This window comes from Kitasatospora sp. NPDC001159, from assembly GCF_053598235.1.
Genome location: NZ_JBSFJV010000050.1, coordinates 1 through 57,671 on the forward strand (window position 1 = coordinate 1; position 57,671 = coordinate 57,671).

46 protein-coding genes and 3 tRNA genes are annotated in these 57,671 nt (G+C 72.3%); 16 read left to right on the plus strand and 33 right to left on the minus strand.

Annotation, left to right across the window (positions count from 1 at the left end):
- Positions 1–42: 42 nt before the first annotated feature.
- Together dnaJ and hrcA are read right to left on the minus strand one after the other, a co-directional pair.
- Positions 43–1,185: a molecular chaperone DnaJ gene (gene dnaJ, locus ACWC9T_RS23995; RefSeq protein ID WP_449823104.1), complete on the minus strand. Its 1,143-nt coding sequence runs from the start codon at positions 1,183–1,185 to the stop codon at positions 43–45.
- Positions 1,186–1,259: 74 nt separating this feature from the next.
- A complete protein-coding gene (gene hrcA / locus ACWC9T_RS24000) occupies positions 1,260–2,294 on the minus strand; it encodes a heat-inducible transcriptional repressor HrcA (RefSeq protein ID WP_449823105.1) in 1,035 nt (344 codons plus the stop codon).
- Between the two features lie 274 nt (positions 2,295–2,568).
- Between hrcA and htpX the strand changes: the two genes are divergently transcribed.
- The 3 genes from htpX to ACWC9T_RS24015 are packed head-to-tail and all read left to right on the plus strand — an operon-like array spanning position 2,569 to position 5,004.
- The gene (gene htpX / locus ACWC9T_RS24005) at positions 2,569–3,489 is read left to right on the plus strand and encodes a zinc metalloprotease HtpX (protein ID WP_449823106.1); all 921 of its coding nucleotides are present in this window, start codon (positions 2,569–2,571) and stop codon (positions 3,487–3,489) included.
- Between the two features lie 35 nt (positions 3,490–3,524).
- The gene (pspAB, locus tag ACWC9T_RS24010; RefSeq protein ID WP_396250362.1) at positions 3,525–4,109 is read left to right on the plus strand and encodes a PspA-associated protein PspAB; all 585 of its coding nucleotides are present in this window, start codon (positions 3,525–3,527) and stop codon (positions 4,107–4,109) included.
- A 31-nt stretch (positions 4,110–4,140) separates the two neighbouring features.
- Entirely contained in the window at positions 4,141–5,004 is an 864-nt protein-coding gene (locus tag ACWC9T_RS24015) for a DUF3097 domain-containing protein (RefSeq protein ID WP_449823107.1), read from the plus strand.
- On the opposite strand, the gene ACWC9T_RS24020 is transcribed toward ACWC9T_RS24015, so the two are convergent.
- From ACWC9T_RS24020 to ACWC9T_RS24030, 3 genes are read right to left on the minus strand one after another with little or no spacing between them, the layout of a single operon-like run.
- Positions 4,995–5,552, minus strand: coding sequence for a Uma2 family endonuclease (locus ACWC9T_RS24020; RefSeq protein WP_449823108.1), 558 nt, complete (start codon positions 5,550–5,552; stop codon positions 4,995–4,997). The genes ACWC9T_RS24015 and ACWC9T_RS24020 overlap by 10 nt on opposite strands.
- 40 nt (positions 5,553–5,592) lie before the next feature.
- Entirely contained in the window at positions 5,593–6,822 is a 1,230-nt protein-coding gene (hemW, locus tag ACWC9T_RS24025) for a radical SAM family heme chaperone HemW (protein ID WP_449823109.1), read from the minus strand.
- 58 nt (positions 6,823–6,880) lie between these two features.
- Positions 6,881–8,803: an AMP-dependent synthetase/ligase gene (locus ACWC9T_RS24030; RefSeq protein ID WP_449823110.1), complete on the minus strand. Its 1,923-nt coding sequence runs from the start codon at positions 8,801–8,803 to the stop codon at positions 6,881–6,883.
- 344 nt (positions 8,804–9,147) lie between these two features.
- Here ACWC9T_RS24030 and ACWC9T_RS24035 point away from each other — a divergent pair, with 344 nt between their 5' ends.
- The 4 genes from ACWC9T_RS24035 to ACWC9T_RS24050 all read left to right on the plus strand — a co-directional run bounded on the left by ACWC9T_RS24035 (position 9,148) and on the right by ACWC9T_RS24050 (position 15,116).
- The gene (locus ACWC9T_RS24035; protein ID WP_449823111.1) at positions 9,148–10,881 is read left to right on the plus strand and encodes an ABC transporter ATP-binding protein; all 1,734 of its coding nucleotides are present in this window, start codon (positions 9,148–9,150) and stop codon (positions 10,879–10,881) included.
- Complete coding sequence (locus ACWC9T_RS24040) at positions 10,878–12,908, plus strand: ABC transporter ATP-binding protein (RefSeq protein ID WP_449823112.1); 2,031 nt, start codon at positions 10,878–10,880, stop codon at positions 12,906–12,908. The genes ACWC9T_RS24035 and ACWC9T_RS24040 overlap by 4 nt, the downstream gene beginning before the upstream one ends.
- Positions 12,909–13,007: 99 nt before the next feature.
- Entirely contained in the window at positions 13,008–13,922 is a 915-nt protein-coding gene (gene sigJ / locus ACWC9T_RS24045; protein ID WP_449823113.1) for an RNA polymerase sigma factor SigJ, read from the plus strand.
- Between the two features lie 111 nt (positions 13,923–14,033).
- Entirely contained in the window at positions 14,034–15,116 is a 1,083-nt protein-coding gene (locus tag ACWC9T_RS24050; RefSeq protein ID WP_449823114.1) for an NAD(P)/FAD-dependent oxidoreductase, read from the plus strand.
- 95 nt (positions 15,117–15,211) lie between these two features.
- Here the strand turns inward: ACWC9T_RS24050 and lepA are convergent, their stop codons facing one another.
- Entirely contained in the window at positions 15,212–17,080 is a 1,869-nt protein-coding gene (lepA, locus tag ACWC9T_RS24055) for a translation elongation factor 4 (protein WP_449823115.1), read from the minus strand.
- 189 nt (positions 17,081–17,269) lie between these two features.
- On the opposite strand from lepA, the gene ACWC9T_RS24060 reads away from it, so the two are divergent.
- From ACWC9T_RS24060 to ACWC9T_RS24070, 3 genes are all read left to right on the plus strand, one after another.
- The gene (locus ACWC9T_RS24060) at positions 17,270–17,575 is read left to right on the plus strand and encodes an antibiotic biosynthesis monooxygenase family protein (RefSeq protein WP_449823116.1); all 306 of its coding nucleotides are present in this window, start codon (positions 17,270–17,272) and stop codon (positions 17,573–17,575) included.
- A gap of 143 nt (positions 17,576–17,718) precedes the next feature.
- Positions 17,719–17,988: a 30S ribosomal protein S20 gene (rpsT, locus tag ACWC9T_RS24065; protein ID WP_329931122.1), complete on the plus strand. Its 270-nt coding sequence runs from the start codon at positions 17,719–17,721 to the stop codon at positions 17,986–17,988.
- 364 nt (positions 17,989–18,352) lie between these two features.
- Positions 18,353–19,186 (plus strand): hypothetical protein, encoded by an 834-nt coding sequence (locus tag ACWC9T_RS24070; RefSeq protein WP_449823117.1) that lies wholly within the window; start codon positions 18,353–18,355, stop codon positions 19,184–19,186.
- Positions 19,187–19,216: 30 nt separating this feature from the next.
- Here the strand turns inward: ACWC9T_RS24070 and holA are convergent, their stop codons facing one another.
- Complete coding sequence (gene holA, locus ACWC9T_RS24075; protein ID WP_449823118.1) at positions 19,217–20,215, minus strand: DNA polymerase III subunit delta; 999 nt, start codon at positions 20,213–20,215, stop codon at positions 19,217–19,219.
- 74 nt (positions 20,216–20,289) lie between these two features.
- Here holA and ACWC9T_RS24080 point away from each other — a divergent pair, with 74 nt between their 5' ends.
- Together ACWC9T_RS24080 and ACWC9T_RS24085 are read left to right on the plus strand one after the other, a co-directional pair.
- Entirely contained in the window at positions 20,290–20,583 is a 294-nt protein-coding gene (locus ACWC9T_RS24080; RefSeq protein ID WP_449823119.1) for a hypothetical protein, read from the plus strand.
- 373 nt (positions 20,584–20,956) lie between these two features.
- Entirely contained in the window at positions 20,957–22,594 is a 1,638-nt protein-coding gene (locus tag ACWC9T_RS24085) for an alkaline phosphatase family protein (protein WP_449823120.1), read from the plus strand.
- 191 nt (positions 22,595–22,785) lie between these two features.
- On the opposite strand, the gene ACWC9T_RS24090 is transcribed toward ACWC9T_RS24085, so the two are convergent.
- From ACWC9T_RS24090 to ACWC9T_RS24125, 8 genes are all read right to left on the minus strand, one after another.
- Entirely contained in the window at positions 22,786–25,383 is a 2,598-nt protein-coding gene (locus ACWC9T_RS24090; RefSeq protein ID WP_449823121.1) for a ComEC/Rec2 family competence protein, read from the minus strand.
- Between the two features lie 56 nt (positions 25,384–25,439).
- Positions 25,440–26,357 (minus strand): helix-hairpin-helix domain-containing protein, encoded by a 918-nt coding sequence (locus tag ACWC9T_RS24095; RefSeq protein WP_449823122.1) that lies wholly within the window; start codon positions 26,355–26,357, stop codon positions 25,440–25,442.
- Between the two features lie 133 nt (positions 26,358–26,490).
- On the minus strand, positions 26,491–27,336 hold the full coding sequence (locus ACWC9T_RS24100; protein WP_449823123.1) for a DegV family protein: 846 nt from the start codon (positions 27,334–27,336) through the stop codon (positions 26,491–26,493).
- A 71-nt stretch (positions 27,337–27,407) separates the two neighbouring features.
- Positions 27,408–28,181 (minus strand): hypothetical protein, encoded by a 774-nt coding sequence (locus tag ACWC9T_RS24105; RefSeq protein ID WP_449823124.1) that lies wholly within the window; start codon positions 28,179–28,181, stop codon positions 27,408–27,410.
- A gap of 267 nt (positions 28,182–28,448) precedes the next feature.
- Entirely contained in the window at positions 28,449–31,334 is a 2,886-nt protein-coding gene (leuS, locus tag ACWC9T_RS24110) for a leucine--tRNA ligase (protein ID WP_449823125.1), read from the minus strand.
- A gap of 335 nt (positions 31,335–31,669) precedes the next feature.
- Positions 31,670–32,965 (minus strand): hypothetical protein, encoded by a 1,296-nt coding sequence (locus tag ACWC9T_RS24115; protein ID WP_449823126.1) that lies wholly within the window; start codon positions 32,963–32,965, stop codon positions 31,670–31,672.
- Between the two features lie 97 nt (positions 32,966–33,062).
- Positions 33,063–33,135: transfer RNA gene (locus tag ACWC9T_RS24120), tRNA-Ala, on the minus strand.
- A 135-nt stretch (positions 33,136–33,270) separates the two neighbouring features.
- A complete protein-coding gene (locus ACWC9T_RS24125) occupies positions 33,271–34,710 on the minus strand; it encodes an MFS transporter (protein ID WP_449823127.1) in 1,440 nt (479 codons plus the stop codon).
- Positions 34,711–34,813: 103 nt separating this feature from the next.
- Here ACWC9T_RS24125 and ACWC9T_RS24130 point away from each other — a divergent pair, with 103 nt between their 5' ends.
- Positions 34,814–35,713 carry a helix-turn-helix transcriptional regulator gene (locus tag ACWC9T_RS24130; protein ID WP_449823128.1) on the plus strand — a complete coding sequence of 300 codons (900 nt, stop codon included), beginning with the start codon at positions 34,814–34,816 and terminating at the stop codon, positions 35,711–35,713.
- Positions 35,714–35,774: 61 nt separating this feature from the next.
- Here ACWC9T_RS24130 and ACWC9T_RS24135 read toward each other — a convergent pair.
- The 8 genes from ACWC9T_RS24135 to ACWC9T_RS24170 all read right to left on the minus strand — a co-directional run bounded on the left by ACWC9T_RS24135 (position 35,775) and on the right by ACWC9T_RS24170 (position 40,671).
- Positions 35,775–35,847, minus strand: a tRNA-Ala gene (locus tag ACWC9T_RS24135).
- Between the two features lie 57 nt (positions 35,848–35,904).
- A tRNA-Ala gene (locus tag ACWC9T_RS24140) sits at positions 35,905–35,977 on the minus strand.
- 263 nt (positions 35,978–36,240) lie between these two features.
- Positions 36,241–36,888, minus strand: a complete 648-nt coding sequence (locus tag ACWC9T_RS24145; RefSeq protein WP_449823144.1) for a histidine phosphatase family protein — start codon at positions 36,886–36,888, stop codon at positions 36,241–36,243.
- Entirely contained in the window at positions 36,885–37,343 is a 459-nt protein-coding gene (gene rsfS, locus ACWC9T_RS24150) for a ribosome silencing factor (RefSeq protein WP_396250385.1), read from the minus strand. Before rsfS ends, ACWC9T_RS24145 begins: the two co-directional genes overlap by 4 nt.
- Before the next feature lie 149 nt (positions 37,344–37,492).
- Positions 37,493–39,253, minus strand: a complete 1,761-nt coding sequence (locus tag ACWC9T_RS24155) for an LCP family protein (protein ID WP_449823129.1) — start codon at positions 39,251–39,253, stop codon at positions 37,493–37,495.
- Positions 39,254–39,420: 167 nt separating this feature from the next.
- Positions 39,421–40,053 carry a nicotinate-nucleotide adenylyltransferase gene (gene nadD / locus ACWC9T_RS24160; RefSeq protein ID WP_449823130.1) on the minus strand — a complete coding sequence of 211 codons (633 nt, stop codon included), beginning with the start codon at positions 40,051–40,053 and terminating at the stop codon, positions 39,421–39,423.
- A gap of 123 nt (positions 40,054–40,176) precedes the next feature.
- On the minus strand, positions 40,177–40,332 hold the full coding sequence (locus ACWC9T_RS24165) for a hypothetical protein (protein WP_449823131.1): 156 nt from the start codon (positions 40,330–40,332) through the stop codon (positions 40,177–40,179).
- A gap of 192 nt (positions 40,333–40,524) precedes the next feature.
- Positions 40,525–40,671: a hypothetical protein gene (locus tag ACWC9T_RS24170; RefSeq protein ID WP_396250388.1), complete on the minus strand. Its 147-nt coding sequence runs from the start codon at positions 40,669–40,671 to the stop codon at positions 40,525–40,527.
- 371 nt (positions 40,672–41,042) lie between these two features.
- Between ACWC9T_RS24170 and ACWC9T_RS24175 the strand changes: the two genes are divergently transcribed.
- Positions 41,043–42,095 (plus strand): M48 family metallopeptidase, encoded by a 1,053-nt coding sequence (locus tag ACWC9T_RS24175; protein ID WP_449823133.1) that lies wholly within the window; start codon positions 41,043–41,045, stop codon positions 42,093–42,095.
- An 88-nt stretch (positions 42,096–42,183) separates the two neighbouring features.
- Here ACWC9T_RS24175 and ACWC9T_RS24180 read toward each other — a convergent pair whose 3' ends face one another.
- The 5 genes from ACWC9T_RS24180 to proB form a co-directional block, all read right to left on the minus strand.
- A complete protein-coding gene (locus ACWC9T_RS24180) occupies positions 42,184–43,245 on the minus strand; it encodes an SCO2583 family membrane protein (protein WP_449823134.1) in 1,062 nt (353 codons plus the stop codon).
- A 104-nt stretch (positions 43,246–43,349) separates the two neighbouring features.
- Positions 43,350–43,931: an SCO2584 family spore wall biosynthesis protein gene (locus tag ACWC9T_RS24185; RefSeq protein WP_449823135.1), complete on the minus strand. Its 582-nt coding sequence runs from the start codon at positions 43,929–43,931 to the stop codon at positions 43,350–43,352.
- 89 nt (positions 43,932–44,020) lie between these two features.
- Positions 44,021–45,343 carry a glutamate-5-semialdehyde dehydrogenase gene (locus ACWC9T_RS24190; RefSeq protein WP_449823136.1) on the minus strand — a complete coding sequence of 441 codons (1,323 nt, stop codon included), beginning with the start codon at positions 45,341–45,343 and terminating at the stop codon, positions 44,021–44,023.
- Positions 45,344–45,407: 64 nt separating this feature from the next.
- The gene (locus tag ACWC9T_RS24195; protein WP_449823137.1) at positions 45,408–45,932 is read right to left on the minus strand and encodes a hypothetical protein; all 525 of its coding nucleotides are present in this window, start codon (positions 45,930–45,932) and stop codon (positions 45,408–45,410) included.
- Positions 45,933–46,096: 164 nt separating this feature from the next.
- Positions 46,097–47,233: a glutamate 5-kinase gene (gene proB, locus ACWC9T_RS24200; protein ID WP_449823145.1), complete on the minus strand. Its 1,137-nt coding sequence runs from the start codon at positions 47,231–47,233 to the stop codon at positions 46,097–46,099.
- A 308-nt stretch (positions 47,234–47,541) separates the two neighbouring features.
- On the opposite strand from proB, the gene ACWC9T_RS24205 reads away from it, so the two are divergent.
- Positions 47,542–48,336, plus strand: a complete 795-nt coding sequence (locus ACWC9T_RS24205; RefSeq protein WP_449823138.1) for a hypothetical protein — start codon at positions 47,542–47,544, stop codon at positions 48,334–48,336.
- Between the two features lie 75 nt (positions 48,337–48,411).
- Here the strand turns inward: ACWC9T_RS24205 and obgE are convergent, their stop codons facing one another.
- The 5 genes from obgE to ACWC9T_RS24230 all read right to left on the minus strand — a co-directional run bounded on the left by obgE (position 48,412) and on the right by ACWC9T_RS24230 (position 55,612).
- Positions 48,412–49,890 carry a GTPase ObgE gene (obgE, locus tag ACWC9T_RS24210; protein WP_449823139.1) on the minus strand — a complete coding sequence of 493 codons (1,479 nt, stop codon included), beginning with the start codon at positions 49,888–49,890 and terminating at the stop codon, positions 48,412–48,414.
- A gap of 119 nt (positions 49,891–50,009) precedes the next feature.
- Positions 50,010–50,267 (minus strand): 50S ribosomal protein L27, encoded by a 258-nt coding sequence (gene rpmA, locus ACWC9T_RS24215; protein WP_030058248.1) that lies wholly within the window; start codon positions 50,265–50,267, stop codon positions 50,010–50,012.
- Between the two features lie 14 nt (positions 50,268–50,281).
- The gene (gene rplU / locus ACWC9T_RS24220) at positions 50,282–50,599 is read right to left on the minus strand and encodes a 50S ribosomal protein L21 (RefSeq protein ID WP_030233759.1); all 318 of its coding nucleotides are present in this window, start codon (positions 50,597–50,599) and stop codon (positions 50,282–50,284) included.
- Between the two features lie 229 nt (positions 50,600–50,828).
- Positions 50,829–54,365, minus strand: coding sequence for an Rne/Rng family ribonuclease (locus ACWC9T_RS24225; protein WP_449823140.1), 3,537 nt, complete (start codon positions 54,363–54,365; stop codon positions 50,829–50,831).
- A 437-nt stretch (positions 54,366–54,802) separates the two neighbouring features.
- Positions 54,803–55,612: a TIGR03936 family radical SAM-associated protein gene (locus ACWC9T_RS24230; RefSeq protein ID WP_449823141.1), complete on the minus strand. Its 810-nt coding sequence runs from the start codon at positions 55,610–55,612 to the stop codon at positions 54,803–54,805.
- Between the two features lie 301 nt (positions 55,613–55,913).
- Between ACWC9T_RS24230 and ACWC9T_RS24235 the strand changes: the two genes are divergently transcribed.
- Positions 55,914–57,530: a recombinase family protein gene (locus ACWC9T_RS24235; protein ID WP_449823142.1), complete on the plus strand. Its 1,617-nt coding sequence runs from the start codon at positions 55,914–55,916 to the stop codon at positions 57,528–57,530.
- The last annotated feature ends 141 nt before the right edge of the window (positions 57,531–57,671 follow it).

Sequence of the window (57,671 nt, forward strand, 5' to 3'; positions counted from 1 at the left end):
CAGGGCCTGGCCCTGGAACCCCGGCACCCCCTCCCGGACGGCCTACCGGCCGTTGAAGGCGTCCTTCAGTCGCGAGAACAGGCCCTGCTGGCCCGGCGCGAACTGGCCGGACGGGCGCTCCTCACCGCGCAGGATGGAGAGCCGGCGCAGCAGTTCCTCCTGCTCGGGGTCGAGCTTGGTGGGCGTCTGCACCTCGACATGCACTATCAGGTCGCCCCGGCCGCCCCCGCGCAGGTGGGTGATGCCCCGGCCGTGCAGCGGGATCGACTGACCGGACTGGGTGCCGGGCCGGATGTCGACCTCCTCCAGTCCGTCCAGGGTCTGCAGCGGCACCTGGGTGCCGAGCGCGGCGGCCGTCATCGGGATGGTGACGGTGCAGTGCAGGTCGTCCCCGCGCCGCTGGAAGACGGTGTGGGTGGTCTCGGCGATCTCGACGTACAGGTCGCCGGCCGGGCCGCCGCCGGGGCCGACCTCGCCCTCGCCGGCCAGCTGGATCCGGGTGCCGTTGTCGACACCGGCCGGGATCTTGACCGTCAGGGTGCGGCGGGCGCGGACCCGGCCGTCACCGGCGCACTCCGGGCACGGGGTCGGCACGACGGTGCCGAAGCCCTGGCACTGCGGACAGGGGCGGGAGGTCATGACCTGCCCCAGGAAGGAGCGGGTGACCTGGGAGACCTCGCCCTTGCCGCGGCACATGTCGCAGGTCTGCGCGGAGGTACCGGGGGCCGCGCCCTCGCCGTTGCAGGTGGTGCAGGTGACGGCGGTGTCGACCTGGAGTTCCTTGGTGGTGCCGAAGGCGGCCTCCTCCAGGGTGATCTCCAGCCGGATCATGGCGTCCTGGCCGCGGCGGGTGCGCGAGCGCGGGCCGCGCTGGCCGGCCGCGGCGCCGAAGAAGGCGTCCATGATGTCGGAGAAGCCGAAGCCCGCCGCGCCGGCGCCGAAGCCGCCCGCGCCACCGCCGCCGCCCGGCGACAGCGGGTCGCCGCCGAGGTCGTAGACCTGGCGCTTCTGCGGGTCGGAGAGCACCTCGTAGGCGGCGTTGATCTCCTTGAACCGCTCCTGCGTCTTCGGGTCCGGGTTGACGTCCGGGTGCAGTTCGCGTGCCAGGCGCCGGAACGCCTTCTTGATCTCGTCCTGCCCCGCATCCCGTCGGACGCCGAGTACCGCGTAGTAGTCCGTGGCCACCAAATGCTCCGCTTGTTCCGCCTGTAGTAGTGCGACTGGACACCGCTGTCACCTCTGTGACAGCGGTCTGCTTGCTACGACTCGGCCAGGATCTGACCCACGTACCGTGCCACTGCTCGCACCGCCCCCATTGTGCCCGGGTAGTCCATCCGGGTCGGACCGATCACACCCAGTTTGGCCACGCTCTCGTCGCCCGAACCGTAGCCGACTGACACCACCGAAGTGGAATTCAGCCCTTCGTACGCGTTCTCCCGCCCGATTCGGACCGTCATCGCGGCGTCCGTGGTCTCACCCAGGAGGCGGAGCAGGACGACCTGCTCCTCCAGGGCCTCCAGCACCGGCTGGATGGTGAGCGGGAAGTCGTGCCCCAAACGGGTCAGGTTGGCCGTGCCGGCCAGCATGATCCGCTCCTCGTTCTGCTCGGCCAGCGCCTCGAACAGGGTCGCCAGGACCGTGCTGACGGTCGGCCGGTCGATCTGCTCGAAGGCGGCCGGAAGCTCCTCCAGCAGGCCCGGGACGTCCGGCAGCCGCTGGCCGGCCGCCCGCGCGTTGATCCGCGCGCGCAGGTCGGCCAGGACCGTCTCGCCGACCGTGCCCGGGCAGTCGACCATCCGCTGCTCGACCCTGCCGGTGTTGGTGATCAGGACCAGCATCACCTTGGCCGGCGCCAGCGCCACCAGCTCGATGTGCCGGACGGTGGAACGGGTCAGCGAGGGGTACTGGACCACGGCAACCTGCCGGGTCAGCTGGGCGAGCAGCCGCACCGTGCGGGCGACCACGTCGTCCAGGTCGACGGCGCCGTCCAGGAAGTGCCGGATCGCCCGGCGCTCCGGAGCGCTCATCGGCTTGACCTCGGCCAGCTTGTCGACGAACAGCCGGTAGCCCTTGTCGGTGGGGATGCGCCCCGCGCTGGTGTGCGGCTGGTGGATGTACCCCTCCTCCTCCAGCGCCGCCATGTCGTTGCGCACGGTGGCCGGGGAGACCCCGAGGTTGTGCCGGTCCACCAGGGCCTTGGAGCCGACCGGCTCCTCGGTGCCCACGTAGTCCTGGACGATGGCACGCAGAACGGCGAGCTTGCGGTCGTCCAGTTGGCGGACCTCACCGGCCATGGGGCACGCACCTCCGTCTTCGCACGTTGTCCGTCTGTCTGTGATGCTGCGGGCCGCTCCGGGGAAGGACCCCGACCCTGGCACTCTGCGCACACGAGTGCCAAAACCGTACCTGCCAGTGTAAGGCCCGGGTCCTTTCGCAGGAACGGCCCGCCCGGGGTGATCCTGCCCGCAGTTCGAGGTGGGGGGCCGCGACACTCCCCGTGCACGGGATGGTGCTCGGGGGCCGTCCGGGTGGCAGCATCGAAAGCGACGGCGAATGGAGGAGCAAGCGATGTCGAGCTCGGGCCAGCACACCCGTTTCGCGCCCGACCGCGGCCTGACCGGCCGCATGGTCGCGACGATGTTCGTGATCGGGCTGCTGTACGTCGGTTTCACGGGCCTGCTGATCGCGCTGCTGCGCGGGGCCTGGCCGCTGATCCTGCTGATCTCCGGCGGGCTGTTCGTGGCCCAGTTCTGGTTCAGCGACAAGATCACCGAGCGGGCGATGGGCGCCCACCAGGTGACCGAGGAGCAGTACCCCAAGCTGCACGGCACCATCGACCGGCTCTGCGCCCTGGCCGACATGCCCAAGCCCCGCGTGGCGGTCGCCGACAACGACATGCCCAACGCCTTCGCCACCGGCCGCAACCCGCAGAACGCGGTGGTGTGCGTCACCACCGGCCTGCTGCGCCGGCTCGAACCGGAGGAACTGGAAGGCGTCCTGGCGCACGAGCTGTCGCACGTCGCCCACCGGGACGTCGCCGTGATGACCATCGCCGGCTTCCTCGGCGTGCTCGCCGGGGCGATGACCCGGATCGCCGTGTACGGCGGGTTCATGGGCGGCGGGCGCAACAACAACGACCAGAACGCGGCCATCGTGGCGCTGATCATCCCGCTGGTGTCGATGGTCGTCTACGCGATCAGCTTCCTGCTCACCCGGCTGCTCTCCCGCTACCGCGAGCTGGCCGCCGACCGGGCCGCAGCCCAGCTCACCGGCCGGCCCAGCGCCCTGGCCTCGGCCCTGACCAAGGTGACCGGACAGATCGCGGCCATCCCCACCGAGGACCTGCGCAAGTCCCAGCCCTACAACGCCTTCTGGTTCGCCCCCGCGCTGAGCGCCCGGGAGACCGCCTCGCAGCTGCTCTCCACCCACCCGTCGCTGGAGAAGCGGCTGGCACAGCTGGCGAAGATCTCCGAGCAGCTCGGCCGCTGATCACCGCCTGATCCGAATGATCCGAAAGGACCGCCGTGGGATTCCTGGACGCCCTGTTCGGCCGCACCAAGCCCGTCAAGCCCGACCTAGACCAGCTGTTCGGCGTGCCGTCCGCCGCGCTCACCCTGGAGGCCGGGGCCGGGTTCACCCCCACCGGGCTCGGTTCGGTCTGCTTCGCGGCCGTGGAGGGCGCGGCCTTCGTCCAGGTCGAGCAGCAGGTCCGGGCGCTGCTGGACGCCGACACCGAGCGCGGCGGCGTGCCGGTGGAGGCCTCCAAGGACGGCTACGGCTACTCCTGGCTGCTCACCCGGCACCGGCCCGAGGAGCTGCCGGAGCTGGTGAACGACCTGCACGCGGTCAACAGCGAGCTGGAGGCGAACGGCTTCGGGCCGCAGCTGCTCTGCTCGCTGGTCTGCTTCCGCAATCCGGAGGGCCAGTCGCTGGCCCTGGTCTACCTCTACAAGCGTGGCACCTTCTACCCCTTCGCCCCGATGCCCGGCGGCGGCGAGCGGCGCAACAGCCCGCTGGAGCTGCAGGTCAACGCGATGCTGGGGAACGACCTGCGGCTGGAGAAGGACCTGAGCCGCTGGTTCCCGGTCTGGGGCGCGCCGGGGCTCTGACGGTCCGTCCGCCATCCCTATGATCACCCGTATGCGCAGCCGCCAGTACGGACCAGACCTCACCCCGCCGTGGAAGAAGCTGGGGGCACCTCCCGGCCGCCAGGCTGGGGGACAGCCCGCCCCGGAGGTGCCCGCCGAACGGGACCTGGTGGTCGAGGAGGTGACCACCGGCTTCTGCGGGGCGGTGGTGCGCTGCGAGAAGACTGCCGAGGGGTTCACCGTCACCCTGGAGGACCGCTTCGGCAAGCACCGGGTCTTCCCCCTGGTCCCGCGCGGCTTCCTGCTGGAGGGCAAGGCCGTCACCCTGGTCCGCCCCACCGGCCCGGCCCCCTCCCGTGCTCCCGGTCGCACCGCCTCCGGCTCGATCGCCGTCCCCGGCACCCGTGCCCGGGTCGCCCGCGAGTCCCGCATCTACGTCGAGGGCCGGCACGACGCCGAACTGGTCGAACGGGTCTGGGGTGACGACCTGCGCATCGAGGGCGTCGTCGTCGAGTACCTGCGCGGCATCGACGACCTCCCCGCCATCGTCGCCGACTTCGCCCCCGGCCCCGGCCGCCGCCTCGGCGTCCTGGTCGACCACCTGCTCCCCGGCACCAAGGAACACCGCATCGCCTCCCAGGTCACCGGCGACTCGGTGCTGGTCGTCGGCCACCCCTACATCGACATCTGGCAGGCCGTGAAGCCCGCCTCCGTCGGCATCCCCGCCTGGCCCGCCGTCCCCCGCGGCGAGGACTGGAAGGAGGGCACCTGCCGCCGCCTCGGCTGGCCGGTGGACACCCCGGCGGCCTGGAAGCGCATCCTGTCGAAGGTGAACAGCTACAAGGACCTGGAGCCCGAGCTGCTGGGCAAGGTGGAGGAATTGATCGACTTCGCGGCCCTGCCGGGTCAGGAGTAGGTCTGGAATTCCGAGGTGTCGAGCGTGATGCCGAGCAGATCCACCGGAATGGGCTCGCCGAACTTGGTGGTCCGCGCGGACACGTAGTCCGGCAGCCCTGAGGCGCTCGACCGGGTCGGCTCGGTCAGCAGCACACAGACGGCCTTGATCGGGTCGACGATCAGATACACGGGAATCGCGCCCTCGGCGTACAGCTCCCGTTTGGTCTGGTAGTCACGGAGGACGCTGGTCCTGGAGACGACCTCAACCACCAGAGTGAGAACGGGCGCGGGAATCAAGCGGCCTGGCCCCTCGAAGGCATCCCGCTCGAACACGACCAGATCCGGCTGAGGCTCGCTCGTCAATCCGGGAAGATCGATGTCCTGTGTGGTCAGGCGGTGCCACCCCGCCCGGGGGATCTGATCCCGAATGGCTTCGACGATGATGTTGTGGACCATGTCCGGCCCGGCCATCATCACGATTTCCCCCCTGATGAGCTCGGCCTTGAAGCCTTCCGGGACCTCCAGGTTCTCGAAGATCCCCGTCACCCGGTCATCGATGGCGGTCATTGCGCGCTCCCTCCGACGGCTGACACCACGTTAACGACACTCAGTCCACCAGGTCACGCACGACCGCGTCCGCCAGCAGCCGCCCCTGGAGGGTGAGGGCGGCGCGGCCCCGCTCGTAGGGCTCGGGGGCGAGCAGGCCGTTGGCGAGGGCTGCAGAAGCAGCCCTGCGGCCGGTGTCGGTCAGCAGGTCCAGGGGGACGCCGTCGACCAGGCGCAGTTCGAGGAGGATGCGTTCGACGCGGCGGTCCTCGTCGGCGAGGAGTTCGCGGCCCAGCGCCGGGGTGCGGCCCTCGGCGAGGGACTGGGCGTAGGCGGCGGGGTGCTTGGCGTTCCACCAGCGGACACCGCCGATGTGGCTGTGGGCGCCGGGGCCGGCGCCCCACCAGTCGGCACCGGTCCAGTAGAGCTCGTTGTGGCGGCAGCGGCCCTCGGGGGTGGTGGCCCAGTTGGAGACCTCGTACCAGGAGTAGCCGGCCGCGCTGAGCGCCTGCTCGGCGATGAGGTAGCGGTCGGCGTGCACGTCGTCGTCGATCATCGGCAGTTCACCGCGCTTGACCCGGGCGGCCAGCCGGGTGCCCTCCTCGACGATCAGGGAGTACGCGGACACGTGGTCCGGTCCGGCCCCGATCGCCGCCTCCAAGGAGGCCCGCCAGTCGTCGTCGGACTCTCCGGGGGTGCCGTAGATCAGGTCGAGGTTGACGTGCTCGAAGCCGGCCGCGCGGGCCTCGGCCACGCAGGCCTCGGGGCGGCCCGGGGTGTGATGGCGGTCGAGCAGCTGCAGGACGTGCGGGCGGGCGCTCTGCATGCCGAAGGAGATCCGGTTGTAGCCGCCCTCGCGCAGCTCGGCCAGGTACGCCGGGTCGACGGACTCCGGGTTGGCCTCGGTGGTGACCTCGGCGTCCGGGGCGAGCCCGAACTCCTCGCGCAGCGCGGCGAGCATCTTCACCAGGTCGCGGGCGGGCAGCAGGGTGGGGGTGCCGCCGCCGAGGAAGACGGTCCGCACCGGGAGGTCCACTTCCCCCAGCACCTTCCGGGCCAGCCTGATCTCGGCGACCACGTTGTCCGCGTAGGTCTCCTGCGAGGCGACCGCACCGGAGGAGCGCAGCTCGGTGGCGGTGTAGGTGTTGAAGTCACAGTAGCCGCAGCGGCTGGCGCAGTACGGCACGTGCAGGTAGAAGCCGAACGGCCGCCGCCCCAGCCCGGTGAGGGCGTGCGCGGGCAGGGAACCGTCGGACGGCACCGGTTCGCCGTCGGGAAGTGCGGAGGGCATGACCCCATTGTCCCGTACGGCCCGACCGAACACGCGGGCCGTACGGGAGCGGAGCGGATCAGGCCTCGTTGGCGCCCGCGTACATCGCGGCCACCGCGTCCGCGTAGGTCCGCTCGACCACCGGGCGCTTGATCTTCAGGCTCGGGGTCAGTTCGCCGTGCTCGATGTCGAGGTCGCGCGGCAGCAGGTGGAACTTCTTGATCGTCTGCCAGCGCTGCAGATCGGCGTTGACCCGCTTCACGAAGCCCTCGATCAGCTCGCGCACGGCCGGCTCCTCGGCCAGCTCGGCATAGCTCCTGCCGGCCAGGCCGTGCTCGGCGGCCCACGGCATCAGCACCGACTCGTCCAAGCCGATCAGCGCGGTGCAGAAGTTGCGGCCGTTGCCGATCACCAGGATGTTGCTGACGAACGGGCAAACCGCCTTGAACTTGCCCTCGACCTCACTGGGCGCCACGTACTTGCCGCCGGAGGTCTTGAACAGGTCCTTCTTGCGGTCGGTGATCCGCAGGAAGCCGTCGGCGCTCAGCTCGCCGATGTCCTCGGTGTGGAACCAGCCGTCCGGCTCCAGCACCTCGGCGGTCTTGTCCGGCAGGTTGTGGTAGCCGCGCATGACGCCGGGGCCGCGCAGCAGGATCTCGCCGTCCTCGGCGATCCGCACCTCGGTGCCGGGCAGCGCGCGGCCCACCGTGCCGATCCGCACGTCCTCCTTGCGGTTGACGCAGGAGCCGGCGCTGGTCTCGGAGAGGCCGTAGCCCTCCAGGATCGGCACCCCGGCGCCGAGGAAGAAGTAGCCGATCTCGGGGGCGAGCGCCGCGCTGCCGGAGACGGCGCCGCGCAGCCGGCCGCCGAAGGCCGCCCGGATCTTGGCGTACACCAGCTTGTCGGCCAGCGAGTGCTGGAGCCGCAGGCCCAGCGGGGCGGCCTCGGCGCCGGTGGCGATCCGGCTCTCCTGGACGGCCCGGGCGTGCTCGCGGGCGACCTTGGCGGCCCACATGAAGATCTTGTACTTGGCGCCGCCCTCGGCCCGGGCCCGGCCGGCGATGCCGTTGTAGACCTTCTCGAAGATGCGCGGCGCGGAGGCCATGACGGTCGGCCGGATGGCCGGCAGGTTGTGGATGATCCGGTCAACCCGGCCGTCCACCGCCATCACGTGGCCGGTGGCGATCTGGCCCGAGATCAGCGTCTTGCCGAAGACGTGCGACAGCGGCAGCCACATGAACTGGACGTCGTCGGGGCCCAGCAGGCCGCTGGCCTCCTGCGCCCGGCCCTCGTACGCCCAGCAGTCGTGCACCAGGCGCACGCCCTTGGGGCGGCCGGTGGTGCCGGAGGTGTAGATGAGGGTGGCCAGCTGCTCCTTGTCGAGCGCGGCCACGGCCTTCTCGATCGCGTCCGGGTGCTGCTCCAGGTACTCCGCGCCGCGCCGCTCCAGCTCGGCGAGGGTGAGCAGCTCCAGCCCGGCCGTCTCGGGGGTCTCGGCCGGCTCGTCGAAGAGGATGACGGTGCGCAGCTCGGGCAGCTGCTCGATCTGGCCGACGGCCTTGGCCAGCTGGGCGGCGTTCTCGGCGAACAGCGCCTTGGAGCCGGAGTTGGAGAGGATGAAGGCGGTCTCGTCGGCGTTGGTGCTGGGGTAGACCGTGGTGATGGCGGCGCCCGCGCACATGGCCCCGAGGTCGGCGATGATCCATTCCAGCCGGGTGGAGGAGGCCAGCGCGACCCGGTCCTCCGCCTGGATGCCGAGCGCCATCAGGCCGGCCGCCACCGCCTTCACCCGGACTGCGGTCTGCGCCCAGGTGAGCGAGCGCCACTGCTCGGCGCCCGGGGCGCCGTCCGCGGCGTGCTCGTCCACCGGGGCCGGGTAGCGGTACGCCTCGGCGTTCGGGGTGGCTGCGACGCGCTCAAGGAACAGGTGGGCGACGGAGGCCGGACGCCCGGCGACCAGGTCGGCACTGCCGGAGTCGATCAGGGACTGCGCGGAACTCAACGAGGACCTCCGGGGGCGGGTGGCCGTCTGAGGGATTGCGGCGTCCGTGGGGGCGGCCGCCGGGCCCCGGTTCACCTGAGCGGTACCGGTCAGTAACAAGGGCGTAGTCAGCAGCCTAGGGGGAAACCGGTCGTTCCGTAAGAGGGCGAGGCCAGCTGGCACGACTCCACGGCGCCGGTGCCCGGAAACGGGGGCGCACGGACGGCCCGTCCGCACCCACATCGCGGGACGCTTGGCAAAGGCCCGGCAAACCTCAGCCGGACAGCCCTCGAATCGTCTGTACGACGCTACAGAACAACGAGAATTGGGGTGCGAACCCGACCGGCGACGACAAGAGTGTGCCAGTGCTGATCAGACTGCTCCGGGCGTACCTGCGCCCATACTCCCGCCCGATCACCTTGCTGGTGGTACTCCAGCTGGTGTCCACCCTCGCGGCGCTCTACCTGCCGACACTCAACGCCGACATCATCGACAAAGGCGTGGTCAAGGGCGACACCGGCTACATCCTGCGCCTGGGCGCGGTGATGATCGGCGTCACCCTGGTCCAGGCGCTCTGCTCGATCGGCGCCGTCTACTACGGAGCACGCACGGCAATGGCCTTCGGCCGGGACGTCCGGGCCGCCGTCTTCGACCGGGTGCAGACCTTCTCCTCCCGCGAGGTCGGCCAGTTCGGCGCACCCTCCCTGATCACCCGCACCACCAACGACGTCCAGCAGGTCCAGATGCTGGCCCTGACGAGCTTCACCCTGATGGTGGCCGCGCCGATCATGTGCGTCGGCGGCATCATCATGGCGCTCAACCAGGACGTCCCGCTGTCCGGCCTGCTGCTCGCCGTCATCCCCGCGCTCGGCGTCGTCGTCACCCTGCTGGTGCGGGCGCTGCGGCCCAAGTTCCGCAGCATGCAGAAGAAGATCGACACCGTGAACCGGGTGCTGCGCGAGCAGATCACCGGCATCCGGGTGATCCGCGCCTTCGTCAAGGACGACCACGAGCAGAACCGCTTCGCCGACGCCAACGAGGACCTCACGCAGGTCGCCCGGCAGGTCGGCCGGCTGATGTCCATGATGTTCCCGGTCGTGATGCTGGTCGTGAACGTCTCCAGCGTCGCGGTGCTCTGGTTCGGCGCCCACCGCATCGACAGCGGCAACATGGAGATCGGCGCGCTCACCGCCTTCCTCTCCTACCTGATGCAGATCCTGATGAGCGTCATGATGGCCACCTTCATGTTCATGATGGTGCCGCGCGCCGAGGTCTGCGCCGAGCGCATCGACGAGGTCCTCGGCACCAGCACCAGCGTCGTCCCGCCGACCGCGCCGATCACCGAGGTACTGCGCCGCGGCAACCTGGAGCTGCGCGACGTCGACTTCCGCTACCCCGGCGCCGAGGCCTCGGTGCTGCGCGGCATCGACCTCACCGCCCACCCCGGCGAGACCACCGCCATCATCGGCTCCACCGGCAGCGGCAAGTCCACCCTGCTCGGCCTCGTCCCCCGGCTCTTCGACGCCACCGGCGGGCAGGTCCTGCTGGACGGCGTGGACGTGCGCGAACTCTCCGCCGACGCGATCGCCGAGAGCATCGGCATCGTCCCGCAGAAGCCGTACCTGTTCTCCGGCACCGTCGCCAGCAACCTCCGCTACGGCCGTCCCGACGCCACCGACGAGGAGCTCTGGCACGCCCTGGAGATCGCCCAGGCCAAGGAGTTCGTCGAGAAGCTGCCCGAGGGCCTGGACGCCCCGATCGCCCAGGGCGGCAGCAACGTCTCCGGCGGCCAGCGCCAGCGCCTGGCCATCGCCCGGGCGCTGGTGCGCAAACCCGACGTCTACCTCTTCGACGACTCCTTCTCCGCGCTCGACTACGCCACCGACGCCAAGCTGCGCAAGGCCCTCGCCCACGAGACCTCCGACGCCACCGTCCTGATCGTCGCCCAGCGCGTGTCCACCATCCGCGACGCCGACCGGATCATCGTCCTCGACGAGGGCGCCGTCGTCGGCGCCGGCACCCACCGCGAACTGATGGCCGACAACCCGACCTACCGGGAGATCGTGCTCTCCCAGCTCACCGAGCAGGAGGCGGCATGACCAGCCCCGCAAAGCCCGCCGGCATTGCCGGAAAACCCGCCGGAAAGCCCTCGGGCCCGGAGGGCGGACTCCCCAGCGACTCCCAGGCCGCCGCCGCCCGCCGCGGCCCCGCCGGACCGGGCCGCTTCATGGGCGGTCAGGGCGCCGAGAAGTCCATGGACTTCAAGGGCTCCGGCAAGCGCGTGCTCGGCCTGCTGCGCCCCGAGCGCAACGTGCTGATCGGTGTCCTGGTGCTCGGCGCGCTCGGCATCGGCTGCGCCGTCACCGGCCCCAAGATCCTCGGTGACGCCACCGACCTGATCTTCGCCGGCGTCGTCGGCGCCCGCTTCCAGCCCGGCACCTCCAAGGCCGAGGTCATCGACGGGCTGCGCGCCCACGGCGAGGGCGGCATCGCCGACCTGCTCTCCGCGGTCGACTTCACCCCCGGCCACGGCATGGACTTCGGCGCCATCGGGTCCATCCTGCTCTGGGTGCTCGGCATCTACGTCGCCTCCGCCGTCTTCGGCATCTTCCAGGGCCGTCTGGCCACCAAGGCGGTCCAGTCGGCCAGCTACCGGCTGCGCCAGGACGTCGAGGCCAAGCTGGCCCGGCTGCCGCTGAGTTACTTCGACAAGCAGCCGCGCGGCGAGGTGCTCAGCCGGGTCACCAACGACATCGACAACATCGGCCAGTCCATGCAGCAGACCATGGGACAGGTCGTCAACTCGCTGCTCACCGTGGTCGGCGTGCTGGCGATGATGTTCTGGATCTCCCCGCTGCTCGCCGTGATCGCACTGGTCTCGGTGCCGCTGTCGGTGGTCGTCGCCGCCAAGGTCGGCAAGCGGGCGCAGCCGCAGTTCGTCCAGCAGTGGAAGTCCACCGGCCAACTCAACGCCCACATCGAGGAGATGTACACCGGCCACACCCTGGTCAAGGTGTTCGGCCGGCAGCGCGAGTCCGCCGAGACCTTCCGCGAGCACAACGAGGCGCTCTACCAGTCCAGCTTCCGGGCCCAGTTCATCTCCGGGATCATCCAGCCCGCGATGATGCTGATCGGCAACCTGCAGTACGTGCTGGTCGCCGTGGTCGGCGGACTGCGGGTGGCCAGCGGCGCGCTGTCCATCGGCGACGTGCAGGCCTTCGTCCAGTACTCCCGGCAGTTCAGCCAGCCGCTCACCCAGGTCGCCAGCATGGCCAACCTGGTGCAGTCCGGCGTCGCCTCCGCCGAGCGCGTCTTCGAGCTGCTGGACGCCACCGAGCAGAGCCCCGAGCCGGCCATGCCGGAGAAGCCGGACGCGGTCCGCGGCCGGGTCGCCTTCCAGGACGTGTCCTTCCGCTACGACCCGGACAAGCCGCTCATCGAGGACCTCTCGCTCAAGGTCGAGCCCGGCCAGACCGTGGCCATCGTCGGCCCCACCGGCGCCGGCAAGACCACCATGGTCAACCTGCTGATGCGGTTCTACGAGGTCAGCGGCGGCCGGATCACCCTGGACGGGGTGGACATCGCCGCGATGTCCCGCGAGGAGCTGCGCTCGGGCATCGGCATGGTGCTCCAGGACACCTGGCTGTTCGGCGGCACCATCGCCGACAACATCGCCTACGGCGCCCAGGGCGCCACCCGCGAGCAGGTCATCGAGGCCGCCAAGGCCGCCCACGTCGACCGTTTCGTCCGCACCCTGCCGGACGGCTACGACACCGTCGTCGACGACGAGGGCGCCAGCGTCAGCACCGGCGAGAAGCAGCTGATCACCATCGCCCGGGCGTTCCTCGCCCAGCCGTCCATCCTGGTCCTGGACGAGGCCACCAGCTCGGTCGACACCCGTACCGAGGTGCTGATCCAGCGGGCCATGGCCCGGCTGCGCACCGGCCGCACCAGCTTCGTGATCGCCCACCGGCTCTCCACCATCCGCGACGCCGACGTGATCCTGGTGATGGAGAGCGGCTCGATCGTGGAGCAGGGCACCCACGACGAGCTGATCACCGCCGGCGGCGCGTACGCCCGGCTGTACCAGGCGCAGTTCGCGGAGGCCGTGGCCGAGGTCGACTGACACCCCCTCACGTGACGGGCCGGGACGGGACTCACCCGCCCGGCCCTTCGCGCGCCGCGGATCTTCTCAGCGGGCGGCCCTCTTCGCTACCGTGGCCCCGTGACCGCCCAGCCCACCGCCCCCGAACAGGCCCCGGACGCGTTCGAGACGAACCGCCGCTACCTGGGCTCGGTCGCCTACCGGCTGCTCGGCTCCATCGCCGACGCCGAGGACGTCCTCCAGGACGCCTGGCTGCGCTGGCGGGCCGCCGACCGGACCGCCGTCACCGACCCGCGCGCCTTCCTCACCACCGTGGTCACCCGGCTCTGCTACGACCAGCTCGGCTCCGCCCGGGCCCGCCGCGAGGCCTACTACGGCGAGTGGCTTCCGGAGCCGTCCGTCTCCTACGCGATCGCCCCCGACTCCCCCGCCGAGCTGGCCGAACGCGGCGAGTCCGTCTCGCTCGCCCTGCTCGCCGTACTGGAGCAGCTCACCCCGGCCGAACGGGCCGCCTTCGTCCTGCACGACGTCTTCGCGGTCGGCTTCGACGACATCGCCGCCTCCCTGGACCGCACCCCCGAGGCCACCCGCCAGCTCGCCTCCCGGGCCCGCCGCCGGGTCAAGGACGGCGGCCCGCAGACGGGCGCCGACCCGGCCGAGCACCGCCGGGCCGTGGAGGCCTTCGCCGCCGCCAGCACCGAGGGCGACATCCTGGGCCTGATGGAGATCCTCGACCCGGATGTGGTCTGGCACGCCGACGGCGGCGGCATCGTCCGCGCCGCCGCCCGCCCGGTCCGCGGCGCCGACAAGGTGGCCCGGCTGGTGGCCGGTCTGGTGGACAAGTGGTTCACCCCCGAGTTCGGGCTCGGCCACGCGACGGTCAACGGCGAGCCGGGCCTGGTCTGGTACGAGAAGGCCACCGGCACCGTCACCGGCGTGGTGGCCTTCGCCCTGGCCGACGGGCGGATCACCGAGGCGTACATCGTGGTCAACCCCGAGAAGCTCGCCCGGATCAGCCCGGTCGCAGCACCGTGACACGGCCCCCCGCGAGCATGTGACACAGGTCACCGTCACATCCTGACCGGCCGCGTCGTCCCCCTCCCGAACAGCGCTCCACCGGAGCGACCTCGCGAGGAGGCGGACGAGATGAGCAGCACCACCAGCACCGGCAAGCGGATCGTCGTACTGGGCGCCGGGTACGCCGGACTCACCGCGGCCAAGGGCGCCGGACGGCACCACACCGTCACCCTGGTCGCCCCCGAGGAGCGGCTCCTGCACCGCATCCGCCAGCACGAGACCGCGGCCGGCCGCGGCCGCGACTGGCCCGCCATCGGCGAACTGGCCCGTGGCCGCCGGATCCAGCACCACCGGGCCCGGGCCGTCGAACTCGACCCGGCCGGGCACAAAATCGTCCTGGACGACGGCACCACCCTCGGCTACGACACCCTGGTCTACGCCCTCGGCAGCCGCACCGCCTGGCACGGTGTCCCCGGCGCCGCCGAGCACGCCCACCCCGTGGAGCGCGCCGCCGAGGTGCGGCGCCTGATCCGCGAGGCCGACCGCCCCGGCACCCTGGCCGTCGTCGGCGGCGGTGCCACCGGCATCGAACTGGCCACCGAACTCGCCGAGGCCCACCCCGGCTGGCGGGTGAGGATCGTCGCGGCCGGGCAGGTCGGCGGCATCTACTCGCCCAAGGGCCGCGCCCACGTCCGGCGCGTCCTCGACCGGCTCGGCGTCGCCGTCCACGAGAACGCCACCGTCACCGAGGTCACCCCGGACGGGCTGCGCACCACCGCCGGCCCGATCGAGGCCGACCTCACCGTGTGGGCCGCCTCGATGGAGCCGCACCCGCTGGCAGCCGAGGCCGGACTGGCCGTGGACGAGCACGGCCGGGCCCTGGTCGACGACCACCTGCGGTCGGTCTCGCACCCGGACGTCCACGTGGTCGGCGACGCCGCCGCGGTGACCGTCCCCGGCGTCGGCACCCTCCGGATGGGCTGTGCCACCGCCCTGCCGCAGGGCCAGTACGTCGGCAAGCTGCTCGACGGGCGCACCTCGAAGCCGTTCTCGTTCCGGTACGTCGTGCAGTGCCTGAGCCTCGGTCGGCGGGACGGGCTGCTGCAGCTGGTCCACCCGGACGACTCGATGAAGCCCACCGTCTTCACCGGCACCGCGGGGCGGCTGGCCAAGGCCGGGATCGTCACCGTCGTCCTCGGTGCGCTCAAGTAACCGGCGGGACGTCCTGCGGGAACGGCGCGTCCCTGGGAACGGGGAACGCGGAAGGGCCCGGGCGGGTGCCCGGGCCCTCCTGGTACCGCTCGGTGCTACTTCTTGTCCTTCGGCGTCTCGGCGTCGGTGGACAGCGCGGCGATGAAGGCCTCCTGCGGGACCTCCACGCTGCCGACCATCTTCATCCGCTTCTTGCCTTCCTTCTGCTTCTCCAGCAGCTTCCGCTTACGGGAGATGTCACCGCCGTAGCACTTGGCGAGGACGTCCTTGCGGATCGCGCGCACCGTCTCACGGGCGATCACCCGGGAGCCGATGGCGGCCTGGATCGGCACCTCGAACTGCTGGCGGGGGATGAGCTTCTGCAGCTTGCCCGCCATCATCACGCCGTAGCCGTAGGCCTTGTCCTTGTGCACGATCGCGGAGAACGCGTCCACCGCGTCGCCGTGCAGCAGGATGTCGACCTTCACCAGGTTGGCGCTCTGCTCGCCGATGGGCTCGTAGTCGAGCGAGGCGTAGCCGCGGGTCTTGGACTTCAGCTGGTCGAAGAAGTCGAAGACGATCTCCGCGAGCGGCAGGGTGTAGCGCAGCTCGACCCGGTCCTCGGACAGGTAGTCCATGCCCTGCAGGCTGCCGCGGCGGGACTGGCACAGCTCCATGATCGCGCCGACGAACTCGTTCGGCGCCAGGATGGTGCCGCGCACGACCGGCTCGAAGACGTCGGCGATCTTGCCGGACGGGAACTCGCTCGGGTTGGTGACGGTGTGCTCACTGCCGTCCTCCATCACCACCCGGTAGATCACGTTCGGGGCGGTGGAGATCAGGTCGAGGTTGAACTCGCGCTCCAGGCGCTCCCGGATGATCTCCAGGTGCAGCAGGCCGAGGAAGCCGCAGCGGTAGCCGAAGCCGAGCGCGACCGAGGTCTCCGGCTCGTACACCAGGGCGGCGTCGTTGAGACGCAGCTTGTCCAGCGCGTCGCGCAGCAGTGGGTAGTCCGAACCGTCCAGCGGGTACAGGCCGGAGAACACCATCGGACGCGGGTCCTTGTAGCCGCCGAGCGGCTCGGTGGCGCCCTTGTGCTGCGAGGTGATCGTGTCACCGACCTTGGACTGCCGGACGTCCTTCACCCCGGTGATGATGTAGCCCACCTCGCCGACGCCGAGGCCGTCGGCGACCTTCGGCTCGGGCGAGATGACACCGATCTCCAGCAGCTCGTGGGTGGCGCCGGTGGACATCATCGCGATGCGCTCGCGCTTGGTGAGCTGGCCGTCCACGACACGGACGTAGGTGACCACGCCGCGGTAGGCGTCGTACACCGAGTCGAAGATCATCGCGCGGGCCGGGGCGTCCGCGACCCCGACCGGGGCCGGGATGGTGTTGACGATGTGGTCCAGCAGGTCCTCGACGCCGAGGCCGGTCTTGGCACTGACCTGGAGCACGTCGGAGGGGTCACAGCCGATGATGTGGGCGATCTCGGCGGCGTACTTCTCCGGCTGGGCGGCCGGCAGGTCGATCTTGTTCAGCACCGGGACGATCGTGAGGTCGTTCTCCAGCGCCAGGTACAGGTTGGCGAGGGTCTGCGCCTCGATGCCCTGGGCCGCGTCGACCACCAGGATGGTGCCCTCGCAGGCCGCCAGGGAGCGGGACACCTCGTACGTGAAGTCCACGTGGCCCGGGGTGTCGATCATGTTGAGGATGTGCGTCGTCCCGGCGTCCGGCCCGGTCTTCGGGGCCCACGGGAGGCGGACCGCCTGCGACTTGATGGTGATGCCGCGCTCTCGCTCGATGTCCATGCGGTCGAGGTACTGGGCACGCATCTGCCGCGGGTCGACGACGCCGGTGATCTGCAGCATCCGGTCTGCGAGCGTCGACTTGCCGTGGTCGATGTGGGCGATGATGCAGAAGTTGCGGATCAGCGCCGGGTCGGTACGGCTGGGCTCTGGCACATTGCTGGGGGTCGCGGGCACCTTGGTCCGATTCTCCGTTGGTCCGGGGCCGGGGGTGTCCGGATCATCGCTGACCGGCTATCCCGGGGACCGGACAGTCTCGTCCGATCGAAATAGTTCCTCCCATCTTCCCACGACCGCGGCACCGGACGCCGTTCGGGCACCTCGGAGCCTTCCGCCCCTTGCGATACGACGGCAGGATGGCCAGCCATGATCCTGGAAAGCGCACTGCTCGACGTCCTGCCAGGCCGGGAGGACGAGTTCCTCGCCGCCTTCGCCGAGGCCCGTCCGTTGATCGCCGTCCAGCGCGGCTTCCGCACCCTGGAACTGCGCCGCTGCCTCGACGAGGGGCGCGGCTCACGCTTCCTGCTCCAGGTGCAGTGGGAGACGCTCGCCGACCACACCGAGGGGTTCCGCGGCTCGGCCGAGTACCAGCGGTGGCGGGAACTGCTGCACCGGTTCTACCGACCGTTCCCGGAGGTCGAGCACTACGGGGAGCCGGTGCTGAGCGCCTGACCCGGCCGGTCCGGTTTGGGGCGCGCGGCGGGCCCCTGGTAGCGTGGGCTGCTGCACCTGGCCTCGGCATGCCCTCTCAGCTGGACCGACGGCCGTCGGGTGCAGCCCGTTCAATACCTTTTAGACAAGACTGAGGCTCCTTCGTGGCGAACATCAAGTCCCAGATCAAGCGCAACAAGACCAACGAGAAGGCGCGCCTGCGCAACAAGGCCGTCAAGTCCTCGCTGAAGACCGCTCTGCGCAAGGCCCGTGAGGCCGCTGCCGCCGGCGAGACCGAGAAGGCCGTCGTGCTGGCCCGCGCCGCCTCCAAGGCGCTGGACAAGGCCGTGAGCAAGGGCGTCATCCACGCCAACCAGGCCGCCAACAAGAAGTCGGCCATCACCAAGCGCGTCAACACCGCCGCCCAGGCCTGACGCCCCCGGGAGCTCCGGCCCCCACCGCCTCGGAACGACCCGGCCCTCTACCCGGAACCCCGAGGCGTGCGAGAACTCGCACCGCACGCGGCCTGCGTTCGCCACGCGGGTGCGGTGCACACCAGCCGTACGACAGGCGCCGCAGCCGGCCTCTTCCCCAGAGGCCGACTGCGGCGCCTGTCGCGTTCCGCGCCCCGACCGCTATGGTCGGTCGGTCACGCGCGACCGAGCTGCGTTCGAGGTGCGGGGAGCGCCACGACGCCAGTCACGAGGGGGGACTTCCATGGCGACGCCACCGCCGCCGACACCCGGACAGGGGCCGAACAGGCCGGGGTACGGGTTCCCGCAGCAGACGCCGGGAGGTGTGCCCACCGGTACGCCCGTGCCGGGTTCGCCGGGGCCGACCGGTTTCGGCCCGCCGCCCGGGCTGCCCGCCTCGCCGGGGGCGGCCGTTCCCGGGGCCGCACCCACGGCCTTCTCCGGGGCCGTTCAGCCAGTCGTTCCCGCAGGCCACCCGGGTGGGGCGGCCGGGGGCCGCTCCGGGGGCAACCTGCGCCGCAACGCCGTCTGGGCCTTCGTCGGCGCGGTGCTCGCTTCGGCCGGCTGGACCACCGCCGTACTGGTCATCCCGGGCCTGGTCAGCAGCGGCGGCGGCAACTCCGCGCCGCGCAGCCTCGGTTCGTACCACACCTCGGACAACTTCTGCGTCACCGCGAAGCCGGAGAACCTCCTCAAGACCTACAACACCTCGGACACCAGCTCGCCGACCCACCACACCGACCAGAACCCGGCCCTGGACAGCATGACCTGCTCGATGTCGCTCAAGCGCATCGGCGACACCACCTCCAGCGGCGAGTACGCCTCGGCCTACATGCGCGGCGACCTGCACAAGGCGGTGAACCCGGCACCGGAGTTCTCGGCCGCCAAGGAGGTCTACCGCGCGCGGGGCTACCAGATCAGCGACATCCCGGGCCTCGGCGAAGAGGCGTACTTCATCTACAAGGACGACCCGGGAACCTCGGACAAGACCTGGCACACCGTCAGCGCCGAGGTGGACGTCCGCGACGGCGGGCTGACGTACTACATCTCCTGGAGCGGCAGTTACACCGACGGCAAGAGCAAGGTGCCGTCCAAGGAGGACCTCCGCACGGCGCTGCAGGCCGACACCTGGGAAGCCGTCCGCTCGATGCGCAAGTGACTCGCGGGTAACCGGCCCCGCCCCGAACCGTCAGTAGGCGGGTCGGGAGCCGGCCCGGGCGGCCCGGGCGACGGCGACCACCGCGCGCTCCAGGGCGAAGGCCGGATCGTCCGAGCCGCCCTTGACGGCGGCGTCGGCCTGGGCGATCGCGGTCAGCGCGGCCGCCACCCCGTCGCCGGTCCAACCGCGCATCTGCTGGCGGACCCGGTCGACCTTCCACGGTGGCATGCCCAACTCGCGGGCCAGATCGGCCGGCCGCATGTTCCGGCCGGTGGTCGCCAGCCGCCCGATGCTGCGCACGCCGGAGGCCAGCGCGTAGGTGATGCCGGTCGGCGGCTGGCCGACGGCCAGCGCCCAGCGCAGCCGCTCCAGCGCCTCCGCGGCCCGGCCGGTGACGGCCAGGTCGGCCACCTCGAAGCCGGTCGCCTCGGCCCGGCCGCTGTAGTAGCGGGCCACCACCGTCTCGTCGATCGTGCCCTCGACGTCCGAGGTCAGCTGGCTGCACGCGGCCGACAGCTCGCGCAGGTCGCTGCCGAGCGCGTCCAGCAGCGCCTGGCAGGCCTCCGGAGTCGCGGAGCGGCCCAGAGTGCGGAACTCGCCCTTGACGAAGGCCAGCCGCTCGCTCGCCTTGGTCAGCTTGGCGCAGGCCACCTCGCGGCCGCCCGCCTTGCGCCCGGCGTCCAGCAGGCCCTTGCCCTTGGCGCCGCCGGCGTGCACCAACACCATGATCACTTCTTCGGCCGGGGCCTCGATGTACGCCTTGACCTCCTTCACCGAGTCGGCGGAGAGGTCCTGGGCGGCCCGGACCACGATCACCTTGCGCTCGGCGAACAGCGAGGGCGTGGTCAGCTCGGCCAGGCTACCGGGCTGCAGCCCGCCGGGCGGCAGGTCCCGTACGTCGGTGTCCGGGTCCGCCGCCTTCGCCGCGGCCACCACCTGGGCGACCGCGCGGTCCAGCAGCAGCTCCTCCTGGCCGACCGCGAGGGTCAGCGGGGCGAGCAGATCGTCGGGTGCACTCTTCCTGGCCATCGCCTACCAGCATCCCACGCGTCGCGGACACTCCCGCCCGACCGGCCGCCCGGCCCGACCTGGAGAATGGCCGGGTGACCGAGAACCACACCACCGACCTGCCGGACGTCGACGACCCCTTCGTCCGCCAGCTGCTCGTCCTGCCCGACCGCGACGCCGCCGACGAGGCCGCCGAGGAGCTCAGCGCCGGCCACCCGGACCTCGGCGAGCTGGAGATCGTCCGCGACGCCCTGGCCGGCGAGGACGACGCCGAGGACGCCCAGTGGCTGGTCGTCCTCGACCCCCCTGCCGACGGCTGGACCCCCGCCCTCCTGCACGCCCTCGACACCGTCGCCACCTCCTACGAGGGCTGGCGCGAGGAAGCCTGACCGGCGCAGCAGGCACCGGGGCCGAACCCCCGCCCGCGCAGAGGGAATCGGTGCCGGGCCGCCGAGCGGCAGCCTGGCACCGAAGAGCTGCTGGCGCCGAGGAACTGCTGGTGCCGAAGAGCTGCTGGTGCCGAAGAGCTGCTGGTGCCGCCCGGCGACGGAAAGGCCGGGACGTTCCGTGAATTCCGGCGCATTGACGGTGCATGTTCACCAATTCCCGTGACAGGGCTTCCAGTTGGTGAGATCCGGCGAATTCGCGGATTTCTCCGCAGAGGGGTTCGGAACTGTTCATGTCCTGGCCGCCACAGATATACCGAAGCCTCTGACCCTAGGAGCCGCACCGCCGCAGCCAATTCCCCCTCCAGGAGTTTCTGTGACCCGTCGTTATGTCCGGCTCGCCGCCACCCTCGGCGCAGCGGGTGTGCTCGCCGGATCCACCGTCGCCCAGGCGGCCGCCGCTGAGGAGGGCCGCGGCGCCCACGCCAAGCACGTGCTGCTGGTCTCGGTCGACGGCCTGCACCAGTCCGACCTGGCCTGGTTCACGGCCGAGCACCCGCAGTCGGCGCTGGCCCGGCTGGTCCGCGGTGGTGTCGAGTACACCCACGCGAGCACCACCAACCCCTCGGACTCCTTCCCCGGCATGGTCGCCCAGCTGACCGGCGGCGGCCCGGGCACGACCGGCGTCTACTACGACGACACCTACAACGCCGCACTGCTCCCGGCCGGCACCACCGACTGCAAGGGCGCCAAACCCGGCGTCGAGGTGGACCTCACCGAGGACCTGGACAAGAACCAGGACTCGATCGACGCCGGCCAGGGCCTCGCCGGCCTGCCCGGATCCATCCTGCAGATGACCGGCCGACCGCAGACCCTGCTCGACCCGGCCAAGCTGCCGGTCGACCCGCACACCTGCAAGCCGGTCTACCCGCACTCCTACCTCCAGGTGAACACCGTCTTCGAGGTGGCCCGCGAGGCCGGTCTGCGCACCGCGTGGTCGGACAAGCACGCCGCCTACGACATCCTCAACGGCCCCTCGGGCGAGGGCGTCCAGGACCTCTTCACCCCGGAGATCAACAGCAAGGCGACCGGGTACAGCGGCGACTGGACCAAGGACAACCAGGCCACCGAACAGTACGACTCCTACAAGGTGCAGGCCGTCCTCAACGAGATCGACGGCTTCGACCACAGCCGTTCGGAGAAGGTCGGCACCCCGGCGGTCTTCGGCCTGAACTTCCAGTCGGTCTCCACCGCGCAGAAGCTCAAGAGCTCCGACGGCCTCCAGGGCGGCTACGTCACCAAGGGCGTGCCCGGCGCGCTGGTCGAGAAGAACCTGGAATTCGTCGACCGGCAGATCGGCGCGGTGACCGAGGAGCTGCGCGAGCAGCACCTGGACGGCTCCACCACCGTCATCCTCTCGGCCAAGCACGGCCAGTCCCCGATCGACCCGACCGCGCTCAACCGGATCGACGACGGCCCGCTGCTGGACGGCCTCAACGCCGCCTGGAAGGCCGCCCACCCGGGCACCGGAGACCTCGTCGCCCACGCGGTCGACGACGACGGCGTGCTGCTCTGGCTGAACGACCGCTCCGCGGCCGCCACCGAGTTCGCCAAGAACTACCTACTGGCGCAGAACGGCACCGGCGTCGACATCAACGGCAAGACCCGCCCGTTCACCCGGAGCGGCGTCGAGAAGGTCTACGCCGGCGAGGAGGCCGCCGACTACTTCCACGTCACGCCGGGCGACCCCCGCGTGCCGGACGTCTTCGGCGTCGCGCAGTACGGCGTCGTCTACACCGGCGGCAGCAAGATCGCCGAACACGGCGGCGCCCACGCCGACGACCTGGACGTGCCGCTGGTCGTCTCCGGCGCCGCCACCCCGGACGGTGTCCGCGAGGACGAGAAGGTCGAGACCAAGCAGATCGCGCCGACCATCCTGAAGCTGCTCGGCCTCAAACCGACCGCGCTGCGGGCCGTCCGCGAGGAGCAAACCCGGGTACTGCCGGTCCGCTGACCTCGCGGGGCCCACAACCGTCCGCTCGCCGTCGCCTCGCGCTCACGTGGGTGACACTTGTTCGCGGCGCGCTCCGGGCCTGCCCGGAGCGCGCCGCAACCGCTTTCCCGGGGCCCCGCCCCACCCCTCCTTCCTTCCCCACCCCACCCCCTGCCTTGCCCCACGTTGTGGAGAGAGGAGGACAGCGGGGTTCACAGCGGCGGGGCTCGGGGCTCGGCGGTCGAGTGACCCTGGCGGGCGGAGGGGGCGGCGTGGGTGCCGTGGTCGGGCTGGGGGTGGACGGAGACGGCGAGGGTGGCCGGGGAGTCCCCGGTCACGGCGATGTCGCCCGCGCGGTCCGTGCGCAGGACGGTGGCGCCGAGCGCGCGCAGCCGGTCGACCGTGCGCGGGGACGGATGACCGTACGCGTTGCCCTCACCGCAGGAGATCAGGGCGAGCCGGGGCCGCAGGGCCGCGGTGAGGTCCCAGTCCTGGTGGGCCGAGCCGTGGTGCGCCACCTTCAGGACGTCGACCCGACCCAGCCGCCCCAACAGGGCGGACTGGGCGGGTGGTTCGAGATCGCCGAGCAGCGCCATCCGCAGCCCACCGGCCAAGGACACCAGCAGTGCCACACTCGCGTTGTTCGCGCCGGGCGCCTCGACGGCTGCCCGCGGATCCGGCCACACCACATCCCAGGCCAACTCCGCACCCGTCGACCGCCGTTCACCACGGCCCGCACGCAACAGCGGCACACCGGCACCGGCCGCCCAGCCGGCCACCCGGGCCGCCTCGCCCGGCGGATCGTCCAGCGCCGTGCCCTCGACCGCACCGACATCGCGCCCCCGCAGCACCCCCGGCACGCCCTCGACATGGTCCGCGTGGAAGTGCGTCAGCAGCAGGAGCGGCACCGTCGTAACGCCGAGGTCGCGCAGGCAGCGGTCGGCGGAGTTCGGGTCCGGCCCCGTGTCGATCACCACCGCGCTGTCCGACGCATCGGTCCGAAGGGCCAACATGTCTCCCTGTCCGACATCGCACATCACGAGCCGCCATCCGGGCGGTGGCCAGCCGGTGGCGATCCGGGCGAGCTGCGGCGGGCGCAGCAGGACGGCCAGCAGCACCACCAGCAGGGTGCCCGTCACCAGCGCCCGGGCCCAGCGGCGCCGGGTGCGGGCCCGCCGGCCGGGCTCCGCCCGTCGGGGCAGCAGCAGGGGCGCCGCCCAGCAGGCGGCCAGGGTGGCGAGGGCGACCGTCACCGTCCCGAACCAGCCGCCCGGCCAGGTCAGTTGGCCACCCGGTAGTTCGGCCCCGCGCCGTGCCACGAAGGCGAGCCAGCTGGCCGGCACTCCGGCCGGTTCGGCGAGCAGACGGGCCACGGCCGGGAAGAAGGGTTGCAGGACGAGCACCCCGAAGCCGAGCAACGTCGCCGGGGCCACCGCCAGTTCGGCCAGCAGGTTGCAGGGGATCGCGACCAGGCTGATGTGCCCGGACAGCACCACCGTCACGGGCGCGCACAGCGCCTGCGCCGCCGCCGTCGCCGCCAGCGCACCCGCCAGGTGGTGCGGCCAGCGCCGGGCTCGCAGGGCCTCGGCCCAGTGCGGCCCGAGGACGAGCAGCCCCGCGGTGGCCAGCACCGAGAGCAGGAAGCCGAAGGATCGGGCCAGGAACGGGTCCAGCAGGACGAGGACCAGCACGGCTCCGGCGAGCGCGGGTACGGCCTGACGCGGACGGCCGGTGGCCAGGGCCAGCATGCCGATCAGCCCCGTTCCCGCCGCCCGCAGCACGCTCGGCTCGGGCCGGCAGACGGTGACGAAGGCCAGCGTCAGCGCCGTGCCGAGCAGGGCAGTGGTGCGCAGCGACAGCCCCAACACCGGGGCCAGTCCCCGTCGTTCCGCCGTACCGGCCTGGCCGGGTGCGCCGAGCAGTACGCCGAGGACGATGGCCAGATTGGCCCCGCTGACGGCCACCAGGTGCACCAGGTCGGTGGCCCGGAAGGCGTCCACGAGGTCGTCGGGCAGCCGCGAGGTGTCGCCGACCACCAGCCCCGGGAGCAGCCCGCGCGCGTCGGAGGGAAGCCCGTCGGATGCCGTGCGCAGGCCTTCGCGCAGCCGTCCGGCGATCCGCTGCGGCAGGCTCGGCGGAGCGAGCTGTCGGGGCGGGCCGTGGACGACCAGCAGCGCCGCGGACTCGGTGTGGTGGCCCTCCCCCGCCGGCTGCACCTCGGCCTCCACGACCAGCCGCTCGGACGGGAGCAGTCGCAGCCAGGGCTTGCTCTCCGGTCCTCGGACCATGACGGTCACGGGGGTGTGGGTGCGGGTGGCCCGCCCGTCCGGGAGGACGGTGACTCGGTCGGCCACCGTCTCCACGGTGAGCAGGCTCTGCCCGCCCGTGGTGCCGCCCCGGGAGGCGTGGACCTTCGGGTCCCCCGCGATGGTCAGCTCCACCTCCACCACGGGCGCGGGCGCGCCCGGGGATCGCGGCGGCGCGTGCTCGGCCGCGCGGGCGAGCTCCGGCAGCGGCCCCCGGTGCAGGTCGGCGGTGTGCAGTGGGGTCGCGAGCGCGGCGGCCGCCGCGGTGAGCAGGACGGCGGCCAGCGCCGCGGCCCCGCGCCAACGCAGCAGGCCCGGCCGGACGAGCAGCAGGACGGCCGCGAGGGCGGCGACGCCCGCCAGTGAGAGGAGCAGGACCTCGGACCCCGGCTCCAGGGTCAGCAGCGCCGCCGCGACCACCCAGGCCGAGACGGCGGGGAGCAGCAGCCGGAAGTCGGCACCCGAGGACCGGGGGCGCGGGAGCGGTGCGGTGACGGCGGACACGGCGGCACCTCCCTTCAGGGGTCGGCGAGGAAGAGCAAGAGGAACGAGAAAGAACGTCAGAGCGTCAGCAGCGGACGGAGTTCCGCGAAGGTCCGGGCACCGATGCCGCTGACCTGCCGGAGCTGGTCGACCGTGCGGAACGCGCCGTGCGAGGTGCGGTAGGCGAGAATGCGCTGGGCGAGGGTCGGGCCGACGCCCGGGAGGGTGTCGAGCTGTTCGCGGGTGGCGCGGTTGAGGCTGACGGGTGGTCGGGGTGCGCCGCCCCCGGGAGGCCCGTTGGCGCCGCCGGAGACCGGGAGGGGGGCCGGGGCCTGCTCGCCGACCAGGATCTGCTCGCCATCCGTCAGGACCCGGGCAAGGTTGAGGCCCTTGGTGTCCGTCTCCGGCAGCGCACCGCCCGCCGCTCGTAGGGCGTCGGCCACCCGGGAGCCACCGGGCAGGGTGTGCAGGCCGGGCAGGTGGACCCGTCCGCCGACGTCGATCACGACGGCGGCCTGCGCGCCCGGACCCGCAGCGGCCTCGGGCGGGCCTGCCCCGGAACCAGCTCCGGAACCGGTCACGGAGCCGGCCGAGGCATCGCCCGAGCGCATGCCCGGCTCCGCCGGCGCCGAGGCCACCGCCAGCGCCGGAACGGCCACCGGCTCCGGCCTGGCCAGCCAGAAGTGCTGCACGGCGTAACCCACCGCGAACAGCAGCAGGACCACCAGCCCGGCCAGCGCCCGCCGGTCGAGCGCCAGCGCCGTGGCGAACCGCAGCCGCGCCCCGCCACCCGACGGCGGGTCGACGAGGTCCACCGCCGCCACCGGCGCCGCCTCAGCGGGCGGCGGCGGAGAAGTCCCCGAGGGCGGAGGCGAACCCGTGGAGGAAGCGCCCTCCGGCTCGTCGTCCAGCGTCGGCAGCAGCGCCGCCATCCGCAGCCGCACCGTCTCGTTGATCGCTTGGCGCTTCGCCGCGCCCAGGCCCAAAGTCGTCATGGCGAGGACGCTAGGAGCCTGGAGGGCGGCCTGCAGAAATTACCGAAGCCCTGTGGATAACCCGGGAGTTGTGGATAAAAAACGTCGCTCACACGAGTGAGGGGCACCCACGGAAGTTGACCGGACCGCCGCCTCAGCGCGGCGCGACCACCACCGCGAGCAGGCCCGGCCCGACGTGCGCGCCGATCACCGCCCCCACCTCGCCCACGTACAGCTCCCGCAGCCCAGGCACCCGCGCCCGCAGCCGCTCCGCGAGCGGCTCGGCCCGGTCCTCGGCCGCCAGGTGGTGGACGGTGATGTCCACCTCGTCTTCCCCCGACCGCTCGACCGCGATCTCCTCCAGCCGCGCGATCGCCCGCGAGGCCGTCCGCACCTTCTCCAGCGGCTCGATCCGCCCGCCGTCCAGGTACAGCAGCGGCTTGACCGCCAGCGCCGACCCGAGCAGCGCCCGCGCCGCCCCGATCCGTCCGCCCCGGCGCAGGTACTCCAGGGTGTCCACGTAGAAGAACCCGCTGGTCACGGCCACCCGTCGCTCCGCCGCCCCCGCCGCCCCCGCCAGGCCCCGACCGGCCTCGATCGCCTCTGCCGCCGCCAGCACCCCGTATCCGAGGGCCATGCCGACCAGCCGGCTGTCCACCACCCGCACGGGTACGGGCGCCTCGGCGGCCGCCAGCCGGGCGGCCTCGACCGTGCCGGACAGCTCGCCGGAGATGTGCACCGAGACGATCCCCTTCGCCCCGGCCTCGGCGGCCGCGCGGTAGGTGGCGGCGAAGGCCTCCGGGTTGGGCCGGGAGGTGGTGACCCGCTGCTTGGCGCGCAGTGCCTCGGCGACGTCCTTCGGGGAGATCTCGACGCCCTCGCAGAGGACCGAGTCACCGACCGCGACGCTCAGCGGGACCACCGTGATCCCGTGCCGGTCGAGGGCCTCCTGCGGCAGGTAGGCCGTGGAATCGGTGACAAGTGCGAGGTCGGAGGGCATGAGGCGGAGGTTACTCCCCGTTCGTCCGGGAGGACAGCACTCTTCCCCGCGCACCGGGAGGGCGCGGTGACTCAGCCCGCCGAGGGCCCCGTCGACGGCTTGCGCAGCCGCTGCGCCAGCTTCGCCAGCGGTTCGGCCAGCCCGAGCAACTCCTCCGCGCTCGGCCGTCCCTTCCCGTCCGTCAGCCCGGCCCGAGCCGCACCGGCACCGGCCGACGGCCCGACACCGGACGAGGACCCCGCACCGGCCGACGACCCGACACCGGACGAGGACCCCGCAGAACCCGCCCCCGCAGTGTCCCAGTGCCGCAGCGCCCCCGCTTCGCTCTCGCACTCCTGGCTCAGCCGGCCCAGCTCGTCGTCCGCGAACCGGTGCATCCGGTCCTGCGCCGCCCACCGCATGGTCTCCGCCGAGTGGGTGATCCGCTCCGCCCGCTCCCGCAGCTCCGACAGCTTGGCCGCGATCCGCGCGGTGTCCGGCTCGCGCTCCAGCATCCGCAGCTCGCCGTCCAGCTCCGCCGCATGGGCCTCGAGCCGGGTCAGCAGCGCGAGGGCCTCGCCGAGCTGGCCGTCCTGCGGCAGCCCGCTCTCCAGCACCTGCCGGGTGCCGTCCAGGGAGGTCCGCAGCTTGAGCCGGACGGTGGCGATCTGCGCGGGCGGGCCGACCTTGGTGTACGTCTTCGCCTTGAGGGTGGCGGTCTCGACGGCGCGCCGGGCGTTGGCCTCGTGCTTCCCGACCTTCGCGGCGACGGCCTTGGCCGCCTTGACCGTGCCGACCACGGCCAAGACCAGCACCGCGATCCCGAAGAGCAGGACCAAGCCGATCATCACGCCGAACACGTCCATCGCGCGCCACCTTCCGCCACCGAGTCGGCCCCCACCCGGCCCGACGCGGGCCGCACTGCCGAGGGTTCCACCGTAGCCCCCGCACCCGGCCTGGGGCCGGTCCGAACGGGCCCAACAAGCGGAGATCAGGGACAGATCCGGGATCTCCCCGAGGGCCCGGAACCGGGCACCCACGAGCCATCTGGAAACCCGCGGCAAAAGCACCGGGCGGGCGCCCCGAAGGACACCCGCCCGATCAAACCGGCTCAGCCGGCCTCACCCGAACCCTCAACCGGTGACGACGTTCACCAGCTTCGGCGCCCGCGCGATCACCTTCCGCACCACCGCGTCGCCGATCGCCGCGACCACCGCCGGGTCCGCCAGCGCCAGCGCCTCCAGCTCGGCGTCCGAGATGCTCGGCGCGACCTCCAGCCGGGCCTTCACCTTGCCCTTGATCTGCACCACGCAGGTCACCGTCTCGTCGACCACGTACGCCGGGTCGGCGACCGGGTAGTCGGCGTGCGCCAGCGACTCGCCGTGGCCCAGGCGGCGCCACAGCTCCTCGGCGATGTGCGGGGCCAGCGGCGCGACCATCAGGACCAGCTGCTCGGCCACCGCGCGCGGCGTGGAGCCGCGCTTGACCAGGTAGTTGTTCAGCTCGATCGCCTTGGCGACGGCCGTGTTGAAGCGCAGCCCGGCCATGTCGCCGCGGATGCCGTCGATGGCCTTGTGCAGGGCGCGCAGGGTCGCCTCGTCCGGCTGCTCCTCGGTGACGACCAGTTCCCCGGTGGTCTCCGAGACGACGTTGCGCCACAGCCGCTGCAGGAATCGGTACGAGCCGACGACGGCCCGGGTGTCCCAGGGGCGGGAGACGTCCAGCGGGCCCATGGACATCTCGTACAGGCGCAGGGTGTCCGCGCCGTACTCGTCGGCGATCTCGTCCGGGGCGACGGCGTTCTTCAGGGACTTGCCCATCTTGCCGGCCTCGCGCTTGACCGGCTCGCCCTGCCAGAAGTACTTGCCGTCGCGCTCCTCGACCTCGGCGGCGGGCACCGGGAAGCCGCGCTCGTCGCGGTAGACGTCCGCGGTGATCATGCCCTGGTTGAACAGCTTGTGGAACGGCTCGACCGAGGAGACGTGGCCCAGGTCGTGCAGCACCTTGTGCCAGAAGCGCGCGTACAGCAGGTGCAGCACGGCGTGCTCGGCGCCGCCGACGTACAGGTCGGCGCCGCCGGCCGGCTTGGCCGCGGTGGGGCCCAGCCAGTACTGCTCGTTGGCCGGGTCGACGACAGCCTCGGTGTTGGTCGGGTCGACGTAGCGCAGGTCGTACCAGCACGAACCCGCCCAGTTGGGCATGGTGTTGGTCTCTCGGCGGTACTTCTTGACGCCGTCGCCCAGGTCCAGCTCGACGTCGACCCAGGCCTCGTTGCGCGACAGCGGGGTCTCCGGCGAGGAGTCCGCGTCGTACGGGTCGTAGGTGCGCGGCGAGTAGTCGTCGACCTCGGGGACCTCGACCGGCAGCATCGACTCGGGCAGCGCGTGCATCACGCCGTCCTCGTCGTAGACGATCGGGAAGGGCTCGCCCCAGTACCGCTGACGGCTGAACAGCCAGTCGCGCAGGCGGTAGTTGACGGTGCCCTCGCCGATGCCGCGCTCGGCCAGCCAGGCGGTGACGGCGGCCTTGGCGTCGACCACGCTCAGCCCGTCCAGCGACAGGTCGCCTTCGGAGCGCGCGGAGTTGACGATGACGGAGTCGTAGGTGTCGAACGCGTCGTCCCAGCCGGCCGGGTCCTCGCCGCGCCCGTCGGTCGGCTCGACGACGCAGCGCATCGGCAGGGCGAAGGCGCGGGCGAACGCGAAGTCGCGATGGTCGTGGGCGGGGACGGCCATGATGGCGCCGGTGCCGTAGCCCATCAGCACGTAGTCGGCGATGAACACCGGGACGGACTCGCCGCTGACCGGGTTGACGGCGTAGGCGCCGGTGAAGACACCGGTCTTGACCTTGGCCTCGACCTGCCGCTCGACGTCCGACTTGGCGGCGGCCGCGGCGCGGTAGGCGGCGACGGCCTCGGCGGGGGTGGCGGCGCCGCCGGTCCACTCGGCGGGGACGCCCTCCGGCCAGGCGGCGGGGACGATGGAGTCGACCAGGCCGTGCTCGGGCGCCAGCACCATGTAGGTGGCGCCGAACAGGGTGTCGGGCCGGGTGGTGAAGACGGTGATCTTGCCGGCGTCGACGGCGAAGTCGACCCGGGCGCCCTCGGAGCGGCCGATCCAGTTGCGCTGCTGCAGCTTGATGGCCTCGGGCCAGTCCAGCAGGTCCAGGTCGGCGATCAGGCGGTCGGAGTACGCGGTGATGCGCATCATCCACTGGCGCAGGTTGGACTTGAACACCGGGAAGTTGCCGCGCTCGGAGCGGCCGTCCGCGGTGACCTCCTCGTTGGCCAGCACGGTGCCCAGTCCCGGGCACCAGTTGACCGGCACCTCCTTGGCGTAGGCCAGCCGGTACTCGCCCAGGACCTCGTCGCGCTCCGCGGCGGACAGCTCCGCCCAGGCGCGCCCGCCCGGCACCTCACGCGAGCCGGACTCGAACTGGCCGACCAGTTCGGCGATCGGACGGGCCTTGCGCGCGTCCTCGTCGTACCAGGAGTTGAAGATCTGCAGGAAGATCCACTGGGTCCAGCGGTAGTAGTCCGGGTCGATCGTGGAGATCGAGCGGCGCGGGTCGTGGCCCAGGCCCAGCCGGCGCAGCTGCTGGCGCATGTTGGTGATGTTGGCCTCGGTGGAGACCCGCGGGTGGGTGCCGGTCTGCACCGCGTACTGCTCGGCGGGCAGGCCGAAGGCGTCGTAGCCCAGCGTGTGCAGCACGTTGTGGCCGGTCATCCGCTGGTAGCGGGCGAAGACGTCGGTGGCGATGTAGCCCAGCGGGTGGCCGACGTGCAGGCCCGCGCCCGAGGGGTACGGGAACATGTCCATGATGAAGCTGTGCGGCTTCGCGGCGACGTCCCCCGCGGCCGGGTCGGCCAGCGCACCGGTGGGGTTGGGGGCGTGGAAGGTGCCCTCCTTCTCCCAGAGGTCCTGCCAGCGGGACTCGATGTCCGCCGCCAGCGCGGCGCTGTACCGGAACGGCTCGGTCGCGGTCTCGGCCGCGCCGGACGCAGGGGTCGTCTCGCTCATGGTCCTTCAAGCTCCATCGGTGTCAGTTGGCGAACCGCGACGCGGCCGGCCCGTGGACCCGTCCCACGACGCGGGCGGGGGCGGAAAACAAAAAATCCCCTCGCAGGAGGGGACGCCACGCCGACTCCGGCACCGCCCTAAGGCGCGGCCGGTCCTGGTCAGCGCGGCCGGCTAAGGAGCAGGCGCACGGTTCGCATGGGCTCAGGGTACCGCAAGCAGGTCAGGGCACTCCCGGCCGTACCGCCCAGCGGGCGCTGCCGCGCCGGGCGTGGACCACCACACCGTGCCGGACCTGGATCCCCGCGCCGCGCCCACCACACCGTGCCGAACCGGGATCACCGCGCCGCCGCCCGCCCCGCCGCGTCGAAGTCCCGCAGCGCCTTCGCCAGCCGCTCCGACTGCATCCCCGCCGCCAGCGAACGCGCCTGTGCCACGGTACGGGCGGCCTCGCGCTGGTCGCCGAGCCGCCGATGGGTCTCGGCGAGGCGGACCATCAGCAGCGCCTTGGACCGCGCCCGCCCCGGCCCGAGCCCGGCGACGGCCTCGGCGAGCAGCGGCTTGGCCATCCGGCACCGGCCGAGCGCCAGCCGCCCCTCCCCCACCATGCCGGCGAGGTCGGCCCGGGCCTCCTCGGTGCCGGGCACGCCGTCCAGTTCGGCGAAGGCCCGGGTGGCGGCCGCCTCGGCCTGCTCGGCCTCCCCGCGCCGGCCGTGGGCGCGGGAGATCCGGCCGAGCTGGCGGGCCCGGGAGGTGGGACTGAGCGCGGGGCCGTGGGTCTCCAGGGCGGTGCGCAGCGCGGAGACGGCGTCCAGGCCGCGCCCGCCGGCGCCCTGGGTGGCGAGCACCACCAGCGCGCCGAGCCCGGCGACGCCGAGCCGTGGGTCGCCGCTGACGTGGGCGGCGCGCAGCGCGGCGACGAAGGCCCGCTGGGCGGCCGCGTCGTGGCCGAGGTCGTAGGCGGCCCAGCCGGCCAGTCGGGCGAGCCTGCTGGCCGTCCCGTACAGCTCGCGACCCAGCCGTTCGTCGTACGCGCCGAGTTCCAACAGCTTGGCGAGCATGGCGAGTTCGGCCCGGGTGGGGCCGAGGACGAGGCCGCCGCCACAGGAGCGTTCGAGCCGCTGCTTGCTGCGGAAGGACAGGCCGAGCTCGCCGACCAGTCCGGCGTCGATGCGCAGCGCGCCCTCGCCGCCGCCGACCGGCGGGGGCGCGGAGGCGAGCCGTTCGGCGGCGTGGTCGAGGTCGGCGCTGCGGAAGAGGTCGGTGAGGCGGACGGGCCCGGCGTCGGTGGCGGCCTCACGCAGGGCGGTCTGGGCGGTGTCGGCGGTCCACGGGTCGGTGAGCAGCCGGGGCGAGAGGATCTTGGCGCCGCGGTGGCCGCCCATCCGGCCCCAGAGCTGCTCGTAGGTGACGGCGATGCCCAGGGTGCGGCTGAGCACCTCGCAAACGGTCTGGTCGTGCGGGCTGCGCGGCACCATGCCGCGGTCGCGCCACTTGTAGGGGGCGGTGGAGCTGATGGCCAGGCCCGGCGGCAGGGCGAGGCTGACCTCGCGGGCCAGCCGTTCCGGACTCCAGCCGAGCTGGTGCAGTATCCGGGCCAGCTCCTCGTTCCGCCTTCGCTGCAGATCGGCCATGGCACGACGGTAGCGGTCTTTCCCACCCGCCCGCCGGTGACGTGGACACAACGGCGAAGAGCCGCCCCCCTTGACGGGAGGCGGCTCTTGACCACTGTGGAGCTATGGGGAATTGAACCCCAGACCTCTTGCATGCCATGCAAGCGCTCTACCAACTGAGCTATAGCCCCTTGACCTGCGATGTCACCGGGTTTCTCGGCCGTTTCCGTCCGTTCCCCTCGGCGACATCGACTACTTTACACGGTCCGGGGCGTGCTCCAGAAATCCGTTTCCCGAGGTGCGGGCCAGGGGAAGGATCAGGGCCCTCAGCGCACCGCCCGCCGGCTGCGCGCGGCGAAGCCCGAGGCCAGCAGCACCCCGACGGCGTTGACCGCCAAGGTGACCTCCAGCGCGTGCCCCGACTCGGCGGCCGGCGCCGGCAGGTTCACCTGCCCGAGGAACACCGAGCCGAGCACCGCGACCCCGATCACCTGTCCGAGCTGGATGACCGTCACCATCACCCCGCTGGCATCGGCCGCGTCCTCGGGCGCCACCCCCGCGAGCGCCCGGGCGAACAGCGGCGCGTACGCGCAGCCGGCGATCAGGCCGAGCGCGGCCATCTCCGCCAGCGGCACCGCCCCGATCTCGGAGCCGCCGCCGAGCAGCACCCCCAGCAGCAGGTAGCCGCCCCCGAGCAGCACCGCGGAGAGCACCGGCAGCAGCCCGTGCAGGCGGCCCGGCAGCCGGTGCCAGTGCAGGCTGGCCAGTCCGAAGCCGACCGCGACGGGCGCCGAGCAGAGCCCGGCCCGCAGCGCGCTGTGGCCGAGCGCGGCCTGCTGGTGCAGGGCGAAGGAGAACATGAAGCCCGAGAAGGCCGCCATGATCGCGAACAGTCCGGCCGCCGCCGGGCGCAGCCCGGGGGCGCGCAGCACCCGCCCGGAGATCAGCGGCTGCCCGCCGCGCCGGGCTATGCCGCGTTCGACCACCACGAACAGGCCGAACAGCAGCACGCTGCCCGCGATCATCGCCCAGCCCCAGGTCGGCCAGCCGAGTTCGTGGCCGAGCACCAGCGGCACCACCAGCAGGCCGAGCGCCGCGCCCAGCACCACCAGGCCCGGGAGGTCGAAGCCGCGCGAGGCGTCGCCGGGCAGCCGCGGCAGCAGCCGGGCGCCGGCGGCCAGCAGCACCAGCCCGAGCGGCACGTTGACCAGGAACACCGGCCGCCACCCGGTGCCGAACAGGTCGGCGCTGACCAGCACCCCGCCGAGCACCTGCCCGAGCGCCATGCCGCCGGCCAGCACCGCCGAGTAGAGGCCGAGCGCCCGGGCGCGGGCGGCGCCGGTGAAGGTGCGCTGCAGCAGGCTCATCGCCTGCGGCACCATCAGCGCCGAGCCGGCGCCCTGGAGCAGCCGGAAGGCGATCAGCCAGCCGGTGCTCGGGGCGAGGCCGCAGGCCAGCGAGGTGGCGGTGAAGGCGGCCAGGCCGAGTTGGAACAGCCGGCTGTAGCCGTAGCGGGCGCCGAGCCGGGCGCCGGTGATCAGCAGGACCGCGTAGGCGATGGTGTAGCCGGCGATCACCAGTTGCAGCGCGGCGCCCGAGGCGCCGAGGTCGGTGCGGATGGTGGGCACCGCGACGTTGACGATGGAAACGTCGAGCACGGCCATGAACTGCCCGCACAGGACGAGCGCGAGGAGGAGCCCGGGCCGTACGGCCGGGGCCTCGCTGGTGCCTCCGGCCACGGCGGGTCGGATCTGAAGGTCCGTCATGACAACCATATTGGGGCCGTGCCGGTACTGGTGGTTAGAGCTTGCTGATCCTGGTACCGGCAGCACCTGTATCGCCCGGGCGCGCTGCGGCACGATGGACGGCATGACCGTGCTGGAGGAACTGCCCACCGCTGCGGGCGGCCGCGACCGCCGTCGGACCGAGCTGGCCCGTTTCCTGAAGGCCTGCCGGGCACGGGTCACCCCCGAGGACGTCGGCCTGCCGCCGGGGCTGCGCCGCCGTACGCCGGGGCTGCGCCGCGAGGAGGTCGCGCAGCTCGCCGGGGTCGGGGTCACCTGGTACACCTGGCTCGAACAGGGGCGTCCGATCAACGCCAGCGAGCAGGTGCTGCTGGCGGTGGCCCGGGCGCTGCGGCTGGACGGCACCGAGCGCGCCCACCTGTTCCGGCTGGCCGGGGCGGCCCCCTCGCCGCTCGCGCAGCCGGCCCCGCCGGAGCTGAGCCCGTCGATCCGGGTCATCCTGGACTCGCTCGCCCCGTTGCCGGCGGCCGTCTCCAACACCCGGTTCGACGTGCTGAGCTTCAACCAGCCGTACCGCTCGCTGTTCGGCACCGAGCGGATGCGCCCGTCCCAGGGGGTCTTCTTCAACAGCCTCTGGTGCATGCTGACCGCGCCGTCGTGCTGCAACCCGTGCGAGAACCCGGAGGAGACCCTGCCGCGGATGGTGGCGGTGCTGCGCTCGGCGTACGGCAAGCACGTCGGCGAGCCGGCCTGGGAGGCCCATGTGCAGCGGTTGTCGGCGCGCAGCGAGCTGTTCCGGGAGCTGTGGGAGCGCCAGGAGGTGGCACCGCCGAAGACCCTGCTGCGGATCTTCCGCCACCCGGTGCTCGGTGTGATGCGGCTGAACGCCACCTATCTGACGATGCCGGGCGTGCCGGAGTGCTACATCGTGGTCTACGTCCCGGTGGCCGACCAGGACCGGGAGCGGGTCGAGGCGCTCAACTCGCTGCCGCCGGGCGGCTGGCGGCACACCTGCGTGTCCTGACCGTCTCCGGGCGGAACGCGAGAGGCCGCCACCCGGCGGGTGACGGCCTCTCGAACTGCTGTGGAGCTATGGGGAATTGAACCCCAGACCTCTTGCATGCCATGCAAGCGCTCTACCAACTGAGCTATAGCCCCGCGACACGGACGACCCTGGCCCCTGAATTCCAACTGGCCACGACCGCCGATGCGGAGTGGAGCTATGGGGAATTGAACCCCAGACCTCTTGCATGCCATGCAAGCGCTCTACCAACTGAGCTATAGCCCCGCACTCACCGGATCTCCCGCTTCCCTTCCGGGCCGCGTTCCCTCCGTGCGAACGAGGAAGACTCTAGCCGGTCAGGCCCGGAACTGCGAAATCCGCGTCTTCCGGGCCCCGCGATCGCTCCCCCGAGGCCCCGGGACACCCTCGCCGAGGCCCCCGGAGAAGCCCGGGGGAGCAAGCACGCAGAGGGCCCTCGGGGGCTTCGGGGAGTCCCCGAAGCCCCCGAGGGCCCTCGTCGCCCGGGTGCCGCCCCCGGGCAGGAACCGTCAGGTGTCGTCGCCGATGACCGGCTGCGGGAGCGTGCCCGCGTTGTGCTCCAGCAGCCGCCAGCCGCGCGCCCCCTTGCCCAGCACCGACCAGCAGCAGTTGGACAGCCCGCCGAAGCACTCCCACAGCGGCGGCTCCAGGCCCAGCAGCCGCCCCAGCATGGTGCGGATGGTGCCGCCGTGGCTGACCACGACCAGCGTGCCGTCCTCCGGCAGCTTGGCGGTGGCTTCCAGCACCACCGGCACCGAGCGGTCGGCGACCTCGGTGGACAGCTCGCCGCCACCGCGCCGCACCGGCTCCCCGGCCGCCCAGGCCGCGTACTCCTCCGGGTGGCGCTCACGGATCTCGGCGTTGGTCAGGCCCTGCCAGGAGCCCGCGTAGGTCTCCCGCAGGCCCTCGTGGTGCTGCACGTCGAGCCCGGTGATGTGGGCCAGCTCCTCGGCGGTGCGCCGGGCGCGCTTGAGGTCCGAGGAGATCAGCAGGTCCGGGCGCAGGCCGGAGAGCAGCCGGGCCGCCCGCTGGGCCTGCAGGACGCCCTGGCCGGTCAGCTCGATGTCCGTGGTGCCCTGGAAGCGCGATTCCAGGTTCCAGGAGGTCTGGCCGTGCCGCCAGAAGACGATGCGCGGCCCCCTCGTCTTGCGGCTCAGTGCAGGTCCTCGGGCTTGCCGAAGTCGTCGGCCGGAGCGACGGCGTTGCCGGCCCCGTCGGTGATGGCGTCGGGGCGGTTGCGCGAGGCCATGGCGTCCTCGGGCAGCGGCAGCTCGGGGCAGTCCTTCCAGAGCCGGTCCAGCGAGTAGAAGGAGCGCTCCTCGGAGTGCTGGACGTGCACGACGATGTCCAGGTAGTCGAGCAGGATCCAGCGGCCCTCGCGCTCGCCCTCGCGGCGCACCGGCTTGATGTCCAGCTGCTCGCGCAGCTGGTCCTCGATCTCCTCGGCGATCGAGCGGACCTGGCGGTCGTTGTTCGCGGAAGCGATCAGGAAGGCGTCGGTGATCGACAGCACCTCGCTGACGTCGAAGGCGATGATGTTGTGCGCGAGCTTGTCGGCCGCCGCCTGCGCGGCGACGGTGATGAGCTGCTGGCTGTGGTCGGTGACGGTCACGGTGTTCTTCCGGCTCGGCGGCTTGGGGCGGCCCCGGCGAGCGGCCGGGGTCGCCTTCCAGGATCTCACGCCGCCCCGGCGGCCCCGGAACCGTTTTCCGGGGCCGCGGGGCCGGGCGCGGCCGATCGGGGCCGGGCCGGACCGCCGGCCTACTGCTTGGGCGGCTGGTAGTCCTTGCCCAGCACGACCACCAGGTCCGCGTTCTGGGCGTCGCCCACCTTCTTCACCGCCGAGTCCGGCAGCCCCAGGCTGGTCGCCAGCGACTTCGCCGCGGCCTGCCGGGCGTCGTCGGTGTAGCGGATCTCACTGGCAGCCTGCGCGGCGGTCTTGGCGCCGCCCGGGATGAAGGTCAGGCCCGAGTTGACGATCTGCACCTGGGCGGCGGCCGCGGCCGCGTCGTTGCCGGTGGCGTCCTGCAGCGAGACCCGGGCCGGGGCGCTGCCGACCGCCGCGGACTTCACGGTGCCGCCGAGCACGTCCTTGACCTGCTTGCCGGCGCTCGCCTCGTCCAGGCTGCCGTCCGGCTTGACGGTCAGCGCGGTGGTGCCGAAATGGCCGTCCTTCGCCTGCTGGGCGAGTTGGGCGAGCACCCCGGCGAGGGCGTCCTCGGGCAGCGAGGGGTCGAGCACCGCGTTCATCCGGTGCACGTCGTCCTTGGCGTCCTTGAACTCGGTCGGCATGGTGCGCACCACCGCGTCCATCACCTGACCGAACCGGGCCAGCTGGGCGTCCCGGTTCTCGCCGGGCCCCTGCAGGGTGGCGTACGCGACCGCGGCCTTGCCGCTGAGCAGGACGTTCTTGCCCGCCGCGGACAGCAGCTTGCCGTCCGGCTTGCCGCCCTCGTGGGTCTCGGCGTTGGTGTCCACCCGGACACCGCCGAGCTGGGAGACCAGCAGCTCCAGGTACGGGGTGTCCAGCCGCCAGGTGCCCGCCACCGGAGCGCCCAGCACCGTGGACAGCCCGTCGCGGGTCGCCGAGGCGCCGATCGCGTCCATCGACTGGCCGACGGTGGTCACCGGCGGCTCGCCCGGTCCGGGCAGCCGCAGGTTGTCGGGCAGCAGCAGCACCGTGCCCTTGTGCCCGGAGGCGTCGTTGACCAGCAGCGCGCTGGACACTTTGCCCTGCAGGTCGCGCAGGTGGACGACGTTGACCTGGCGCCCGCCGGCCGCGGCGGCCGCGGTCGGCTTGTCGCCGGTGAACCACAGGTAACCGCCGACGCCGCCCGCCACCAGCGCCACCACCACACCGAGGCCGACCAACCGGTTGCGCAGCTTGCGGCGCCGCTCGGCGCGCACCTCGCTGCGGGACTCAGCGAACTTCAGCCAGTCGATGACGTCCTCGGTCTCCTCCGCCTCCTCGTCGACGAAGGTGAACTCGCCCGTGGTGTAGCTGTCCCTGGGCGCGCGGGAGCCGGCCTTGCCGGACCGGGCCCCGGCGACCTGCTCGGACGGCGCCCCGGGCTTGGCCGGGGCCGTCTCGGCGGCCGGCCGGGGCGTGCGCGGGCGCGGCACGGCGGGCTCAGCGGGCGCGGCGGGGGCGACGGCCTCGGGCTGCGGCTGCGGCTGCGGCTCGGTGACGACCGGCGCGGCCTGGTACGGCTGCTGGTACCCCTGGTGGTATTCCTGCTGCTGGTAGCCGCCGTACGGGTCCTGGGTGTACACCGGCTGCCCGTACTGGTCGTACTGCGGCTGCTCGTACCCCTGCTGCTGGTACCCCTGCTGGTAGCCCTGCTCCTGCTGGTACCCCTGCTGTTGGTGGCCGGTGAAAGTGCCCTGGCCGTACACCGGCTGCCCGTACTGGTCGTACTGCGGCTGCTCGTACCCCTGCTGCTGGTACCCCTGGTACGGCTGCTGATACTGCCCGGTGGACCACTCCTCCGGCTGCTGCCCGTTGCCGTTGCGCGTGCTCATGCGCCCACCTCGCTGCGCTCGGCGGCCGCTTCGCGAAACGCGCGCCTTCCGATGATTCGCTCGCTGCGCTCGCTCATGCGCCCACCTCGCTGCGCTCGGCGGCCGCTCCGCGAAACGCGCGCCTTCCGATCATTCGCTCGCTGCGCTCGCTCACTGACGCTCCCGGCTCAGGTCCCGTGCGGCGCGTACAGCGCCCGCTTGTCGATGTAGCGGACCACGCCGTCCGGGACGAGGTACCAGACCGGCTCGCCCTTGGCGACCCGGTTGCGACAGTCCGTGGAGGAGATGGCCAGCGCCGGGACCTCCACCAGGGAGACCCCGCCCACCGGAAGTCCGGCGTCCGACAGAGTGTGCCCCGGTCGGGTGCATCCGATGAAGTGGGCCAGCGAGAAGAGTTCGTCAGAGTCGCGCCAGGACAGGATCTGGGCGAGCGCGTCGGCGCCGGTGATGAAGAAGAGGTCGGCGTCCGGGTGCAGCGCGTGCAGGTCGCGCAGGGTGTCGACGGTGTACGTCGGGCCCTCGCGGTCGATGTCGATCCGGCTGACCGAGAACTGCGGGTTCTCGGCGGTGGCGATGACCGTCATCAGGTAACGGTCCTCGGCCGGGGTGACCTGCCGGTCGCTCTTCTGCCAGGGCTGCCCGGTCGGGACGAAGATCACCTCGTCCAGGTGGAACGCGCTCGCCACCTCACTGGCGGCGACCAAGTGTCCGTGGTGGATCGGGTCGAAGGTGCCGCCCATCACGCCGAGGCGCTTCTTCGCCGGTTCCGGTCCGCCGGGAATCCCGGCCTGCTCTCCCATGCCGCCACACCTTACGCGACGCCCATCACGGTGCGGGAACGCCCGTGTGGGGGTTGCCCGCAGATGCGTGAGGGAGCGGCCGGCCCGCTGGCCGGACGCTCCCCGAGCGGTCCGTGGACGCGGTCAGCGGTCCCGGTTGAAGCGGGTGGTGATGAAGAGCAGGAGCAGCAGGATGAACAGGGCGGCGCCACCCGTCAGGGCCGGGTTCAGGCTGTCGTGGTTGCCCCCCTCGCCGTCGGCGAGCAGGTTCAGAACGGGGAGTGCGGCAGCAGTGCTCATGGTCGGCGGGACCTTCTCGGCTCGGTGAACGGACCTGGGGGTTGTTCCGGGCCGGTGAGGGCCCACCCGTCATCGTACGGGGGGTTACACGGCAAGCGCTCGGCGGCCCACCGCCACTGACCGGGCGTGAGCGGGCGGAGCGGACGAACCGTCGGGAGGGGGCGCGTGAGCCCGTGGACGGGAGGCGGCGGTCTACTGGCCGCGGAAGGCGCGGGCCATGATCCAGACCAGCAGACCGATCCCGACGAAGGACGCGATCACGATGATCCGCAGGAACAGGCCCGGGCCGGGATCGTCGGAGATGGGGGCGGCCAGGCTGACCAGCGTGTCGGTGGACATCTGAGGGGCTCCTCGAACTGCTCGGTACCGCGGCCGGGTCCGGTCTCGGTTCTCCAGGGCATTCAGGGTAAACCCGCCTCACACCGGCACCGCCCACCGGCCCCTGTGACTCACCCGCTCGCCTCCGGGGCGCTCTGACCCGGTGCCGACGGTCGGCGCTCCGGCGCTCGTCCCTCGCTTGTCACTTCTCCCTTTCGGCACCGGCGCGCCCCTTCGGCTCGGGGCGGGACCGCGCGGCCGGGCCCGCGCGTACGCTAGCCCGGGGGACGAGTACGCAACCACGGACGTTGCACAGACAGTCGTTGCAGGCGAAGACCAGCGGGGGGCCGGCCGTGCGCCGGGACCGCCGTCGACCAGGAGGTACTCAGACCATGACCGACACGTTCGAGAAGACCCCGAGCCGGCGCCGGCAGCGCTTCCCCGAGATCTCCACCCGGGCCTGGGAGCACCCCGCCGACCGATCGGCGCTGGTGGCCCTGCGCAAGCTCTCCGGCTTCGACGACGTCCTGAAGAAGCTCGCCGGGCTGGTCTCCGAGCGCGCGATCCGGCTGATGTTCCTGGCCACCGCCGTGAAGACCTCCGAGCGTCAGTTCCCCGAGCTGTACAACATGGTGCGCGACGCCGCCTACGCGCTCGACCTGGAGCAGGTGCCGGACCTGTACGTGACCCAGGACCCGACGGTCAACGCGTACACCATCGGCATCGACACCCCGATCATCGTGATCACCAGCGGCCTCGTCGAGCTGCTGGACGAGGAGGAGCTGCGTTCGATCATCGGCCACGAGGTCGGCCACGCGATGTCCGGCCACGCCGTCTACCGGACGATGCTGATGATCCTCACCAACATCGCCACCCGGATCGCCTGGGTGCCGCTCGGCAACCTGGCCATCATGGCCCTCGTCACCGCCCTCAAGGAGTGGTTCCGCAAGGCCGAGCTGTCCAGCGACCGGGCCGGCCTGCTGGCCGGGCAGGACCTCCAGGCGTCCATGCGGGCCCTGATGAAGCTGGCCGGCGGGCACAACCTGGCCGAGATGAACGTCGACGCCTTCCTGGAGCAGGCCGAGGAGTACGAGAAGGCCGGCGACCTGCGCGACGGCGTGCTCAAGCTGCTCCAGCTGCTGCCGCAGACCCACCCGTTCGCGGTGGTCCGGGTCGCCCAGCTGAAGAAGTGGGCGGAGAGCGACGAGTACCGCTCGATCCTGGCCGGCGCCTACCCGCGCCGCTCGGACGACCGGGACGCCTCGGTCGGCGAGCAGTGGAAGGCCGCCGCCGACCACTACACGACCTCGGTGAAGGAGAGCAAGGACCCGCTGATGGGCCTGCTGCGGGACGTGGCCGGCGGCGCCGCCACGGTCGGCGGCAAGCTGCGCGACACCTTCGCCGGCGGCAACCGCGGCTCCTCCTCGGACCGCGACGGCAGCTGAACCACCGGGTGGACCACGGCGGCCGGTGACCCGGGCGGGGCCACCGGCCGCCTCGCCGTCACAGGGTCCTCGACTCGTTCCGGGGCGCTCAGCTCCCCGCCAGCACCCCGCACACCTGCCAGGCCGGCCGGGCGTGGTTGCTCGGGTCGACCGGCGTCGGCGGCGCCACCGCGGTGCCCTGGACGGTGGCCAGCACCGGCTGCAGGAAGCCCGCCATCGAGGTCGTGCACGGCGCCGGCCCGGCCTCCACCACCGAGTCCACCAGCCGCAGCTGCGCCGAGGCCAGGTCCACCCGGTCGAACTGGAAGGTCAGCTCGCGCCGCACCGTCTCCAGGGTGACCGGCGCTCCGGCGGGCGCCCCGGCCGGCTTCAGCGCGTAGACAAAGGTGTGGTCGGTGGTGATCTGCAGCGTTCCGCTGTCCGCCTCGTCGACCCGCATCGCGCCGGCCACCTTCACGGTGTCGGAGGCCAGCGCGACCTGCGCCGGGTCGAAGCGGACCACCCAGCCGGTCAGCGCGTGGTGCCGGTCGTCCACCGGCTGGGCGACACTCGCGTCGAACCCGGCCTGCTCACCGGGTGTGACGAAGGCCCGTACGTCCGTGGTGGCGCCCTGGACCAGCGCCGCAGGGGCCAACGAGGAGGCGACCAGGTAGTGCTGCACGGTGTCCAGCGCCTTGGTCACCTCGATCCGGCTGAAGTGCTCGGTGGCGGCCCCGGTCGGGGTGTTCAGCCCGATCGTCCCGTCGCCGTACCCGGTCGGCAGCGCGGCGAACGGATTCGCCGGGTCGGCCACCGGGTGGACGGCCGAAGCCGGGCTCAACGCGACCAGGCTGACGGTCAGTTGGCTGCCTTCGGGCCGCGCCGGGACGCCCTTCGGCGAGTTCACCCCGAAGTACACCGCCGCCCCGAAGGCCAGCAGGATGAGCAGCAGCAGGGCGAGCGCCTGGCGCGGGACAGTGCCCAGCGGCCCGAGCCGCACCCGTGCCCGGGTGGCCTTGCCGAAGGAGCCCGCGAGCCGCTCCCGGGCCGACAGCTCCTGGATCCGGGCAGCCCGGACGAACGATTCGTCGAACACGACGGACCGGAATTCGTCCTCGTTTCCGGAACCACCCTCGGGCGTACCCTCAGGAGGCTCTCGCGGGTCACCCATGACACCAGGGTAGGCGTACACCCGCCCCGCTACGAGGGCCCCTGTGCAGATTGCCGGGAACGCTCCGTGACCACCCGCCCGGGGCGTACGCCCCGCGGCCGCGGCTAGCCCGCCGGGGCCGTGACCACCGGCGACGCTTCGACCGGCGCGGGCCGCGGGTCCACCCCAGCGCTGCTGCTACCGGACTCCGGGCGCCGGGGCGCGCCGGAGGAACCGCCCACGCCCTGGTAGATCGCCGCGACCGCCACCGCCACCAGGCTCACGCCCATGATCACGGCGAGCACCCAGGCCACCGGCCGGTGCCAGCGCTGCTGGGCCACGTACCGCCCGCGGCCGCGCACCGGGTCGTAGCGTCGCCACCGCCGCCGGGCCTGGCGGCCGGTCGCCCGGCCCGGGCCCGACCAGGGGTCGGGGTAGAGGTGGTCCTCGTCGAGTCCTCTCGGGTACGGGCGCAGCTCCAGCGGCAGCCCGTCCCCGGCCGAGACCTCATAGCCCCAACCCGGTCCCGCGGTGTCCGGCTCGAACCGCGCCTCGGCTGCGGCGAGCTGCCGCTCCTTGGCCGTCGGCTCGTGCACGGCGGCGGACCGGACGAAGGCCTCATCGAAGACCACGGTGGCGAACTCGTCGTCCGCACCACCGTGGTCGGCGCCGTCGGGGTACGGCAAGCCCCCCACATCCTCAGCCACGGATTCAGCGTATTACCGGCCGGGCGATTTGTCTGTGGCTCCCGGCAGTTGGTCCGTCACATGTGCGACGGACGCCCCTCACACCGCGTTCAGCGGGCGTCCGCATCGCCACCCACGGTCTGCGTCGCCTCGCCGCGGACGTGCCCGTCACCAGTGACGATGTACTTGGTGCTGGTCAGCTCGGGCAGGCCCATCGGGCCGCGGGCGTGCAGCTTCTGGGTGGAGATGCCGATCTCCGCACCGAAGCCGAACTCACCGCCATCGGTGAACCGGGTGGAGGCGTTGACGGCCACCGTGGTCGAGTCCACCAGCTGGGTGAACCGGCGGGCGGCGGCCTGCGAGGTGGTGACGATCGCCTCGGTGTGGCCGGAGGACCAGCGGCGGATGTGCTCCACGGCGGCGTCCAGCGACGGCACCACGGCCGCGGCCAGGTCGTACGAGAGGTACTCGGCGCCCCAGTCCTCGTCGGTGGCCGGCACCACGGTGGCGGTGCTGCCCTCGGCGGCCTTGAGCACCGCCTCGTCGCCGTGCACGGTCACCCCGGCCTCGGCCAGCGCGGCCAGCGCCAACGGCAGGAAGGCGTCCGCGACGTCCTGGTGCACCAGCAGCGTCTCGGCCGCGTTGCAGACGCTGACCCGCTGCGCCTTGGAGTTCAGCAGGATGCCGACGGCCATCGCCAGGTCGGTCCGGGCGTCCACGTACACGTGGCAGTTGCCGGTGCCGGTCTCGATCACCGGGACGGTCGAGCCCTCGACCACGGTGCGGATCAGCGAGGCGCCGCCGCGCGGGATCAGCACGTCGACGAGGCCGCGGGCGCGCATCAGCTCCTGCACGGAGTCCCGGCTCTCCCCCGGCACCAGCTGGATCACGTCGGCCGGCAGCCCCGCCGCGGCGACGGCGTCCCGCAGCACGACCACCAGCGCGGTGTTGGAGCGGTAGGCCGAGGCGGAGCCGCGCAGCAGCACCGCGTTGCCGGACTTCAGGCAGAGCGCGGCCGCGTCCGCCGTGACGTTCGGCCGGGCCTCGTAGATGATGCCGACCACGCCCAGCGGCACCCGCACCTGGCGCACGTCCAGGCCGTTCGGCAGGGTGTAGCCGCGCACCACCTCCCCGACCGGGTCGGGCAGGCCGACCACGTCGCGCACGTCGGAGGCGATCGCGGCGATCCGCTCCTCGGTCAACGTCAGCCGGTCGATCACCGACTCCGCGGTGCCCGCCGCACGGGCCCGGGCCACGTCCTCACCGTTGGCCGCGACGATCTCGGCACTGCGGGCGACCAGCGCGTCCGCGATCGACAGCAGCGCGGCGTCCTTGGCGCTGCGCGGCAGCGGGGCGAGCGCGGCGGCGGCCTCCCGGGCTCGGCGCGCTACGGCGAGGACGGGGCTGTCGGCGGTGGCGAGGTCGCTGGTCATGCCGCCAAGGGTAGCGACTGCACCGACCCCGCCCGCCGCCGTTTCGCCATGCGAACAGGGCCGGTCAGTAGGGGTGCACGCCGCCCAGCTGCGGCGGCGGATCGCCGAAGCCCTCCGCCACCCGCTTGTGGTACGTCGCCCGGTCGACCACCTCCAGGCCGACGATCTCCCAGGGCGGCAGGTTGGCGGTCACCTTGTGCTCCCCCCACAACCGCAGCGCGATCGCCGCCGCGTCGTGCAGGTCCCGGGCCTGCTCCCAGTACCGGATCTCAGCGTGGTCGGCCGCGTAGCGGGCGGTCAGGAAGAACGAGTGGTCGTGCGCCAGCCGCTCCAGCGAGGCGCGTAGCGAGGACAGCGGGGTGACCTGCCCGGCCACGCTCAGCACCACGTGCCACAGCCGCGCCTGCTCGGGCACGCTGGGCGGGTCCACCGCCTCGGCACGCTGCGGCCGCGCCCTGCGCACCCCGCCGGGCCTCTGCGGCGGCGGACCGGCCGGCTCGGCGGGGCCGTCCCCGCGTCCGCCGTCGATGCTGGTCAGCCGCCGGCCCGCCGTCCCTCCGGTCAGCGCTGCCTCGCGCCTGCGTTCCACCGGCGGCCTCCTGTTCGGCGATGTCGTGTCGTCCCGACCGGCCCCGTCGGCCCTCGGCCGACCGGTACGGCTGCGCCCCTCCTCGCCGCGGCCGGGCCGCTCCCGGTACGGAGCGGCCCGCCGGCCGCGCTCCGCCGATCGGCCGGTGCCGGCCGAACGGCCGGTCAGCCGCGCAGAACGACCAGGTCGTCGCGGTGGACGACCTCACGCTCGTACGCGGCGCCGAACTCCTGGGCCAGGTCGCGGGTGGACCGGCCGAGCAGGCGGGGCAACTCCCTCGCATCAAAGTTGACCAGTCCGCGAGCCACGATGTGGCCGTTTTCGGCAAGAAGGTCCACCGGATCACCCGCGGCGAACTCCCCGTCGACCTTGGTGACCCCGGCCGGCAGCAGCGAGGCGCCACCGGAGACGACCGCCTCCACCGCGCCCGCGTCCAGGTGCAGGGCGCCGCGCGGGCTGCTCGCGTGGGCGAGCCAGAGCATCCGGTCGGAGGTGCGGCTGCCAGTGCGCAGGAAGAGCGTTCCGGTGGGCCGTCCGGCCAGCGCGTCGGCGGCCTGACTGGCCGCCGTGAGTACCACGGGGATGCCCGCGCCGGTGGCGATCCGGGCAGCCTCGACCTTGGTGACCATGCCACCGGTGCCCACGCCGGCCTTGCCCGCGCTGCCGATCTCGATGCCGTCCAGGTCGTGCGGGCCGCGCACCTCGGCGATCCGGCTGGTGCCGGGCTTGGACGGGTCGCCGTCGTAGAGGCCGTCCACGTCGGAGAGCAGGACCAGCAGGTCGGCCCGGACCAGGTGGGCGACCAGGGCCGCCAGCCGGTCGTTGTCACCGAACTTGATTTCGGCGGTGGCGACGGTGTCGTTCTCGTTGACGATCGGCATCGCGCCCATCGCCAGCAGCTGGTCCAGCGTCCGGTAGGCGTTGCGGTAGTGGGCGCGCCGGCTGGCGTCCTCGGCGGTCAGCAGCACCTGGCCGACCCGGATGCCGTACCGGGCGAAGGAGGCGGTGTAGCGCGCGACCAGCAATCCCTGGCCGACGCTGGCGGCAGCCTGCTGGCGGGCCAGGTCCTTGGGGCGCTTGTCCAGGCCGAGCGGGGCGAGGCCGGCGGCGATGGCGCCGGAGGAGACGAGGACGACCTCGGGCGCGTCCGGGCGGGCGCGCACCTTGGCGAGCGCGTCCACCAGGGCGTCGACCCGGTCGGCGTCCAGGCCGCCGGCCGCCGTGGTGAGTGAGGAGGAGCCGACCTTGACCACGATCCGTCGTGCGGTCAGCACCTCCTCCCGCAGTGAGTCCTCGCTCATCTCGCTGTACGCCCTTCCGGTGTGGTGCGGGTACGGCGGGCCGGGCCCGGCCGTCAACCCCGAAATCTACGCGATCCGCGCAGCTCCCCCGCAGGGTGTTTCACCGGCTGGACCCGGCCTGGTCACGGCCTCGCCACAGCCGGGACGTCAACCCGGATGGCTGGTATGGTCCCTGACCGAAAGCCAGATCGGGGGACGGCTTCTTGCCCGCTGGACCCATTCGTCTTCGACCTTCCTGTCATCGGGCGGCGCCGCACTGGGCATGCCGGCAACGGTTCGCGGCCGCGCGCCCTGGAGAAAAGCGCACCATGCGTTCGTACACCACGAAGCTCACCGTCGCCGCCCTGGCGGCGGCCACCGCCCTTTCGCTCGCGGCCTGCGGCCCGGACAACGCCGACCCGGCCGCCACCGGAGGCGCCACCGGCGCGGCTCCGGCGCAGACCGGCGCGGCCACGGGCGGTGCCGCCACCGGCGGCGCGGCCGGCGGCTCGACCGCCGCCCCGTCGGGTGGCGCGGCCACCGGCGGTGCCACCACTGGTGGCGCCGCGACCGGGGGTGCGGCCACGGGCGGCGCCGCGACCGGGGGTGCCGCCACTGGTGGCGCCGCCGACGGCGGTGCGGCCACGGGCGGCGCCGGCAAGATTCCGCAGGCCGGCACCACCGTGAAGGTCGGCCAGTCGGCCACCGTCGACTTCGCCGACAAGACCTCCAACGTCGCCGCCAAGCTGCAGATCACCGTCACCGGAATCGAGGTCGGTTCGCTGCAGGACCTCACCGCCGCCAAGGTCCCGACCACCGGGCTGGACGGCCGCACCCCGGTCTACGTCAGCTACACCATCAAGAACCTCGGGGAGTCCAGCCTCTCCTTCACCGCCCCGAACTCGAAGTTCGTCATCTTCGACAGCTCCGGCAACAAGGGCCTCCCCACCCTGAGCGCCGCCAACCCGATGCCCAAGTGCACCGGTGCGAAGTTCCAGGGCGTCGCCAAGGGCGCCGAGACCAAGGGCTGCGACATCTTCACCATCGCCGGCAACACCCCGGCGGCGGTCGGCTACACCGACCTGAACGACCTGCTCAAGCTGCAGGCCTCCTGGGCGAAGTGACGCCGCGTCACCCGTGAGCACGTGAACGGCCCCCGCCACCTCGACAGGTGGCGGGGGCCGTTCGCGTCAACCGGCTCAGTAGTCCTCGTCGTCGCCCTCGATGGCGGCCTGGCGGCCGCTGGAGAGCGCCTCGAAGGCCAGGAACTCGGCCTCGGCCGCGTCCCGGCCCTTCTGCTTCTCACGGCGCCGGTCGACCGCCGGGCGCGGGCTCTCGAAGCGGTGGTCCTCACCGCGGCGGCCGAGCATCTCGGCGCCCGCGGCCATGGTCGGCTCCCAGTCGAAGACGACGGCGTTCTCGTCCGGGCCGATGATGACGGTGTCGCCCTCGTGCGCCCCGGCCTTCCACAGCTGGTCCTCGACACCGAGGCGGGCCAGCCGGTCGGCGAGGTAGCCGACCGCCTCGTCGTTGGCGAAGTCGGTCTGGCGGACCCAGCGCTCCGGCTTGACGCCGCGGATGCGGTAGGCGCCGTCCTCCTCGGTGATGGTGAAGCCCGCGTCGTCCACGGCCTTGGGCCGCAGCACGATCCGGGTGGACTCCTCGGCCGGCTTGGCGGCGCGCGCCTCGGCGACGATCCCGGCCACCGCGAAGCTCAGCTCGCGCAGGCCCTTGCGGGAGGCGGCGGAGACCTCGAACACCCGGTAGCCGCGCTCCTCAAGGGAGGCGCGGGTCAGGTCGGCGATGTCCTGGCCGTCCGGCACGTCGACCTTGTTGAGCGCCACCAGGCGCGGGCGGTCGTCCAGGCCGCCGTACTCGGCGAGCTCGGCCTCGATGGTCTCCAGGTCGCTCAGCGGGTCGCGGCCGGGCTCCAGGGTGGCGCAGTCCAGCACGTGCACCAGCACCGAGCAGCGCTCGACGTGCCGCAGGAACTCCAGACCGAGGCCGCGGCCCTGGCTGGCGCCCGGGATCAGGCCGGGCACGTCGGCGATGGTGTAGACGGTGTCGCCCGCGGTGACCACGCCGAGGTTGGGGATCAGGGTGGTGAACGGGTAGTCCGCGATCTTCGGCTTGGCGGCGGAGAGCACCGAGATCAGCGAGGACTTGCCGGCGCTCGGGTAGCCGACCAGGGCCACGTCAGCGACGGACTTGAGCTCCATGACGATGTCGCGGGCCTCGCCGGGCTCGCCGAGCAGCGCGAAGCCCGGGGCCTTGCGGCGGGCGGAGGCGAGCGCGGCGTTGCCGAGGCCGCCGCGGCCGCCCTGGGCGGCGACGAAGCTGGTGCCGTGCCCGACCAGGTCGGCCAGCACGTTGCCCTTGCGGTCCAGCACCACGGTGCCGTCCGGCACCAGCAGGACGAGGTCCTCGCCGTCCGCGCCGGTGCGGTGGCCGCCCGCGCCGGGCTTGCCGTTGGTGGCCTTGCGCTTGGGCGAGTGGTGGTACTCGAGCAGCGTGGTGACCTGGGAGTCCACGGTGAGGATGACGCTGCCGCCCTCACCGCCGTTGCCGCCGTCCGGCCCGCCGAGCGGCTTGAACTTCTCGCGGTGCACGGAGGCGCAGCCGTGGCCTCCGTTACCCGCGGCGACGTGAAGTTCGACGCGGTCCACGAAGGTGGTCATGGGTGTGCCTCCAGTACGGATGAGTCTGCTTGCTTCTGTGTAAAGCGCGAAGGGTGGACCGGAACATTCCGGCCCACCCTTCAGTGTGAGTCTGGTTCGACTCGCGAGTCCGCGGGGACTCAGGCCTCGACGGCCACGATGTTGACGACCTTGCGGCCGCGACGGTTGCCGAACTGGACCGCACCGGCGGTCAGCGCGAACAGGGTGTCGTCGCCACCGCGGCCGACACCGGCACCCGGGTGGAAGTGGGTGCCGCGCTGGCGGACGAGGATCTCGCCGGCGGAGACGACCTGGCCGCCGAAGCGCTTCACGCCGAGGCGCTGGGCGTTCGAGTCACGGCCGTTACGGGTAGAGCTTGCGCCCTTCTTGTGTGCCATATCTCGCTATCCCCTTACTTGCTGACCGAGTCGATGCTGGTGATGCGCACCGCGGTGTGCTTCTGACGGTGACCCTGACGACGGCGGTAGCCGGTCTTGTTCTTGTAGCGCAGGATGACGATCTTGTCGCCCTTGGTCTGGTCGACCACCTCGGCGTGAGCCTTCACGCCGGCCAGGACCCACGGGTCGGAGGTGACGGCGTCACCGTCGACGACCAGGATGGTCGAGAGCTCCACCGAGTCACCCGGCTTGGCCTCGATACGGTCGATCTCCAGCACGTCGCCGACGGCGACCTTGTGCTGGCGGCCGCCTGCGCGAACGATCGCGTACATGCGGTACCTACTTTCCTAACTCGGTCGGACCTCCCGACGCCAGCCGCCTGGGTACGGACACAGGGGCCTCCTCCCGTTCGCCCCGCGCGGACGCGGGGACCTCGGGAAGGTGATGTGCTCGGGAGCGTGGCGTAGACACGCCGATGGTCAAGAATACGGACCGGCCGCCCGAGGGGCAAACCGGCCCGTACGGCCCGGGGCGGGAGGACTCCCGCCCCGGGCGTGGGCACTACTCAGCCGCCGTATCACCCTCGGCGGCCGCGGCCTTCTTGGCCGCCGCGCTCGTCCGCTTGGTCGCGGTCTTGCGGGCGGTGGTCTTCTTGGCCGCCGTGGTGGTCTTCTTGGCGGCGGTCTTCTTCGCGGCGGTCTTGCGGGCGGCCCGCTTCTTCGGCGCCGGGGCCTCCTCGGCGGGCGCCTCCTCCGCGGCCGGGGCCTCGGCGGGCTCGGCGGCCAGGGTCTCGACGACCACGGCCTCCGCGACGACGGCCTCCTCGACGGCCTCGGGCTTCGCCTCCGTGACGGCCTCCGCGACCGTCTCGGCAGCGGCCTCCGCTGCGGCCTCGACGGCCGGGGCGGCGGCGGCCAGGGCCGCCTCCAGCGCCGCGTCGGCCTTCGCCTGCAGCACCACGATCTCGGCGGCCTGCGGCGAGCCAGCCGGAGCCGTCGCCTTGCGCACCGCGCGGCGGCGGGCACGGCCCGCCGGAGCGGCGGCCGGAGCGGCGGCCTCCGGAGCTTCCTCGGCCTTCGGAGCCTCGACCACTGCGATCTCGGTTGCCGGGACCTCGACGCCCGGGACCTCCAGGGCCAGCTGGCCCTCGATCTCCTCGCGCACCGGCTCGGCGGCCTCCACCAGAGCCTCGGCAGCCTCCACGACCGCCTCGGCCACCGCGGCCTCGACGGCCTGCGGCTCCTCGTGGCCGGCCCCGCCCTTGCCCCGGCGACGGCGCTTGCCGCCGCCCGCGGGCTCGCCCGCGGCCGCGGCCGGGGCGTGGACGTGGGTGCTCGGCTGCTCCATGTGCACGATCACACCGCGGCCGTTGCAGTGCACGCAGGACTCGGAGAAGGACTCCAGCAGGCCCTGGCCGACCCGCTTGCGGGTCATCTGGACCAGGCCCAGCGAGGTGACCTCGGCCACCTGGTGCTTGGTCCGGTCCCGGCCCAGGCACTCCAGCAGGCGGCGCAGCACCAGGTCGCGGTTGGACTCCAGGACCATGTCGATGAAGTCGATCACGATGATGCCGCCGAGGTCGCGCAGCCGCAGCTGGCGCACGATCTCCTCGGCCGCCTCGATGTTGTTCCGGGTGACCGTCTCCTCCAGGTTGCCGCCCTGACCGACGAACTTCCCGGTGTTGACGTCGATGACGACCATCGCCTCGGTGCGGTCGATCACCAGCGAACCGCCGCTGGGCAGCCAGACCTTGCGGTCCAGCGCCTTCATCAGCTGCTCGTCGATCCGGTAGGTGGCGAACACGTCCACCTCGGAGGTCCACCGCTGGAGCCGCTCGGCGAGGTCCGGGGCCACGTTGGAGACGTACTCGTGGATGGTCTTCCACGCCTCGTCTCCGGAGACGATGACCTTGGTGAAGTCCTCGTTGAAGATGTCGCGGACGACCCGGACGGTCATGTCCGGCTCGCCGTACAGCAGCGCCGGGGCGTTGCCGGTCGCGGCCTTCTTCCGGATGTCCTCCCACTGCTGCTGGAGGCGCTGGACGTCGCGGGTCAGCTCATCCTCGGAGGCGCCCTCGGCGGCGGTGCGCACGATGACGCCCGCGTCGTCCGGAACGATCTTCTTGAGGATCTGCTTCAGACGGGCGCGCTCGTTCTCGGGCAGCTTGCGCGAGATGCCGGTCATCGAGCCCTCGGGCACGTACACCAGGTAGCGGCCGGGCAGCGAGATCTGGCTGGTCAGGCGGGCGCCCTTGTGGCCGATCGGGTCCTTGGAGACCTGCACCAGCACCGACTGGCCGGACTTCAGCACCGACTCGATCCGGCGCGGGCCGCCGTGACCGCCCAGCGCGCCGAAGTTGACTTCACCGGCGTACAGCACCGCGTTGCGGCCCTTGCCGATGTCGACGAAGGCGGCCTCCATCGACGGCAGCACGTTCTGGACCTTGCCCAGGTAGACGTTGCCGACGTACGAGGTGGCCTGCTCCTTGTTGACGTAGTGCTCGACCAGCACGCCGTCCTCGAGGACGCCGATCTGGGTCCGCTGGCCGTTCTGGCGCACCACCATGACGCGCTCGACCGACTCCCGGCGGGCCAGGAACTCGGCCTCGGTGATGATCGGCACCCGGCGGCGGCCCAGCTCGCGGCCCTCGCGGCGGCGCTGCTTCTTCGCCTCCAGACGGGTCGAGCCCTTGATGGACTGCACCTCGTCCGGGTCGAAGGACGGCTCGGTGGAACGGCGACGCGGCTCGCGCACCTTCACCACCGTGCGGACGCCGTCCTCGGTGGTCTCGGCGGTCTCGACGGCGCCGGCCTCACCACTGCGGCGGCGCCGGCGACGACGGCGACGGGACGAGGACAGACCGGCGGCCAGCTCGTCCTCCTCCTCGCCCTCCTCCTCGGCGACGGCCTCGGCCGACTCCTCGGCGGCGGGCTGCTCGGTCTCGACGGCCTCGGCGGCCTCGAACTCCTCGGCCTCGCCACGACGACGACGGCGGCCGCCCCGACGGCGACGGCGGGACGGACGACCGTCCTCCTCCCACTCGCCCTCGGTCTCCGGACCGGCGGCGGGGGCCTCGACGGCGGGCACCTCGACGGCCGGAGCCTCGACCGGCGCCTGGACCGGCGCCTCGACGACCGGCTTGCGGCGGCCCGGCTCCACCCGGGTACGGACCCGACGACGACGGCCGACGCCGCTGTACTCGTACTCGTCCTCCTCGTTGCGCTCGGCGGCAGCAGGGGCAACGGGGGCCTCGGCCCGCGCCGGGGCGGCGGCGGGCTGCTGCGGCGCGGACGGCGCGACGTAGGGGGCCGGCTCCTGGAAGACCGGGGCCTGGAAGACCGCGGTGGCCGGGCGGACCGCGCGGCGGCGCACCCGGTGGTGCGGCTCGGCCTCGGCGGCCGGCTCGGCGGCAGCGGGGGCCTCGGCGGCGGCCTCGACGGCCTCCTCCTCGGCGGGCTCCTCCTCGACGGCGGGCTCCTCGGCCACCGGGGCCTCAACCACCGGCGCGGCCTCGACCACGCGACGGCGACGGGCGCGGCGGGCCGGAGCGGCGGGAGCCTCCTCGGCCACCGGCTCGGCGGCGGGGGCGGCGGGCTCCTCGGCGGGGGCCTCGACGGCCGGCGCCTCGGCGGCAGGCGCACCGGCCGGGGCCTCGGCGCGCTTGCGGGTACGACGGGCCCGAGCGGGCTTCTCCGCCTTCTCGTCCTTCTTCTCGGCCTTGACGGCCTTCGCGGCGGCGGGCTCCTCCACGGGAGCCCCGACGACCGGAGCCACAGCGGTGTCCGGCGCGGTGACCACGATCGCGGCCTCCTCCGGCGCACCGGCCGGAGCCTCGGCACGCTTGCGGGTCCGGCGGACCCGGACCGGCTTCTCGGCCACCGGGGCCTGCTCGGACGCCGGAGCCGCCGCGGCGGGCGCTTCGGCCGGCAGGACCGTTTCGGCCGCCTCGGCGGCCGCACCCTGAGGCGTGCCCGCCGGGCGGGACACCGCCCGGCGACGACGGCGCGGCGGCGCGGCAGACGCGCCCTCGCCGCCGGTCGCGGCGCTTTCGTTCTTTTCCGTGGCCGCAGTCTGCTGCGGATCGGTGTTATCGAGCATGCGGGTGGATCTCCCGTCAGGCCCCCGGGCTCCGCATCCGGGCACGGCGCGGCACCAGTGGGCGGCCGGCATCGCGACGATGCTCGGGCCGGACCCTTTGACGGTGCCGCCGCGCGGACGCGAGGCCGCACAGGGGCTCGTAGTCTCGCTCGGCGCCCCGCGCTCGGCGGGGTGTCGAAAAGTCTTCTGGTCTGACCAGTCTTCTGAGGTTTTCCCAAGCTGAGCCGTCCCCCAACCCCGGGTGGCTCCCGGACGGGGCCCCGGGCCCACCGACCGTCCTGGTCGGCGGGCCCCGAGTGGCCGGCCTGTGCTGCGACGACGCTCGCTCCCCTGGGGAGCCGCGGGAACCCTGGAGGACCGTCGGGGCCCAGTGAGGCACTGGACCCGGCCTCCGCCCACTAGACGGACGCGGTAGCGCGCGGCCCGGCGGCCGTTTCTCAGCCAGCCGGGGCCGCGGCGCGGTCGAGCGCCAGCGGGTCGGTCACCGTGCCGGACTCCTCGTCGAGCGGCCCCTGCGCCAGCCTGGTCACCTCTGCGGGGACCGGCGGCGCCAGGTCGGCCGTCGCACGGAGACCGGACAATACGTCGTCGGGTCGTACGGCGGGTGTGGCGTGTCGTACTACCAGGCGCAGTATCGCACAGGGACGGCCGGTCCGAACATCGCGGTCGGTTTCGGGGGCCGTGTCCGTACCACCGTCGACCTGCGGCTCGACGAGTCCGAGCGCGGCCACCGCACCGCGCGCGTCGAAGACCCGCACGCCGTTCTTGGTCCGGCGCTCGACCTCGACACGCTCCTCGGCGAGGAACTTCCCGACCGCCTGGGTGGCCTCGTCCGGCTCGACGCCGTCGAGGCGGACCAGCCATTCGGAGGCCTCCAGGCGCTCCACGAAGTTCGGCGTCCGGACCTCGACCGCGTCGATCACGTCCAGGCCCGTGGGCAGCGACTCGTCCAGCTGCGCCCGCAGCTGCTCGGGGTCCCGGAGGGCGGCCAGACCGATCTCCAGGTACTCCGCCTCGCTCGCCACCCCGGTCGGGGCGGCGTTGGCGTAGGACACCTTCGGGTGCGGGGTGAAGCCGGCCGAGTAGGCCATCGGAACGGCGGACCGGCGCAGGGCGCGCTCGAAGGCGCGCTGGAAGTCGCGGTGGCTGGTGAAGCGGAGCCGGCCGCGCTTGGTGTAGCGGAGACGAATCCGCTGCACCGTCGGCGCGGGCGGCGGACCGTCGGGCGTACGGCGTGCCAGGGTCACTCAGTCCTTTAGTCAATTGTCCCCGTCCGGCGCGGCGCAATCCCGCCACTGTCCGGACTCTGTCACCTCAAAGGGTACGCGCCCCACCGCACCCCTCGCTCCGCCCCTGGTCAGCAGCACCCCGCGGACACCCCTCGACCCCCGCCCGGAACGCTCCGAACGGGGGCCGAGGGGTGTCCGACGCCTACTTGTTGACGACCGTCAGCGGCAGCATCTTCTTGCCGGTGGGACCGGTCTGAATGTGGGTGTCCATCTGGGGCTATATGGACATGGATCCAAAAATGTCGCTAGCGTCCGTGGCATGGGACGAGGTGCGAAGCGCGCCGTATCGGCGCAGCGACAGCAGCAGTACGACGTGGACGCCGAGTGGTCGCCGGCGGACCTGAAGCTCTTGAAGGATCTGAAGCGGGCGGAGGCCCAACTGCCCGAGGACGCTCCCCGGGCTCTCCTCTCCATCCGACTGAGCGTGCTCACGGACGAGACCACGTCGCCGGTGCGCCAGGAGCTGGACCTGCGGATGCTGGCCCGCGACATGGGCGTGCGGGTGGTCGGGGTCGCGAGCGACCTCAACGTGAGGGCCACGAAGGTCCCCCCGTGGAAGCGCAAGCAGCTCGGGGACTGGCTGAACAACCGGGCACCGGAGTTCGACGTACTGCTGTTCTGGAAGCTCGACCGCTTCGTACGGCGTCTCTCAGACCTCAGCACCATGATCGAGTGGTGCCTGAAGTACGGGAAGAACCTGGTCTCCAAGAACGACGCCATCGACCTGACCACCGTGGTCGGCAAGGTCATGATCACGCTGATCGGCGGGATCGCCGAGATCGAGGCGGCCAATACCTCCACCCGGGTCACCAGCCTGTGGGACTACGCCAAGACCCAGGCGGAGTGGCTGGTCGGCAAACCGCCCTACGGCTACAGGACGGTCGTGGACGAGAACGGCAGGACCGTCCTGGCCATCGATGAGACCGCTTACAAGGTGCTGCACTGGAGTCGGCGCCGGGCGTCGAAGATCTCCGCTTCTCATCAGGTGCGGATCATCAAGCGTGCAGGCGTGCCGGGCTCCGAGGGGCTGACAACGTCGACCCATCTCCGAAGGCTCAGGAACCCCGCCCTCATGGGGTACCGGGTAGAGGAGGACAAGAGCGGCGTCGGCCGGAAGTCGAAGCTGATCCTCGGAAAGGACGGCAAGCCGATCAAGGTCGCGGAGGCAGTCTTCACGGAGGACCAGTTCGCGCAGCTCGGCAAGGATCTCGACAAGTGGGGGAAGAACCAGCCTGTCCGCCAGGAGGGCGGCGCCACCAAGTTCCTCGGGGTCTTCGTGTGCGACGACTGCAGCACCAACATCACCGTGCAGGTCACGACGACCAGGGGTGTCCAGTACAAGTACATGCGGTGCGCTGGCTGCAAGGGCGGCGGACCCGGGGTGAACGACCCGGACGGGGTGTACGCCGCGCTCGTACAGGACGTGCTCAAAGTACTCGGGGATGAACCGGTCCTGGTCCGGGAGTACGCCAAGGGGGCCGAGGCCCTGAAGAGGAAGAAGCAGCTGGAGGAGTCCGTCTCCTACTACATGAAGGGTCTGGAGCCCGGCGGGCGCTTTGCCCGTACTGCGTTCACCCGCGAGCAGGCGGAGGAGACGCTGAACCAGCTCATCGATGAGCTGGAGGCCATCGACCCCGAGTCCACCCAGGACCGGTGGGTCAACGCGGCCAACGGCAAGACCTTCCGAGAACACTGGGAGGCAGGGGGCATGGAGGCCATGGCCGCCGACCTGCTCCGCGTAGGCGTGACCTGCAAGGTCACCCGCACGAAGGTCCCGGGGCAACGCCAGCCCGCTGTGCGCCTCAAGCTCAGGATCCCCAAGGACTACCGCGATCGGCTGGTCATCAAGGAAGACGACTTCGCGAGCAAGCTCTGACGCCGGCACCGAGCAAGATCGCTGGCAGCATGCAACAGCCCCCGCCATCAGGTCGGGGGCTGTTGTCATCAGTGCTTGGTCGGATCGTACGGCTCCTCATTGCCTTCGTCGTCCACGATCACGATCTCACTCTCAACGGTC

Excerpts from the sequence above, each read along its gene's own strand:
- ACWC9T_RS24100 (WP_449823123.1), bottom strand. The coding sequence starts at position 27,336 with ATGCCCTCCGACCTCGCACTTGTCACCGATTCCACGGCCTACCTGCCG.
- ACWC9T_RS24180 (WP_449823134.1), bottom strand. The coding sequence starts at position 43,245 with ATGGGTGACCCGCGAGAGCCTCCTGAGGGTACGCCCGAGGGTGGTTCC.
- ACWC9T_RS24170 (WP_396250388.1), bottom strand. The coding sequence starts at position 40,671 with ATGTCCACCGACACGCTGGTCAGCCTGGCCGCCCCCATCTCCGACGAT.
- ACWC9T_RS24205 (WP_449823138.1), top strand. The coding sequence starts at position 47,542 with ATGCGTTCGTACACCACGAAGCTCACCGTCGCCGCCCTGGCGGCGGCC.
- hrcA (WP_449823105.1), bottom strand. The coding sequence starts at position 2,294 with ATGGCCGGTGAGGTCCGCCAACTGGACGACCGCAAGCTCGCCGTTCTG.
- ACWC9T_RS24050 (WP_449823114.1), top strand. The coding sequence starts at position 14,034 with ATGAGCAGCACCACCAGCACCGGCAAGCGGATCGTCGTACTGGGCGCC.
- ACWC9T_RS24165 (WP_449823131.1), bottom strand. The coding sequence starts at position 40,332 with ATGAGCACTGCTGCCGCACTCCCCGTTCTGAACCTGCTCGCCGACGGC.
- proB (WP_449823145.1), bottom strand. The coding sequence starts at position 47,233 with ATGAGCGAGGACTCACTGCGGGAGGAGGTGCTGACCGCACGACGGATC.
- rpmA (WP_030058248.1), bottom strand. The coding sequence starts at position 50,267 with ATGGCACACAAGAAGGGCGCAAGCTCTACCCGTAACGGCCGTGACTCG.
- ACWC9T_RS24225 (WP_449823140.1), bottom strand. The coding sequence starts at position 54,365 with ATGCTCGATAACACCGATCCGCAGCAGACTGCGGCCACGGAAAAGAAC.
- ACWC9T_RS24115 (WP_449823126.1), bottom strand. The coding sequence starts at position 32,965 with ATGGCCGATCTGCAGCGAAGGCGGAACGAGGAGCTGGCCCGGATACTG.
- ACWC9T_RS24060 (WP_449823116.1), top strand. The coding sequence starts at position 17,270 with ATGATCCTGGAAAGCGCACTGCTCGACGTCCTGCCAGGCCGGGAGGAC.
- ACWC9T_RS24190 (WP_449823136.1), bottom strand. The coding sequence starts at position 45,343 with ATGACCAGCGACCTCGCCACCGCCGACAGCCCCGTCCTCGCCGTAGCG.
- ACWC9T_RS24015 (WP_449823107.1), top strand. The coding sequence starts at position 4,141 with ATGCGCAGCCGCCAGTACGGACCAGACCTCACCCCGCCGTGGAAGAAG.
- hemW (WP_449823109.1), bottom strand. The coding sequence starts at position 6,822 with ATGCCCTCCGCACTTCCCGACGGCGAACCGGTGCCGTCCGACGGTTCC.
- ACWC9T_RS24125 (WP_449823127.1), bottom strand. The coding sequence starts at position 34,710 with ATGACGGACCTTCAGATCCGACCCGCCGTGGCCGGAGGCACCAGCGAG.
- ACWC9T_RS24020 (WP_449823108.1), bottom strand. The coding sequence starts at position 5,552 with ATGACCGCCATCGATGACCGGGTGACGGGGATCTTCGAGAACCTGGAG.
- leuS (WP_449823125.1), bottom strand. The coding sequence starts at position 31,334 with ATGAGCGAGACGACCCCTGCGTCCGGCGCGGCCGAGACCGCGACCGAG.
- htpX (WP_449823106.1), top strand. The coding sequence starts at position 2,569 with ATGTCGAGCTCGGGCCAGCACACCCGTTTCGCGCCCGACCGCGGCCTG.
- obgE (WP_449823139.1), bottom strand. The coding sequence starts at position 49,890 with ATGACCACCTTCGTGGACCGCGTCGAACTTCACGTCGCCGCGGGTAAC.
- ACWC9T_RS24175 (WP_449823133.1), top strand. The coding sequence starts at position 41,043 with ATGACCGACACGTTCGAGAAGACCCCGAGCCGGCGCCGGCAGCGCTTC.
- nadD (WP_449823130.1), bottom strand. The coding sequence starts at position 40,053 with ATGGGAGAGCAGGCCGGGATTCCCGGCGGACCGGAACCGGCGAAGAAG.
- holA (WP_449823118.1), bottom strand. The coding sequence starts at position 20,215 with ATGGCCAGGAAGAGTGCACCCGACGATCTGCTCGCCCCGCTGACCCTC.
- rplU (WP_030233759.1), bottom strand. The coding sequence starts at position 50,599 with ATGTACGCGATCGTTCGCGCAGGCGGCCGCCAGCACAAGGTCGCCGTC.
- ACWC9T_RS24040 (WP_449823112.1), top strand. The coding sequence starts at position 10,878 with ATGACCAGCCCCGCAAAGCCCGCCGGCATTGCCGGAAAACCCGCCGGA.
- ACWC9T_RS24130 (WP_449823128.1), top strand. The coding sequence starts at position 34,814 with ATGACCGTGCTGGAGGAACTGCCCACCGCTGCGGGCGGCCGCGACCGC.
- ACWC9T_RS24235 (WP_449823142.1), top strand. The coding sequence starts at position 55,914 with ATGGGACGAGGTGCGAAGCGCGCCGTATCGGCGCAGCGACAGCAGCAG.
- ACWC9T_RS24095 (WP_449823122.1), bottom strand. The coding sequence starts at position 26,357 with ATGACGACTTTGGGCCTGGGCGCGGCGAAGCGCCAAGCGATCAACGAG.
- ACWC9T_RS24155 (WP_449823129.1), bottom strand. The coding sequence starts at position 39,253 with ATGAGCACGCGCAACGGCAACGGGCAGCAGCCGGAGGAGTGGTCCACC.
- ACWC9T_RS24105 (WP_449823124.1), bottom strand. The coding sequence starts at position 28,181 with ATGGACGTGTTCGGCGTGATGATCGGCTTGGTCCTGCTCTTCGGGATC.